A 57671-nucleotide genomic window follows, 5' to 3' on the forward strand; every position below is an offset into this window, starting at 1 on the left:
ATGAGAATCGTATCATCGCCGCAGATCGTTCCCATCACTTCTGTCCACTCTATGTTATCCAGAAGGGCCGCAATCGAATTGGCGGTTCCCGGCAAACACTTCATCACCACCAAATTGTTCGTGTGGTCAATGTGAAGAAAATTGTCCACAAGCGCTCTCTTCAGCTTCTGAATCGGATTGTAACGCTGATCGGTAGGAAGCGAATACTTGTACCGCCCGTCATCCATCGGAATTTTGATCAACAGCAGTTCCTTGATATCTCTGGACACGGTTGCCTGAGTGACCTGAAAACCTGCTTGACGCAGCGCTTCCACCAGATCATCCTGTGTTTCAATATCGTTTTGGCTTATGATTTCACGAATTTTAATATGTCGTTGTCCCTTCATACATGCCTCCAGTTTGAATAATCCCTATAGCAACGACCTAGTCAAGATCGTCGCCATCATACACGTCTTCGTCATAATCAAGCAAACGGATCAATTTCACGCTTGCCTCTTCCAGATCTACGTACAACAGGCCATCACAACCTGGGTACAGAAGCAAGTAATGCAGGAAACGATCCCTCAAAGCAGGACCCGAAAATTCAACGGGCTGTCTGCGACGGGACGTTTTGACCAAATAGCGCGCATCTTCCCGCTCGGCGACGAAATCAATGAACAGCCTGCTGTAAAGGACCGATTCGTTGGCTTCAAACGCAAGCGGTATTTTCATTCTCCCCCCGATGACTTCATAACCTTCCGCTTCAAGCAAGTCAATTGCAGGAGAATCCTGAATATCCTCATTTAACGGAAGCCCTGACAAACTTACAGGAATTGGACGGTTCAACCAGCTTCGCCAGCCGTAAAACAGCCACAGCATCAAGCAAACGGCAAGCACTCCGATCACAATCGAGTCATATTGCCCTTCCATCATCGTTCACCTCATCCACTAATTCGAGGTTCGGAAGACATTTTCCTGTTCTTAGCATCACCTTTCCAGCGAAAAGAAACCCATCCTATGATGAGTTTCCCTTAAAAGTATGCGCAGCTTCCATTGCGATCCGATGCGCCAACGCATCAAATGGAGCCAGTTCGTTCTCTTGTTGTGGAGCATCCGGTTCTTCCAGACGCCAGTGCGCAAGAAATTCGATATTCCCTTCTCCGCCGGTAATCGGGGAAAAAGTAAGGCCTTGAAGACGAAGTCCAAGCTCATTCGCGAAACGAAGCATGGATTCCAACACTTCCTGATGGACCTTCGAGTCACGAACGACGCCGGATTTGCCGACCTTCTCCCGACCGGCCTCGAATTGCGGCTTGATCAAAGCCACGATATGGGCAGGACGCTTCAACAAGGCCATAAGCGGCGGCAAAATGATTTGCAGCGAAATAAAGGATACGTCAATGCTCGCGAAATCAGGCACTGGACCTGTCAAATCCTCGGGTGTTACGTACCGGAAGTTGGTTCGCTCCATAACGGTAACCCGCTCATCATTCCTTAGCGACCAATCTAATTGGTTGTAACCGACATCGATGGCATAAACATGCGATGCGCCATGTTGAAGGGCACAATCCGTAAATCCACCGGTGGAAGAACCGATATCCAACATAACACGACCATTCATGTCGAGTCCAAAATGGCGAATTGCTTTTTCAAGCTTCAGTCCGCCACGTCCCACGTATGGATGCACAGCACCCTTCACCTTGAGTTCGGCTTCGCGCGGAATTTTCATGCCGGCTTTTTCGATCCGTTCATTATTGGCATATACCAGTCCTGCCATGATGGCTGCTTTTGCCTTTTCGCGACTCTCGTAAAAGCCTTGCTCAACCAGCAGAACATCAATTCGTTCTTTCGGGAGTGACATGTCTTTCTCCTATCCTGTAGTTAATCCAATGCTATAGAAATCGAATAAACCAATCACACTAGGCCACTTCGAGTGCAGTACCAACTTCCGATCGCTGTTATCCCCAGATTGGTTCTGCCTCTTCGTTAATGAGTGCTATGTTTTTTCCGGTTTATATAGGTCTATAAAAACATTTTACGACTTCCCTTAATCTAGGAAGGAAAGCGGGTTCTTGACATCCCGTACGAAGACTGGGCTGCCATGCTTCGCAGCTCGGCGCAAACATTTTGGGCCGTTAAGCCCACTTCCGCGCGCTGCTCGTCAATGCTGCCATGTTCGATGAACCGATCCGGAACGCCCATGAGCTGTACATGAATGTCATGCAGACCCTGTTCTACATAAAATTCAAGCACAGCGCTCCCCATGCTTCCTGCCTGTGATACTTCTTCAAGAACAATCAGCTTGGTTCCACGCAGCGCCAGCTCGCGCAGCATCGATTCATCGAGCGGCTTCAGGAAACGCGCGTTGATGACACCTGACGATATGCCTTCGCGTTTCGCCATATCTGCTGCCTCCTCGGCGATCTGTACCATCGACCCCGAGGCAATGATCGCATAACCTTCGGCAGGCCGCAATTGCTCCCAAGTCCCGATCGGAATCGGTATCAGCTGTTCGTCCATCGGAACGCCAACCACATTGTTTCTAGGATAGCGGTATGCAATCGGTCCATCGTTATAATCAAGCGCCGTCTTCATCATGTGACGCAGCTCGTTTTCATCTTTCGGCATCATCAGCACGATGTTCGGGATATGGCGCATAAACGCCACATCGTATACGCCTTGGTGCGTTTCCCCGTCCGGACCGACGAATCCGGCACGGTCAATGGCAAAAATGACGTTTGCGTTATGTCTGCAAATATCATGCACGATCTGATCATAAGCGCGCTGCATAAACGTGGAATATACCGCATATACAGGCTTAAGCCCTTCCATGGCTAACGCAGCACACATCGTCGCCGCATGCTGCTCGGCGATCCCCACGTCGATCATGCGATCCGGAAACGCCTTGCTGAACGGAATAAGTCCGGATCCGGTTGGCATTGCCGGGGTTACCGCGACGATTCGCTTATCCTTTTTGGCAAGCTCCACCAGCGTTTCCCCAAAGATTTCGGTATACATCGGTTTGCCAACGGCCTTAAGCACTTGGCCGGATTCAATTTTATATGGCGAGATGCCATGCCACTTATGCGAATCCGCTTCTGCAGGCTGATATCCTTTTCCTTTGGTTGTAAGGACATGGACCAGCACCGGACCATCCACGTTGTCAGCCTGCTTAAATGCCTCGATCAATTTGGGAATGTCGTGTCCATCAATCGGCCCCAAATACTTGAAGCCCAGTTCCTCGAACAGCACGCCTGGAACCATCATGTATTTCACGCTATCCTTGATCCAGCTTGCCGATTTGGCCAAACGATCGCCGATACCCGGGATCCTTTTCAGCATGCCTTCTACGTCGTCCTTTGCCTTCAGGTAATGACGATCCGAGCGGATTTTGCTCAAATATTTATGCATTGCGCCTACATTGGGTGCAATAGACATTTCGTTATCATTCAGAATGACCATCAGCTTCTTTTGTTCGTGACCGATATGGTTCAACGCCTCAAAGGCCATGCCGCCTGTTAATGCCCCGTCACCAATCAGTGCAATCACCTTATTGTCCTCGCCCTTAAGGTCGCGTGCCAGGGCCATGCCCATAGCCGCCGACAATGAAGTGCTGCTGTGGCCGGCTTCCCAGACATCATGTTCGCTTTCATTTCGCTTGACGAATCCGCACAATCCATTGTGCTGCCGTAACGTATCGAAACGGTCCATGCGTCCCGTAAGAATTTTGTGAACATATGCCTGATGCCCTACATCGAATATCATTTTATCTACCGGACTGTTGTAGCAATAGTGCAGGGCCACCGTGAGCTCAACCACTCCTAAATTCGGGGCAAGATGCCCCCCTGTCACAGACAGCTTCTCGATCAGAAACTGCCGAATCTCTGCCGATAATAATACAAGGTCATCCTCAGACATCGACTTGAGATCGCTCGGTTGTTTAATTTGTGGAAGCAGCACGAGAATCTCCCCGCTTTCCTAGATTGATTAAATAGCCGTGATGTATACAGCTTATTTGTTAACATTAAAAAACATTATATCATAAATGACCAAGAAACCTAATTTGCGTCAGCAACCTTCAGTCCGCGAGCCGTTTCGCCAAAATGGCACACGGGTTACAGCCTATGTATCTTTTACGTCCGTTCACCGATATGGATGCAAAAAATGCATCAAATCCATGTACCCTGATCCGAATGTATTGAAACATCGACTAACCCTGTGCTTCTGGAAGCTAGTGATCCCTGTTCATTAAATAATCGGCAATTTCCATCAACCGGGACGAATCCGGCAGCCCGGCTCTGTCAAGCGCATCCTTCGCAGACCGGGTCAGCACGCGGACCTGCTCCAGCGAGGCTTCCATTCCGATAAAAAACGGATAGGTAACCTTCTGCTGGTTCACATCACTCTGCGTTTTTTTCCCCATTTTCTGTTCATCGCCCGTTAAATCAAGAATGTCGTCCTGAATTTGGAAGGCCAGCCCCAGATCTCTGCCGAACACGCGCAGCGCTTCCAATTGTCCTTCCGAAGCTCCGCCAATCCGGGCTCCTGCCAGCAAGGAGAACACGATCAGATCGCCGGTCTTATGCAAATGAATGTACTGCAGCTGCTCAAGGCTGGTCATGCCTTGCTCGCCTTCCATGTCAGCCACTTGTCCGCCAACCATGCCTCTGGCACCCGCCAATTCCGCCAGGTCTTCCACGATGGACAGCAGCGCTTCTGCCGGAACGCCATGGGAACGCCCCGCTTGCACGATACTGTAAAACGCATGCGTAAGCAGTGCGTCACCGGCCAATATAGCCGCAGCCTCCCCAAACACTTTATGGTTCGTAGGTTTACCTCTGCGATAATCGTCGTTATCCATGGCAGGCAGGTCATCGTGGATCAGCGAATACGTATGAACCATTTCCACGGCGCAGGCCACCGGCATTGCAGCACTGCGCTGCGCACCGAGGGCTTCCGCCGCGGCGACGACCAACAATGGGCGCAGGCGCTTGCCCCCGGCCATCAGCGAATAGTGCATGGCTTCGCGCAAAGATTTCGGCACGTCCCAATGAACAGGCAGCGCTTCCTTCAGCGCTGCCGTAACCTCATTAGCCGTATTTTGCAAATACTGTTCGAATGATAACCGATTACTCATTCGGTTCACCGCTTTCGTCAAGCGAAGTTCCAAACGGTTTTTTGCGCAGCTCCCCGTCTTCTTCCACGATCATTTCAATTTTGCGTTCCACCTGCTCCAGTTTGATGCCGCACAATTGCGAAAGCTTCATCCCCCGTTGAAACAGATCAATGGCCTGCTCAAGGGGGACATCCCCATGCTCCAGTTCGCTCACGATCTCTTCCAGAGCGGCCATTGCTTCTTCAAAGTTCAATTCCGGTTCATTCGCCATGGGTAGTGTCGTCCTCCTTCATTCCCCAAACCTGACAGTCCAGCTGCCCGTCGGTGAGTTTGATCTTGATTGAGTCTCCGGGCTGCACATCCTTCAGGGACTTGATCAACCGTTTCTCCTGCTCATCATAGACGAGGCTGTATCCGCGAGACATGACTTTAAGCGGACTGAGCGCATCCAGATGGCGTACGGCAGATGCCCATTTTTGCTGTTTAGACTTCATGATGGAATTCATCGCCAACTCCAGTTGGCGCCTCGCAGCAGTATGTTCCCGGCGTGCCGCGCTCACTTGTTCACGAGGATTGAACCGCTGCAGCGCGGCGTGAAGGCGCTCCCGCTTTTCTCCCGTCCATTTCATCCGCGAATCGATGCTCCGCATCAGTCGCTGCTGCAGCATATCGAGCCGTTCGGCGTGCTGGAGCAGCGTCCTTCTCGGGTGTACCAACACCGGCGAACGCTGCAACCGCTCCAGCCGCTCGCGGCTTTGTGCCGCCCGCTGACGAAGCCGATGCTGCAGCTGCCTTTGTCTTTGCGCGATCTGCTGCGCCAGTTCAGCCCGGCTTGGCACCGCAAGTTCCGCGGCAGCAGTCGGCGTTGCCGCGCGCAGGTCGGCCGCAAAGTCTGCAATCGTAAAATCCGTTTCATGACCAACGGCTGAAATCACCGGAATCCCCGAGCCTGCAATCGCCCTTGCAACCATCTCTTCATTAAAAGCCCACAGCTCCTCCAGCGAACCGCCGCCGCGTCCAACGATCAGCACGTCCGCTTCTCCCATTCGGTTTAAACCTTCAATGGCTTTGACAATGGAAGGTGCCGCACCTTTCCCTTGCACCAGCACCGGATACAACACGACCCGGGCAGAAGGAAATCTTCGCTGCAGAGTGGTAAGAATATCCCGAACCGCAGCTCCCGTCGGAGAAGTGATCACGCCAATGGTTTGCGGATATCGGGGAATATCCCGTTTTCGCAAGGGCGAAAACAAACCTTCATCCTCCAGCTTTTTTTTCAGCTGCTCATAAGCAAGATACAGGCTGCCAATGCCATCAGGCTGCATATGCGTGGCATAAAATTGATACTGGCCATCGCGTTCGTACACGGAAACATTGCCTCGCGCAATAACCCTCGTGCCCTCTTTGGGCACGAAGGGTAATCGCTGATTATGCGAAGCAAACATGATCGCTTTAATCCGGCTGTCCTTGTCTTTGAGCGTAAAATACATATGTCCGCTGGAATGGTGGGTGAAGTTGGAAATTTCGCCTCGAAGCCACACGTCCGACAGCACCTGATCGGATTCCAGTTTCATCCGGATATACCGATTCAGGTCCTTGATGGAAAATATCCGTTGTTCAGCCACGGGTATACCTAGCTCAAGCCGTGAGCGCGTTTGGCTGCAATCAACGTATTTTGCATCAGCATCGTAATCGTCATCGGACCTACGCCGCCGGGAACCGGTGTAATCGGTCCAGATACTTCCTTCACGCTCTCGAAATCAACATCGCCTGCGAGCTTGCCGTTATCCAAACGATTCATGCCTACGTCGATCACGACCGCACCCGGCTTGACATAGTCTGCGTCAACGAAGTTGGCGCGGCCGATGGCTACAACCAGAATGTCTGCTTGGCGAGTAATCTCTTTCATGTTCGCCGTGCGGGAGTGGCACATGGTGACAGTTGCGTTCTCGCGTTGCAAGAGCAAGGATACGGGTTTACCGACGATGTTGCTGCGTCCGATAACTACGGCATGTTTGCCGGACATTTCAATGCCCGTGCGTTTGATGAGCTCGATTACACCGGCTGGCGTACAAGGCAGCAGGCTGTCGTCACCGATGACAAGATTGCCCACGTTGACCGGATGGAATCCGTCCACGTCTTTTTCCACCGCGATGGCATCAATGACAGCTTTCTCTTCGATATGATTCGGCAATGGAAGCTGAACCAGAATCCCGTTAATGCTATCCTGTTTGTTCAGCTTGTCCACGAGCGCAAGCAGGTCTTCCTGGGAAGTAGCTGCATCCAAACGATGAACTTCCGAATAGAAGCCCAGATCCTGACAAGCTTTTTCCTTGTTGCGTACGTAAACATGGGAAGCAGGGTCATCTCCAACGAGTACCACGGCGAGGCCGGGAACAACTCCCTTCTCTGCAAGCTGCTTCACTTCGGCGGTAATGCCTGTACGAATTTCCTGGGATACTTCTTTACCGTTGATAATAGATGCTGTCATTTACTCTCTCTCCCTTATGTGAACATAGAATAAGTAACCTGCAAAAAATTAAGACAACTTCTCCTTGATGGTACCCACTTCCTGAATCATGCGGCCAAGAACGCCGTTAACGAATTTTCCGGACTCGTCGGTCCCGAAGTGTTTGGACAGTTCAATCGCTTCGTTGACGGATACTTTGGCAGGGACATCATCCTGGAATACCATTTCGTAGGCGGCCAGCCTGAGAATCTGGCGGTCAACCCTGGACAAGCGGCTGATTTGCCAACCTTTGAGATAATCCCCAAGCAAACCGTCAATCGCTTCCTTACGATCCCATGTCCCTTGCACCAATGCCGTTACATACTCGCGCATCGCATCCGCGTCGCGAATGACCACATCGGTTTCGTTTTCTTCCGCCGCTTCATTGATCAACATGTTGACCGCTTCAGCAGCGCCAACCTCATTCATTTCCATCTGGTACAGGCTTTGTACCGCAATTTCCCTAGCCAAACGTCTTTTCATATCCTGCCTCCTGCAGCATTCCGTCCGGAATGCTCCTCATGCTTATTTTCAAACAACCATTTCTACACTGACTTGCTTCTGCATCCGATTAAACACCATGCATTTCAAGCAAGCTGCAGCTTGGTTTGATCTACATCTTTGGTATTATTGTGTTCCCTTTTCACAAAAAAACCTGCAATACGTTTCCTCCAAAAAAATGCATATTAAACTACAGCCATTTTGGAAGAAACCTATTGCAGGGTTCAAGCGGCTACTTAAACGGACGCCAGCGATCACCCAGCCATTGCCCCCACTCCCGCCAAGGAAGGTGGAATTCCAGCTTTGAATCACTTCGTCTGCCCAAGGTATACCCGACGAACACCAAAAGTGCAAAGAACAACATATCCCAAAATCCAATCCATACGTAAAGAAAACCAAAAAAGATGCCGCCGACTATGCCGAGAATCCGGCCTTTGTAATTATCCCAAATCTCTCTCCACAGCATCAGTGAAATTCACCTCATTCCACTCGACTCTTGTAGTTAGGCGACTGGGTAACGTTCGCAATATACACAGTAACAAAGGAAACCGGAATACCCGTAATCTCCTGTACATGATCATGTATTGCCTTTTGCAGCTCGGTCGTCAGTGCCGGAATCGGCGTCTCGCCATCCACCACGGCCCTGATCTTGATCTCCAGTCCGGACTCAACCACGCGAATTCTTGCCTTGACATCACGTACGCCACGGAAACGCGAAGTGGCTTTCATGCACAAATTTTCGATCGTTTCCATCGAAATCTGCACATCGCCATATTCGGTACGCTGGTCGACGGAAGGCAGCGAAGCACGCTCGCGCCGGACGGAAATGTAGAAGAAGCGCAAACTCAGGATAAACAAAACCGCGGCCGCGATCACGGCGGCAACAATAACGTTCTGTTCCTGCTGGTAATTCAATTCGTAAGGCAGCACTCCGCTGATCAGGAGAATGACCACTGCCGATATTGCTCCAACGCTTATGCTGTATAGAAACAACAGAAGCCGATCCAGTATTTTTGCCACGAACTGCACAGCCTCCCTTGCTTACCTACGTTTCTTGATACCCAATCTTGTGCACCTGTCTCGGCTCACTGTCCCATTGGCCGAAAAGATCTGTCCAAGAAGGGATAACCCCCGGCACCCATGCCGGGGGAATTGAACTTCTTTTATTTCACGCGCTGAGTGGTAGGCTCAACTTCCTCCACCTTCTCGGCGCTCTTGAATTGAACGTCGTGAATATGCACGTTGACTTCGTTCACATTCAACCCGGTCATGTTTTCAATCGAGCGCTTCACGTTTTGCTGGATTTCTGTAGCCACTTGCGGAAGGCGATACCCGTATTCGATGATTACCGATACGTCAACGGCTGCTTCACGCTGTCCGACTTCAACCTTCACGCCTTTGGACAAGTTCTTGCGGCCCAGCAGCTCGGCAAAACCGCCAGCAAAACCGCCGCTCATGCCAGCTACGCCTTTAACTTCAACGGTAGCCAGTCCGGCAATAACTTCGATAACCTCAGGTGCGATTTGGATTTCACCGATATCCGTCCGTTCAAATTCTGTCGGCAGTGTACTCATAACTGTTCAACACACCTTTCGCGAAATAAGTTGGCGGCCATCCGTCAGGGCCAGTCCCGATTCATTCGGGCACCCTGCGGTCCGGGAAACCGGAGCCCCTGCACCCTTCATCCGCGTGTGCGGGCTCATCCACTGCAGGAGACATGCGCTCTTATTATTCATACTATATCATTTGAGGTACATTATGACAAACAAGTCCAATATACCTGTTAAATCTCGTTTTCCTCAAGAAACTTGATATCAAAGTCCCCGCGAACGAACGTCGGGTGATCAAGCAGCTTCAAGTGGAAAGGAATCGTCGTCGATATGCCTTCGATGGCAAACTCGCTCAGTGCGCGCTTCATCTTTGCAATGGCCTCTTCGCGCGTTGCTCCCCATACGATCAATTTCGCGATCATGGAGTCGTAAAAAGGGGAAATCGTATACCCTGGATATGCTGCGCTATCCACGCGCACGCCCGGGCCTCCCGGAGCCAGATAGAACCCGATTTTACCCGGAGCCGGCATAAAATTGCGATCCGGATCCTCGGCATTGATGCGGCATTCGATGGCCCAACCGTTAATCACGACATCCTCCTGACGGAAAGAAAGCGGATGCCCTTCGGCAACGGCAATCATTTCGCGGATCAGATCCACGCCGGTAATCATTTCCGTCACCGGATGTTCGACCTGAATGCGTGTATTCATTTCCATGAAATAAAACTCGCCCGTCGGACTAAGCAGAAACTCAAGCGTACCTGCTCCCGAGTAATTGACCGCCAACGCTGCTCTGACAGCGGCTTCCCCCATCAGGGTGCGCACTTCTTCCGTCAACACAGGGCAAGGCGCTTCCTCGACAAGCTTTTGGCGGCGGCGCTGCACAGAGCAGTCACGTTCGCCAAGATGAACGGCATTGCCGTGTTTGTCGGCCATGATCTGGATTTCCACGTGTTTCATACCCGTCAGAAATTTCTCAAGGTATACGCCCGCATTGCCGAATGCCTTCTGGGCTTCCTGCTGGGCCGTCGTGATTTGTTTGACGAGCGATTCCTCGTCTTCAGCGATACGAATTCCTTTTCCCCCACCGCCGGCGGTTGCCTTGATGATTACCGGGTATCCGATATCTCTGGCGATCATGATCGCTTCGTCCATATTTTCGACCAATCCGTCCGATCCCGGAATGACGGGCACGCCCGCATCCTTCATCGTCTGTTTGGCAACGGCCTTGTCACCCATTTTGGTAATCGCTTCTGGGGAAGGGCCGATAAAGGTGATGTTGCAAGACGCACAAATTTCGGCGAAATCGGCATTCTCTGCAAGGAACCCGTAGCCAGGGTGGATCGCGTCGCATTCAGTCAGCGTAGCCACGCTCATCAGGTTGGTAAAATTAAGGTAACTGTCCTTCGACAAGGTCGGACCGACGCAATATGCTTCGTCCGCCAGGCGCACATGCAGGGAATCCTTGTCCGCTTCCGAGTAGACCGCTACCGTCGAAATGCCGAGCTCACGGCAGGCACGAATAATACGTACCGCGATCTCGCCGCGGTTCGCAATCAGTATTTTATGAAATTTCATTTCGATATTGTCCTCCTTCGAAGCTCATCCGGTTGCCGTTCCTACGGCGATGGCCATTATTCCGGTTTGACCAGGAACAGAGGTTGTCCGTATTCGACCAGTTGGCCGTTCTCAACCAGCACTTCAACGATTTCGCCCTTGACGTCGGCGTCAAGCTCGTTCATCAATTTCATCGCTTCGATGATGCAGACCGTTGTTTTTTCAACAACCTTGTCGCCCTTGCTTACAAAAGGACCCGCTTCCGGCGAGGAAGCTCTGTAGAAGGTACCCACCATCGGTGATACGATTTTATGTAAATGGCTTGCAGGGTCAGCTTGCGGAGCAGCTTCGGAAACCACCGGAGCCTGCTGTACTTGCGGCGCAGCTGCAACGATTTGCGGAGCTTGCACGGCAGCGGCCTGAATCACCTCGGTTTTGCCAGGCTTGCGAATCGACAGGCGCGATCCTTCATTTTCAATTTCCAATTCCTGAACGGAACTTTCATCCACCAGTTTGATCAGTTCTTTGATCTCACTCAATTTAAACATTTCCATCATTCACTCCTTTGGCATCATGCCAGTCTCACTAGGACGGTCATATGGCTTTATGTATTATATCACAATCGTTCAAAATGGAAAGGGCCCGGCAGAATCCCACTCTCCGGGCCAATGTCCAACTTACGCTGCTTATTGCTCCGTCACGTATTGCACGCTGATTTGGTTTTGCGATACGGCCAGCTCTTTCATCACCAGATCCACGATCGATACCGCTTGCTTTACATCCAGTTTGTCACTAAGCACAAGTACTTTATACTTGTCTGCTTCTTCCTCTACGATGGCATTGGCGTATTGTTGCGACAATGTTTCTTCGATGCCTGTAATTTTCGCTTCCTTCTCTTCCAGGGCGCGAAGCTCTTCGGTTGCCTTCGCATTTTCTTCCGGCGTTTTGCTAAGGTCGCCCGCGATGGTCATCAATTCCTCATATTTGCGATTGTTGCTTTCTTCCCGCTGCCATTGATAATTTTGGAACTGGCTGCTTGCGGAAACGGCTGTATTTTGTTCCTCCATTTCCTTCAGCACCTCTTCGTCGGTTTTGGCTGTGCCTGCATCCGTTCCTTCGGTACCTGTTCCGCTGACGTCAGGGGTCGTTGCGGTTCCTTTGTCGGCCTCTTTACCGGTTTCGCCTTTCTCTCCCGATTCGGCCGCAGGTGTTTTGCCCGTATCGCCAGTTTTCCCTTCATTAGAAGAGGGTTCTTCAGCCGTGCCTGCTGCAGACTGCTGTCCTTCTGTAACAGCGCCTTCGCTTACGACTTCATTCACAACCAGCCCTTCTGTCGGATCAATAATGGACGTTGTTTCCGTGACATCACCTTGCTTCATGCTGTCGACTTGCTGGCTGTCTGCTACAGGCGTATTTACAGGGCCGCTGTCCTCCGTGAACAGGTAGTAGGCTGACAAAATGACCATCAAGCTTAACATCGAGACGAGCCAGATTGTTTGGCGTTTGTTATTCATTCCAATTCCTCCTCAGATTAAGATTAACTTGGCTTTGTTTCCATCAAGCTGCCGTTCCATCAAACGGCTAATCCTGCTTGCGCGGCACAACCGAAATCCGGTAAGCGGCGACGTTCAACCCTTTTTCCACGGCATCCGTAATCAGGTCCTTCACGACTTTGTTCTCGGCTCCCTTCGCTACGACGAGTACACCTCTGATCTGCGGTTTGAGCCTCTTGGTGACGATCGGCGTCTGATCACCCGATACTTCATACGTGATGATCTCCCCGTCCCGGGTATACTGGGTCATGTGCCTTTTTCCGCCATTGGCATCCGTTTCTTCCGTGAGCTGTTGGGAATCCTTTACGTTCCGCTGAACAACCAGCTCCTCGGTGGAATCGACGGTGACCATGACGTCGACCGTCCCCACGCCGACGATGTTCTCCAACACACCTTTGATTTTGTCTTCAAACGCGGTTTCAATCACCTGAAACGGATTGGACTCGTCAAGGCCCTCCTGAACGTTTGCTGCCATGGATGCAGCAGGATTGGGCGGTTCTCGCCCGATGTTTTCGGAATCTACTTTTTTGACGTTGATGAACGAACTGAACACCATGATGCCCACGCCGATCAAGCCAAGAATGATGAGCCATCGAAACGTGTTGCTGCGCTTCTGGCCTTCACCGCCGCTGAACAACGATTCGATCTTTTTAAACCACTGCTTCATTCGGACCCCTCCTTCTTCATAGTGGTTTTGCCCCCCGCTGTTCCTGAACGTGCACTTTGCTCGCATCCACGTCCCAATTCTCGCCGAGCAGGGTCATGATCTGGACGGTGAGTTTGGAATCGGGGCCGCCTTCCTTCCCTTCCTGAACGATTCCCTGTTGTTCTTGTTCACCCATCGCAGGCAAAGCCCCGCTCTCCGGATCTTTCGGCTTATCCTCAGCATTGGCATCTGCGCCAATCTGCACGGCCGGAATGTGAACTTCTCCGATTTCGATCGGCTCCCTTGTTGCCAAAGATTCTTCTTCCAAAGCTGCCGGATCGGTTTCGTTCATGGACTTCGTCCCCGCCCCGGTGCCCTGCAGAGCCTCTTCTTTTCCCTGCTCTTGATGTTGTGCAGCCATCGTCACCAGCACCTTGCGGATGACGGGTAGTTCAGCCTGCGCAAATGCCGAGTCCGGCGATGAGTGCAGCTCCATGCCCAGTTGAACCTCTACGGATTGAACCCGTTTGCCGGTTTCCTCCTCAATCTGATCTTTCATCGCGCTGGAGAGCTCCCTTGCGGTCCACTGTAAGGACTGTTCCTGTTCGCCGGCTCGCAATTTTTTGCCCTCAGCCAGGATTTGCTCCAACGTTACATTCCCTTCATCCATATCTCCCATAGTCGACATGGCCCGCTTGAGCTCGGCCACCGGATCGCTTCGCAGCAGCTTGGTCAGGGGGGACAACAGCGTAAGCAGAATAAGGAGGCTCAGCACAAGCTTGACGTACCGCTCCATGGAACGATTGGGCAGCAGCATCTCCACAAAGGTTGCGAGCAGGACAATCATGATCAATTCCTGAAGCCAGTTGCTCAGCCACCCCATCCTTTCCGCCTCCCGTCCCTTTCCTTTATCGCATCATCACCGTCAGATTACCTGCTGTGAGCAGTATGGTAATTGCCAGAAAAAACATCAGTCCGACCGCAGCCAGGGCGGCAAATACGTAGATCATCGCTTTCCCGATTGCCTGCAGACACCCGACGATCGGAGTGTCGCCCAGCGGCTGCATGATCGCACCCGTTATGTTGTAGATCAAGGCAAGGGCAAGGATTTTGAGTGCCGGAAAGGCGCAAAGAAACAATATGATAATGACTCCCGTCAGCCCGATCGCATTTTTGACGAGCAATGAGGCCGTGAATACGGTATCGGTGGCATCCGCGAACGTCCGTCCCACAATGGGAATAAAGTTCCCTGCAATGTATTTTGCTGCCTTAAGGCTAACCCCGTCCGTGACGGAACTCGTCGCTCCCTGCACGGAAATGACGCCGAGAAACATGGTGAGCAGTACGCCCAGCAGTGCCACGCTAATGTTACGGAGCAAGTCGGCAAGCTGTGTCAGCTTGTATTTGTCGGAGATCGAGCTGACCAGATGCAGCACCGCCGAGAAGAACAACAACGGAAAAACGAGCATGTGAATGAGCGTGCTTACCAAATGAATCATGAAAATAATCATGGGATGCGTCACGGATACCGTTACGATGTTCCCCATCGATGCGAGGAGGGTGAACAGCAGCGGCACCATCGCCATCATGAAACTGACCATGCCTTCAATGGCATCTTTGGCGTATCCGATCGCCACGCTGAAACTGTTGATGGCAATAATGATGATGACCATGTAACAGATCGCATACGCGATTTTGCTGATATTGTTTTTCTCAAACGCGGTCTGCAGCGTTTCCAGGATCATGCTCAGCACGCTTAACATGACAATGGTGACCAACAATTTGCCGTTGTACATGATCTCGTGCAGCATAAAGGTTCCGATGGCAACGAAAACCGATTTCAGGCTGAATCCTTCATTGCCGGGAACGAGCATATCCATGAAAGAAGGCGTCTTTCCTTCGGGAAAAAAACCGCCATACTGCTTCATTAGCTGGTCCCAGTACTTTTCCACCTGGTCTTTGGGTAGCTCATTCGCCTGTTGCTGCATCCATTCGTCCGCAGGCGCGGTTGCCGCAGCCTGTCCGATAAAGGCAAACAGAAAACACGTCACAAGGATAAAAGCAAGGCTCCAGCGCGGCTTCTCTCTGATTCGGTTCATGAATAATCCGCATGCCTCCTTTTACACCGGCATCAGCTTCATGACGGTTTCGATAATGATACCGATGATCGGAATTGCCAGCACGAGGATCAGCACCTTGCCGGCAAGTTCGATTTTGGAAGCGATGCTTTCCTGGCCGGCATCCCGCACGATCTGTGCGCCGAACTCGGCGATGTAGGCAATGCCGATAATTTTAAGCACCGTTTTCAGGTAAACGCTCTCCATGCCCGAGTTTTCGGCCAGCCGTTTCAGCACATCGATCACGGACCCGATCTTTCCGATCAGCAGCATGAAAATGACAATGCCGGTAGCCGCGGCGATCAGAAACGCAAACATGGGCTTCTGTTCCTTGATGACAAGAATGAGAACCGTTGCGATCAGCGCCAGACCCACGACTTGAATAATCTCCACAGGTCACCACCATTCCGGCTTCATGACCGCATCATTGGAACAGGAATATCGATTTGATTTCCTGCAGCAGGCCGTCCAGCATGCGAACAACCATGAACAGCACAACGACGAATCCAATCACGGTCACCCAGTGCGCCATATCTTCCTTTCCCATCTGTTTCAGAACGGTATGAATCATCGCAATGATGATACCGATTCCCGCAATCTGAAAAATTGCGTTTACTTCCAAATTCATGACCTTGGCACCTCACTATCCCGGCAATTTCAGAAGATCAGAATTACGATTAACGCTCCTACAAGCATCCCGAGGTTACGGCTCATCCGTTCATACTTCATTTGATCGGCTTGTGCACGGGACTCTTCGTGCATCAGTTGCTGAATGGCTAGCGAGATATGTTTGGTCTGATCCTGACGGTCGCTGGTGCCAAGACTATAACTCAATTGCAGCATGACTTCCCGCTCATCCTCTTTCATGGCCGACTTGGCCCAAGCCTGCTCGATGCCTGCTTGCAGACTGTCACGCGCCGTTTGCCCGTGAGGTCCCTCCATTCGGTTACCCGCGTGCAGAAAAAGCGTGCGTACCGGCTCTTTGGTCTGAGCAGCCATTTTGTCCATGGCTTCCGGCAGGGGAGTCAGGCCGTAATTGATTTCCGTCATCAACCGCTGCAAGGCAGCAATCAGTTCCCGGAGCTGTTTGGGTCTGAGCGCGTATTGCCGGGCGCGATAAAAACCGATCATCGTACTTGCCAGAAGGATCAGCACCGCACCGAGCATGTTAAGCATAAGCTTCTCCTCCTGCTCCCGCCGGGGTGACCTGCAAACCACGCATCTTGCCGTCCGCGAGCCTGAAGCTGGTGCCCCGGCTCGTCCGCCGCAGCTGCACGTAACGCTGGAACGTCTGCCCTTCAATCAGGGCGCGCAAGGCAGGTCTGGAAGCAAGCTCCATGAAGTCGCGGCCGTGAGCGGTTGCGATGACGGATACTCCGGAATGCAGCGCCTCCATGACTGCTTCGGCATCTTCCGGACGACCGATCTCGTCCACAATCAACACGTCCGGTGACATGGAACGGAGCATCATCATCATGCCTTCGGCTTTCGGGCAACCATCCAGAACATCCGTCCGCGGACCGACATCGAAGCCGGGCACGCCGCGGTGGCTGCCTGCAATTTCGGAGCGCTCGTCCACGATGCCGACCTTGAGGCGGGAAGATAATCCCTGGATGCGCTCACCTGCCCCCGGCAACCCGGTACCGCTGCTGATCTGTCTCGCCAGATCCCGCAGCAGCGTCGTTTTCCCTTGCTGGGGAGGCGACAGAATCAATGTATGGAATACCTGTCCGCTCTTGGCATCCCACAGATGAGGCAGGATGCGGTCAGCGATGCCGTGTATTTCGCGCGCGATTCTCATATTGAACCCCGTGATGTCCCGCAAGTATTCGACGCGTCCTCCGCTAACCACGGTCCGTCCAGCAAGTCCAATCCGGTGGCCCCCGGGAATCGTGATGAAACCTCTGCGGAGCTCCTCTTCCAATGTATACAGCGAATGGTTGCTAATCATGTCAAGCAGCTTGTGTGCGTCTTCTTTGGAAGGAACATAAGCATCGTCCGGCTTGTCCGTCAGACTGCCGTCCGGGCACAGAAAATGATAGCTGCCACCGGCATTGGCCTCAAGCGGCCTTCCCGTGCGTATGCGAACTTCTTCCACTTGTTCCGATACAGCGGGCGGCATTCTTCCCAGAATGGTTTGGATCGGTTCCGGGAAGAGCTCCCTCCAGTTCACTTTCATGATCGGCCCTCCAACCCCACAATTGTGATGATCTCTTTTCTGATGCTGTTCCTATCTCAATTCTATGCCTGTACATTCGAATTATGACGACGAACTCTAGCAATTGTTCGAAAGGGAGAGAGTAGCGCAAGTGGAGAGACATAGAATTTCCAATTTTATTTATTTCTGAAAGGGTGGGGAGGCTGCAAACGATAGGCACCTGTCTATGGAAGGGTGCATATAGTGCACAAACAGATTCCGTTATCCCGATTCCGCTATGCGGACGATGGAGACATTTCCCCCAAGAGAAGAAAGGAGTTGTGGGGTGTGCAAGTGGATGTGATAGGGAACGTGGACGAGGTTCGAAAAATGGACATCGCCGGGCGGAGTGTCGTGGTGATCGACGTGCTGCGAACGACGAGCACCATCGTGACCGCACTCGCCTTTAACGCTGCGGCAGTGGTTGCGGTAGAGACCGTTCCGATGGCCAAACAACTGGACTTGAAGGATTGCATTCGCGGCGGTGAACGTTTCGGCAAAAAGCTCGCCGGATTCGAAACAGGCAATTCACCCTATGAATATATGACAGAAGACATTGCGGGCAAAACGGTTGTACTCACAACGACGGATGGAACACGGGCATTGATCAAAGCTGCCGGAGCCAAGCATGTCCTCGCAGGTGCATTTTTGAATGTCAATGCCGTAGCATCGGCCCTGAGCAGGCTTCGAAGAGACGTTCTGCTTTTATGCGCAGGTCATCAGGGAGAATTCGCGCTGGAAGACGGCCTGTGCGCAGGCATGATCATCGGTGCCATGAAGGATCAAACGCCTTGCGAATTAAGGCTGAATGATTTGGGCATGGTCCTGTATCAAGCCTCGCTTCAATGCGAAAGCAAGCTGTTCGAGCTCATAAGAGCTTCCGCCGGGGCCAAAAGTCTTGAACGGCAAGGGAGGCTGCCCGATATTTCCTATTGCGTGCAGACGAACCTTCTGGACTGCGTACCCGAAATGGACGCCAGCCACCCGTTGCAGCTATTTCGCAAAATGGGGCGGGAACAGGCCTCTAATTTGTCGTAAACAAAAAGAGGCGTCCTGACCCTAAAGGGATGCAGAACGCCTCTTTATTTATTTTATCGACGGACTTCCGGGCCGCCAACAAAAGCTTGTTCTTCCGTATCCAGGTCGAATGCGGTATGCAGCGCTTTAATTACATCATGAAGTTTGTCTCCGTCAATGACGCAGGAAACCTTGATTTCGGACGTGCTGACCATTTTGATGCTGACGCCTTCGCCGGAAATCACTTTGAACATTTTGGCAGCTACACCAGGATGGCTGACCATGCCTGCTCCGACGATCGAAATTTTAACCAGCTTTTCTTCAGAGGTCACTTCGCGGTAAGGCAAACGGTTGCGGAGCCCTTCAATGACAGTCAGTGCTTTCTCGCGATCCGTCAAAGCCACCGAGAACGAGAAATCCGCTTTCCCGTCCATAACACCGCTCTGAACGATAATATCAACATCAATCTGTGCGGATGCGAGTTCGCCGAACACTTCGGCCAGTACTCCCGGAACATCCTGTACACCCATGATGCTGATGCGCGCTACGTTTTTGTCATAGGCGATTCCACTAACCACTACCCCTTGTTCCATTGCTGCTTCCTCCTTCACAACCGTTCCTTCATTATGGTTAAAGCTGGATCTGACGATCAAAGGCACACCGGAATGCTTCGCGTACTCTACCGCACGCGGATGCAGCACAGCCGCTCCCAGATTCGCCAACTCCAGCATTTCGTCGTACGAGATTTCCTTCAGTTTGCGGGCTACTTTCACGATTCGCGGATCGGTGGAGTAGATTCCGTCCACATCCGTGTAGATTTCGCAGGCGTCAGCCCGGATCGCCGCCGCAAGCGCTACCGCTGTTGTGTCTGATCCCCCGCGCCCGAGCGTGGTAATTTCCCCGTCTTCGGTCATGCCCTGGAACCCGGCCACGATAACGATGTTGCCTTCGTTCAGCGCAGCGGTTACCCGCTCCGGACGGATATCGTTAATGCGTGCCTTTCCATGAACAGGCTCTGTCACAAAACCAGCCTGCCAACCTGTAAAAGACACCGCCTTGCGTCCAAGTGCCTGGATCGCCATCGCTAGCAGCGATATGGAGATTTGCTCTCCTGTCGTGAGCAGCATATCCATTTCCCTTGCAGGCAGATCGCTGTTCAGCAGTTTCGCTTGATCGATCAGGTCATCCGTCGTATCTCCCATGGCCGAAACCACGACGACACATTGATGCCCTTCATCTGCTTTTTCCACAACACGCCCGGCTACACGTTTCATGCGCTCCGTATCTCCGACCGAGCTGCCCCCAAACTTCATGACGTACAATGACAACGCAAATCCACTCCCTACCTTGTGCAATATGCATACTTGATGCCCATCGCCATTATTCTCTCTGGAACATGACTTTAACCCAGTATAATACGAAAGTGTCAGATCGGCTAATCTTTTTTAACAAAAATGCTTTTCCGGTATGACGGAAAGGTCCAACCTCGCCTCAAGCATAACGATTCTAAAATGTGAAAAAACCCTTTGTCATCGAAATGACAAAGGGTTGGTGTATACACGGGCATACGCTTGTTCCGGCACGATTACGCGCGGGAAGAGTATTTGCCTTCGCGAGTGTCGATGATCAGCACGTCGCCTTCGTTAATGAACAAAGGAACTTGCACGTTCAAGCCGGTTTCCAGCTTCGCGTTTTTGGTTGCACCTTGGGCAGTATTTCCTTTTACGCCCGGCTCGGTTTCAACGACCTTCAGCTCAACGCTTGTAGGCAGGTTGATCCCCAGAATTTCGCCTTGATAGCTGACGATGTGCACGTTCATGTTTTCTTTCAGGAAGTTCAGTTCCCATTCCAGTTGATCGCTTGTCAGCGTGAACTGGTCGTATGTTTCGTTATCCATGAATGTGTGCTCGCTGCCGCTGGCATACAGGTAGGAAACGCCACGGTTTTCGATCATGGCACGGCCGATCGTTTCACCCGCACGGAACGTACGCTCAACCGTGTTGCCGTTGCGCAGGTTTTTCAGTTTGGAGCGCACGAATGCTGCACCTTTGCCCGGTTTAACGTGTTGGAAATCCAGCACGGTAAAGATATCTCCGTCTACCTCGACGGTCAAGCCTGTTTTGAAATCGTTAACTGAAATCACGAATAAATCCCTCCTGGTTGAGTTAAAAAATTACATGGTTTATCCGATTACGGTAAACTTCTTATCCGACTTCGTCAAAATACGAATGCCTGTCTCCGTAATCACGACATCATCTTCGATACGTACGCCGCCCAGACCGTCGATGTAAATGCCCGGTTCCACCGTAACGACCATGCCCGGTTTCAGCACATCGTCACTAAGCTTGGACAGACGCGGAGCCTCGTGCACTTCCATGCCCAGACCATGACCTGTGCTATGCCCGAATTGTTCCCCGTAGCCATGCCCTGCAATGATATCGCGCGCAAGGGCGTCCGCTTCGCGTCCGGTCATGCCCGGCTTCAGGTTTTCCAGCGTATGTAACTGCGCCTCCAGCACGATGTCGTAGATTTTTCGCAGCTCGGGCACCGGCGTTCCTGTTGCAATGGTACGTGTCAGATCGGAACAATATCCGTCCAGCAGTGCGCCGAAATCGAACGTGATCAGTTCATTTTGCCCAATGGCCTTGCTGCTTGCTCGTCCATGAGGCAAGGCAGAACGCACGCCCGAAGCCACGATGGTATCAAACGAAGAGGATGTCGCCCCGTTTTTCCGCATGAAAAATTCCATTTCAAGATCGACTTCCGCTTCAGTCATGCCCGGTTTTGCAAACTGCAAAACATGGCTGAACGTTGCATCCGCCAGATCAGCCGCTCGCTGCATAACAGCGATTTCGTTCTCGTCCTTGAACATTCGCAAATGCTCCACGATACCCGATACGGCTTTTAATTCAATGGATTGAAGCGCCTCGGCATAAGCGCCATACGTTCCGTAAGAAACATGGTCCTGTTCAAAGCCGACTGCCGTGATGCCGCTTTGGGCCAGCAATTCGCGTACCGTTTCAATCGGTTTAGGACCATGCTCGACCACGTTGAAGCCTTCGGCTTGCTGCGACGCTTGCGCCATATAACGGAAGTCGGTCACCAAATAAGCTTCTTGCTCCGTAATGAGCACATAGCCGGATGAACCCGTAAAACCCGTCATATATTGACGGTTCACCGGACTTGCGATCAGCATCGCTGCCAATCCGCGCTCCTGCATCGCCTCGCGCAGCTTGTTCACTCTTTTGTTTTCCATCGGTAACCCTTCCTTCTCTCACATTCCCGGGTTCCCGGCTCAGGTTTGTTTGTCCAGATGACGCACGAGAGCCAGCAATCCCAGTTCATAGCTTACTTCGCCAAATCCGGCAATCTGCCCGATCGTCACTGCAGCGATGACTGATTGATGTCTGAAAGCTTCACGCGCATGAATGTTAGATAAATGAACCTCCACGGTAGGAACCTTTACCGTACTGATGGCATCGCGCACGGCATAACTGTAATGGGTCAGCGCGCCGGCATTCAGAATGATTCCGTCCGCCTCGCCCAAGGCCGCATGGATGCGATCAATAATGTCCCCCTCGTGGTTGGATTGGTAAAAAGCAATGGAGACACCCAGCTCCTCGGCTTGTCTGCGAATGTTGTTCTCAATCTCCTTCAGACTAAGCGTTCCGTAGATGCCCGGCTCGCGTACGCCAAGCATGTTCAGGTTCGGGCCATTGATCACGACGATTCGTTTCATAGCTGCTCCATCCTTTCTGCAAATAACCATCTGCTATTTTAACACAGCCATTGCCGGATTGAGAAGCTTTTTTGCGGCTGCTAGCCCGCTTCTTCGGGCTCGCGCTTCCGCTCGTCCGTATACTCCATCGCCACGGTGTAACCGATAAAGAGGCCCCACAGCAAAAAGAAGCACAATTCGGTGAAGATGGAGTCCCAGGTCAGGCGGTTTATAGGCTTCATCATCCCCAGCTTGGGACCGAGAATCACGAACAGGATGACCCACCATACGATGCCGTAAACCATGCCGGGAATCGGCCCTTTTTGTTTTCTCAGGCTAAACGTGTAAATCACCGACACGAGGATGGAAAATGCGATAAAAAACAACCATCCCGTCAAATGGCCTGCTGCCGTATATATGAACCGGTGCTTGAAAAAGGGTTCCGCCAGAAAGCCTATAGGCACGACCGTAAAGTGAAGGAAATAAAAAAACCAATGTACCCCGCCCCAAATAAAGCCGGCAAAAAAACCGAGCTCAATCGCAAAAGGCAGCGGCTTCGTATGGCCTTGTTGCTGGCTTTGCCTCGGCCTCGCCTTTCTTTTCGATTCTTTCGAGCCCCTCTTGGGATCTTCCGCATGTATTGTCCGTTCTTCCACATACTCTGCCATTTGCATTCTCCTCAAGATTTAATCGTTCTCCTGCCTGCAGAATCCTTGCTGCCTTGTTTTCCGTCCCAGGTAGTATGCTCCAGTTCAGGCGAATTTAACAACCATCACCGCGGATATCCCCTCAACTAGAAATTGCTTTCAAAATTCGATACAATAAGGATATTAATCGACCTTCGAGCCTGAAGGGATATAAGAGAATAGGATGGTGAATAATTTGCCTCAACAATCCAAACCTGTCAGCTACGGGGGGCAAGCCGTCATCGAAGGCGTCATGTTCGGCGGCAAACACGTGAACGTTACCGCTGTGCGGAGAAAAGACGGCGAAATAACGTATCTGGAAGTTCCCAAGCAAGACAAGTCCTGGGTCATCAAACTGCGACGCATACCGCTTCTGCGCGGGATTGTCAGCATCATAGATTCCAGCGTCAAAGGCAGCAAACACCTTAATTACTCGGCCGACGCCTACGCGGACGATGAGCTGGAGCCGGAAGAACGCGAGAAGCAAAAGGACAAACAAGGCTCGGGCTGGAGCCTGAGCATGATTATCGGCGTAACCGCTGTAGCCATCCTTTCTTTTCTTTTCGGCAAAATTGTTTTGACGCTGCTCCCGGTAGTCGTTGAGAATTTCCTCTTCAAGAACGCATTTGACAACCAGTTCCTGCATAATTTACTGGAAGGCGTGATCAAGCTGATCCTGCTGCTCGCTTACTTGTGGCTGATCTCGCAAACGCCGATGATCAAAAGATTGTTCCAATATCACGGCGCGGAGCATAAAGTAATCAGTGCCTATGAAGCGGGCGAAGAGCTCACGCCGAAAAACGTTCAAAAATACAGCCGTCTCCATTATCGCTGCGGAAGCAGCTTTATCATGCTGACGGTGATCATCGGGGTATTCCTCTATTCGCTCTTCACATACGACAATCTGTGGGAACGCATGGGACAGCGCCTGCTCTTGCTGCCGGTCGTACTGGGCATTTCGTTTGAACTGTTGAAAATCACCAATGCGATGCGCGATATTCCTGTACTTCGCTATCTTGGGTACCCAGGACTGTGGCTGCAGCTGCTGACAACCAAGGAACCGACCGACGAGCAGGTCGAAGTATCCATCGCATCGTTTAACCGCATGCTTGAGCTTGATGCCAAGCTCGCCAATGCTTCCAGCACGTCGGAGGTTCCTCTTGCAACTCTTGATCCTGTGAAAGGGTGATTGATATGAACAAGCAGGCGATCGTATTTTGGGCTTTTATCGTTCTCGCCGCTTTCGGAGTACTCAGCTGGTTGTCCAACGCTAGCATCGTCCAGATTTTGATTCCAGTGGTGGTCTTGGGAGGTGCATTCCTGCTCTACAAATTTCCGCCCCGCCGCTGGCAACGCAAACAGACGCCGAAGATCAAACCTTCAGCGAAAACGATGGCCAAGGTCAATGCTCAGAACAGTGCCAGAAAGAGCCACTCCACGCGTAAACGCAAAGATTACCCGTTCCATGTCATTCAGGGACAAAAGGGAAAAAACGATGAGGATGTACCGAAATTCCATTAACACATTCGTTTGAAACATGAAAAAGCAATGCTTTTGCCCCATAGGCGAAGCATTGCTTTTTATTTATTGGAGGGAGCGGCTTTGGGCAATGTCCCCTGCACTGCTTTGCTGCTCGAATTCCGCCGTTCCTTGTTTAATTGCTCCCCGTATGTCTTGACGTTCCAGCCGTTGAAAAAGTCGGTGCCCGAAGCAACCCCTGATTCGTACAACGCCAAGCTTTCGTCCGGGGTTAAGCGGAATTGGGTTGGCTTGATTCCAAGCGTCGGTATTTTAACGGTCCGGAAGCGGTTGATCTGCTCGATGTAACGCTCATCATGAGCCGTCAGCATCGTTTCTACCAAAGCTTGAAGCATGCTTAGCGGGCCCTTGATCGTCGCAGGCTGTCCCTCCGTTTTGCCGACCATTTTGAATCCGACCACCGGAATGATCTCCCCGCTCCGCTTCGAACGTTCACCTTCAAACAACCATAACGGGAAATTGCTGAGCAATCCCCCGTCCACGACGTAAACAAATTGTTGGCTGAACGGCAGCCCTTTCGAGAATGCCGGCGATTTGCGAATGACAACCGGGTCGAAAAAGTAAGGGATGCTGCAGCTCATGCGCACAGCTTTGGCAACATCCAAATTGCCGGGTTCGATGCCAAATCGGCTGATGTCGTCAGGCAAAACCAAAATGTTGCCGCCGGAAATGTCGGAGGCAATGACGTTCAGTTTGCCAGGGGGCAGGTCGGCAAAGGAACGAATGTCCTTTTGCTGCAGCATGCTGCGAATCCATGTTTCCAAGGCTTCGCCAGAGTACAGTCCCTTTTTCAAAAAAAGCCTTGCCGCCGGACCAAGCCAGCGCACATCAAAAATCGGGGCACGACGCAGCAATGATGCAAATGGCGTATTCTCAATAATCCCCCGCATTTCGTCCGCTTTATACCCCGCGGCAATCAACGCCGCAACGATCGAGCCCGATGACGTGCCTGCAACGCGATTGAATTGCACCCCATGATCTTCTGCGCTTTTCACCGCCCCGGCGAGTGAAATTCCTTTCACTCCTCCGCCTTCAAAGACCGCATTGATCAACATAAACAAACCCCCGTTCCCATGCAACAATAGTTCTACTGTCACTGTATGAGAACAGGGGCCCGTCATATGTCGTCAATATGCATTACAAGCCGTAATATGATTTCAACCTTGCGATTAAACCGAGCGGGTCCTTCGTCAAGTATTGGGAGCTGAAATAAATATCTCCGCCAATGGCGTTGTATCGTTCATTGTATGCCAATTGATCGATGATTTCCTGCGAAGTCTGCCACCCCGATTCGGTGGTTCCTATTTTGTACGGGGAGTGTCCGATATACAATTTGACATTTGTATTCGCGACTTCGTTAACCCACCAATCTACGACTTTGTCATAACGTGCGGCGCTCAACGTCATGCTCCAATATACTTGCGGAGCCACGTAATCGATCCATTCCTGTTTGATCCAAGTACGCACATCCGCATTCATGCTGTCATACGCGGTTACACCTGCTTTGGTGTCTGAACCCGTCGCATCCACCGCTTTATTGCGCCATACGCCAAATGGACTGATTCCGTATTCCAGGTTCGGATTCACCTGATGAATGCTTTCGCCAAGCTGCTTCACGAACTGATTGATATTGTCGCGGCGCCATTCGGCACGATCACTGGTGTTTAATGTGTTATAAGTCCTGAATGCCGCATCATCATTGAAGGTCACGTTGGACGGATAGAAATAATCATCCAAGTGCACCCCGTCAATATTGTACCGGTTTACCACTTCCATAATCGTATCGATGATATGCTGCCTTGCCTCCGGAATGCCGGGGTTGATGTACAGCTTGCCTCCCGCATTGACGATCCACTCCGGATGAAGCTTGGATACATGATTCGCCGCCAATCCCGTTGTGCTCGCCGAATTCGTGGCGCGGAACGGATTGAACCAGGCATGGAACTCAAGCCCGCGTTTGTGCGCCTCCTCAATCATGAATTCCAGCGGGTCATAACCCGGATCTTTGCCTTGCGTTCCCGTAAGCACACTGTTCCAAGGCACCAGACCCGAAGGGTAAATGGCATCCCCGTTGGCTCGAACTTGCACGAACACCGCATTGATACCCATACCTTTTAATTGGTCCAGCTGCTGCGTATAATCCAGCTTCTGTTTCTCGATATTGCCTTTTGCGCCGGATGACGGCCAATCGCCATTCACCGTGGAAATCCATGCTCCGCGCATCTCGTCGGTTGCAGGCACATTGCCCGATTGATCTGAATTGCCCGGATCGACCGGTGTAACCGGCGTAGGATCAGGCGTCGTCTCCGAACCGGAGTCGTTTGTCAGCGTGAACAGATCAATCGTCTGCGTCGCCTGGGTCCAGTTCACGCGAATGCCCAGGTTTTCGCTGACGAACCGGAGCGGCACCATTACGCGCCCCTGTTTCACCTCAACCGATGCATCCAGGTTCACCGTCGCATTATCCACCGTTGCTTGCTGTTTTCCCTTCGTCATTTGAATGATCGTGCCCGACTTGTTGATCGTTACCGTTTTGGTGGCTTGGGACCAGAATACGGACGCTCCCAATCCTTCGCTAATAACTCGGAGCGGCACCATAGTCACATTCACTTTGGGCAAAATATAAGGCGCCACATCCGACTCCAGACGCTGCCCGTCCAGATGAATCACAATGTTCTGACCGGCTGCTTGAGCAGACAGCCCTGCCGTTTGCAAACCCAACACAAAAATCAGCAGCATAACCAGGCTCTTACGAAACTTCATCCATTCAATCCTCCATCATATCCTTTTTCGCGGAAAATTCTGCTAGTTTAATAGACGCGTCAAGTGACCGTTTAGTTGCGATAAATGGATAAAATGCTGGCAAAAAAACGAAGGATGCCCTCGCGGCCTCCAATGGCACGGGGACATCCTATGTTCTTGCAGCATGATGGATGAAGCGGCTCCTTATTCCGGATCAGAACTAGGACTCGGTGTTGCTCATGACTTCCTGCAATTTCCGGAGATCGTTCAAGCGGTTTTCGTTCTGCCTGAAATATTCGACCAAGGTTTCGATGCATGTAATCGAGTCCCAGCTCAAATGATGCTCGATGCCTTCAACGTCTTTGTAAATGTTCTCTTCCTGCACGCCGATGGTCGTCAAAAATTCCTCCAGCAAATGATGACGTTCCATTAATCGCTTGCCCATCTTTTTCCCTTTTGGAGTCAGTACCAATCCACGGTACTTTTCATAAATCAGGTACTCGTCCTTGTCCAGCTTCTGGATCATCTTCGTCACCGAAGAAGGATGCACTTCCAATCCTTCAGCGATATCGGATACGCGAGCATAGCCCTTTTCATCAATGAGTTTGTATATACGCTCCAAATAATCTTCCATACTGGGCGTTGGCATCTGCTTCCCTCTCTTCTCTCTGACCGACACACGACACGATTCGCGCCTGGTCCCTATCCTTTAATGATACATGTTATCAATGCGCATTGGCAAGTCCTGCGCGACCCTGAACCATGCAATCCATCCTTCTGCCCACCATGAACGCAAAAACCGCTCAAGTATTTGGCATGCGTGCATCTGCACAAAATAACCCAAACTAATCTTGGCAGCCAGCCATGAAAGGAGCAAACCAACCTTATGAGTACGAGCACAGCGTCTCCTCCCGTCCGGAAGGCAAAGGGGACTAAACCCTTTATTCCCGATTTGGTCTATTTTGAACCCGGCGCGCTGGAATACGACAAAGGAAAATGCATCATGGAGTGGGTCAAGTCCCAAGACATCCCTTACCAAATGACCACTTCCCATAACAGAATTACGAATTTACCGGGAGAGACGGAGCAGGAAAAATATCGCATGGCCAAACGCACACTCGTTGTGGGCGTACGAAAAACGCTGAAATTTGACCAATCCAAACCTTCAGCGGAGTATGCCATTCCGATTTCGACAGGATGTATGGGCCATTGCCATTATTGTTACCTGCAAACTACCTTGGGGGCCAAGCCATATGTAAGGGTCTATGTAAATACCGAGGAAATCATCCAGGCAGCGAAGGGTTATATCGACGAACGAGCACCTGAAATTACCCGCTTCGAGGCAGCCTGTACATCCGATCCGGTGGGCCTGGAGCATATTACGGGAAATTTGGGGGACCTGATTCGTTTCATGGCTGACGAACCATACGGACGCTTGCGTTTTGTGACCAAGTACCATCATGTTGAACCGCTGCTGGATATTAAGCATAACGGCCATACCCGCATTCGTTTCAGCGTTAATGCCGATTACGTTATTAAAAATTTCGAACCCGCAACTTCCAGATTCGAAGAACGAATCGAAGCTGCAGGGAAAATTGCCCATGCCGGTTATCCGCTCGGTTTTATTATCGCTCCAATTATTTGGTACGACGGCTGGGAGAAAGGCTACGCCGAATTGCTGCAAAAGCTCGCGGATACCCTCCCTGAGGAGGCGACCAGCAATCTTACCTTTGAAATGATCCAGCACCGTTTCACCAAAACGGCCAAAGCCACGATCGAGAAACGTTACCCCAAAACCAAACTTGAAATGGATATCGAAAAACGCAAAATGAAATGGGGCCGTTGGGGGCAGTATAAATACGTCTACAAAGACGACCAGCAGGACGCGCTGCGCGAATTCATTACGGAGCGAATTTTTGAACATTTTCCATTAGCCAACATCGACTATTTCACTTGACTGTTTCGCATCCAACCAAAAAAGCCCCATGAACCGGATCGCATCCGATGTTCATAGGGCTTTCACCTCAACCTATGGCTATATAAGTTGAACTAGGCATTTACACGATCACGGAGAGGCAGAACCAATCTGAAGAAGCGAAGCTAAAAGCTTTCTGTAAGAAAGCTCCATCGAAAGCATACGCTTCGCATTTATCACCAGACTTTCCCCTTAAATAATCATCCAATCCGGCGTAATCTGCTGCAGCCAAATCGTAATCTTGGTCATCTGGTCAGTGAACAGCAATATGCCAAGGAACAGCATTAACGCCCCGCCCACTTTCATCATCGCATTGGAATAACGCAAAATCCAGCGGGTCGAGCCGATAAAAAAAGCAAGAACAAAAAACGGAACGGCAAATCCGACCGTATAACCGGTAATCAACGCAAACCATGTCGTCGGTTCACTTGCAGCCATCGCAATGATTGCCGTTAAAATGGGGCCGATACACGGGGACCATCCTGCAGAGAAGCCAATGCCGAATACAAAAGACCCTACATATCCCGCAGGTTTCCATTTCAACTCCAGCTTGCGCTCTTTCATCAGAAACTGCGGTTTGAACACCCCAAGCAGGAATAACCCCATCAACATGATCAGAATGGCGGATAGCTGCCGGATGAGCTCGCGATTATCATTGAAAAAACGTCCGAACAGCCCTGCACCCAATCCAAGCGAATAAAATACCGCCGAAAAACCTAAAATGAACGCCAGCGTGTGCGTCATCGTTTTCATGCGAACTTCGCGCTGGTTGCGCTCATCTTTCAGGCGCTGCACCGTCATGCCGGTGATATAGGAAAGATATGACGGATACAGAGGTAAACAACAAGGGGATATAAATGATGCAAATCCGGCTATGAAAGCCAGCCATACGTTAACATCAGGCATGAAGCGAATGTCTCCCTTCTGTGGAAGCTCACTTGCCAATTGCACATTTGATCACGTTCAAGCGTCAGGCACGGAATCCCTTTTTGGCGACCATCGTCATGATCAGCATCATAATCAACAGCAGTACAATCGTAGCACCCGGTGCCAGGTTCCAGATCCCTGCTACAACCAATCCAATGACCACGGCAATCTCACCGATGACCACGGACAATACTATTGCCGACTTGAAACTTCTTGCCATCAACAAACTGACGGCAACCGGTATGGTCAGCAACGCAGATACGAGCAAAGCACCCACGATTTTGATGGCTGTGCTAATGACCAATGCCGTCATGACCGTAATCAGCATGTTCAGCACACGAACCGGCAATCCCGTCACTGCCGCTGCATCCTCTTCAAAGCTAAGCAGAAAAAACTCCTTATGAAGCAAGGCAACGATGACAACGACAATCAACGTAACGATGCCGACCAGCTTCAGGTCGGTTGCATCCAGCGTATAGATGCTTCCGAAAAGATAACTCATCACATCGGTATTGTATCCCTTGCCAAGCGTAAAGAACAGCGAGGCCAGCGCCACGCCGCCGGACATAATAATCGCGATGGACAATTCCGCATAGCTTTTGTAAGCCTTGCGCAATTTCTCAATCGCAAATGAGGCAAGCACCGCAAACACAAGCCCTACCGCAATCGGATATACCTCAATCAAAAAACCGAGGGCAACCCCGGCAATCGTAACGTGAGAGAGCGTATCTCCGATCATGGATAGACGGCGCAATACCAGAAACAATCCAATCAGCGGGGCGGTGATGCCAATCAGCAACCCGCCTGCCAATGCCCGCTGAAAAAAATCACTCATTAAAATTTCCAAAACGTACACGACTCCTTCGGCCTTGCTCTATTCTGGCGGACAACTGCCGTTTACCGCACCTGCGCCGTCGTATGCTGCAGATTGGTTTCCGCGCAATCCTCCACCTCATGCGAGTGACGAACATGAAAATGAATTTTACCGTTCGTTACCGCCGGCTGCGAACCTAGATAATTTTCCATTCGGTTCATGTCATGGGAGACCATAAGGAAAGTCATCCGGTGATGCTCATGCATATGGGTAATCAGTTCAAAAAAAGTATCCTGGGACTCCGCGTCAATCCCCACGGTTGGTTCGTCAAGAACAAGCAGATCCGGACGGTTGATGAGCGCCCGCGCCAGAAACACGCGCTGCTGCTGCCCGCCAGAGAGCTGTCCAATCCGTTTGTGCGCAATGTCCTCGATTCGCATGACCTGCATGGCATCCGCACATTGCTGGTTGGCCTGGCGTGTCATGCGGCGAAACATGTTTTTGTTGTTGTACAGGCCGGACATGACAACCTCTCGCACCGTTGCCGGAAACAATGGATTGAAAGCATTTTTTTGCGGAACATATCCGATGCGCTGCCAATCCTTGAATTTGCGAATGGACTGGCCGAACAACTTAATGTCGCCTTTCGCAGGCGGCAGAAGCCCGACCAACATACGCAGCAGCGTTGTTTTGCCGGCGCCGTTCGATCCGATGATGCCCACGAAGTCCCGTTCTTGCACCATGAAATTCAAATGTTCAATGACTTTCTGTTCACCATAGGAAAACGACAATTGCTCGATTTCGATGATGGGATCATGACATAGTGGCATGAGTTGCTGCATGGCAAAGCCACCCTTTCTTTCTATTTCAGGATTCGGACGAATCCCAGTCTATCTTATTTTAATGCGATCAGGAGATTTTGCAAATTTTTCTCCATTAAAGTGAAATAATCGTCTCCGCTTGCTGCCTGCTCTTTCGTCAGCCCCTCTACCGGGTTCAAGACCATCGTTTCCACGCCGGCTTCGCCAGCCAACGTTTTGGCCAGTTTGTCGGATACCAGTTCCTCGAAGAAAATGTACTTGATGCCTTCTTCCTTTACAAGCTTAGACAGATTCACGATATCCTGACCCGTCGGCTCAGCGTCCGGGGACAGTCCCATGATCGCATGCTGTGTCAGGCCGTAATCGCGTGCCAGATAACCAAACGCCTGATGGGATACGACGATTTCCTTGTTCGGCACTTTGGAAAGCTCGTCGGCAAATCGTTGATCCAGTGCTGCCAATTTGGTTTGAAGCGCTTTGTAACGCTGCTCGTAGCCTTCTTTGTGAGCAGGATCTGCTTCCACAAGGCTGTTTTTGATATTTTCGGCCATGATCAAGGCTGATTTCGGACTCACCCATGTGTGAGGGTCGATATGATGACTGTCTACCTCTTCTGACCCCGCGTCGTTTGTATGTTCGTCGGCATGTTCATCCTCATGAGCGTGTTCTTCCGATTGTTCCGCACCATGATCGTGGCCATCGTCGCCTTCCGCCATCAAGAGATCCACGCCGTCGCTGACCGCCACCGCTTTAACCTTGGAGTCGCTATCCAGCGACTTGAGGAAATTCGGCACCCATCCTTCAAGCCCGGCACCGTTATATAAGAAAAGCTGGGCTTTGGACGTGTTGACGATATCTTGGCTCTTTGGCGTCCAGTCATGCGGCTCTACCCCGGTTGGCAGCAAGTTGATCACGTTCGCATCATCTCCGCCGATCGCAGCCGTAAAAGCGTACACCGGATAAAACGTCGTTACGACGTTGACTTTGCCTTCTTCGATTTTGGCACTATTGGAGCTGTTTTGCCCACAAGCGGACAAGATTAGCAAACTCATAACCAGCAAACTGCTCCAAAGCAGACGAGACCGCTTGCCTTTGCGCCGGGCAGTCGCCTGAATCAATGACGGTTTTTCTCTCAAAAATTTCATTTTTTCTATCACTCCGCATCACTTAATCGTAAACATTACTGATAGAATTATAGGTAACCTACCCACCGTTGTCAAGCGTGCTCTCCTTTTCATTCTATCCAGATCTGCGGAGCTTTTATCAGTCTATGCCTGGTTGTCCCCCTTCATGGCCCCTTTCTTGCTTAAAAAAATGATGAAAAAAGTGACCCGACGAATCGGGTCACTTTCATGCAGCACATACGGCTGCCATATTTATTTATGCATACAAGCATGCTGTTCCGTTATTTTACTTGTGCGCCATTGGGCATGCTGTCAGGAACGGTAGCAAGCGTAAGCTGATCGCCATGCGATGCCGCCAAAATCATGCCTTGGGACAGCTCGCCGCGCAGCTTCACCGGTTTCAGGTTCGTTACGCAAATGACTTTGCGGCCGACCATGTCTTCCGGCGAATAAAACTTCGCGATACCGGATACGACCTGACGCTGCTCATAACCGAGGTCCAGCTGCAGCTTCAGCAATTTATCCGCTTTTTTGACGGGCTCGCAGGCGATAACCTGCGCTACGCGCAGCTCGACTTTCGCGAAGTCATCGATGCCGATCTCTTCTTTGCTCTCCGGTGCCTCCACGGCTTCAGCCGCTGTGTTTGCTTGCGGCGCCTCAGGCTGTGCATCCGCCTTTTTGCCGCCGGTCATGGCTTCGGAAATGTAAGCCACTTCCTGTTCTGCATCCAGGCGCGGGAAAATCGGATCTCCCTTTTGCAGCGCATTCCCTGCCGGGATCAGTCCCCATTGCTTGGTCGTATCCCAAGCGGTAAGCTCGCCTTCCTGAATGCCGAGCTGTTCCCAAATTTTACGCGGTGCACGCGTGAGGAACGGTTGCAGCAAGATGGAAGCGATGCGCAGGCTTTCGATCAGATGGGACATGACCGAAGCCAGTTCGCTGCGTTTCTCTTCGTCACGAGCCAACGCCCACGGCTGCGTCTCGTCGATGTACTTGTTGCTGCGGCTTACAAATTGGCTGATTGCCGTTAACGCAACGGAGAACTGCAGATTTTCCATCGCCTGCTCCACTTTTTCCACGGCCGCATGGCCCGCTTCTTCAAGAGAAGCATCGAATTCGGTTACGCCGGAAGCAAATGCCGGTGCTTTGCCTCCGAAATATTTATCAACCATCGCTACGGTACGGTTCAGCAGGTTGCCAAGGTCGTTCGCCAAATCGGAATTGACGCGTTCCACGAAGCTTTCCGGCGTAAAGGTGCCGTCCGAACCGAATGGAACTTCGCGCAGCAGGTAGTATCGCAGCGCATCCAGACCGTAACGGTCAATCAGCGTAACCGGGTCAACCACATTGCCTTTGGATTTGGACATTTTACCGTCCTTCATCAGCAGCCAACCGTGCGCAAATACCTTTTTCGGCAATGGCAGGTCAAGCGCCATCAGCATGATGGGCCAATAGATCGTATGGAAACGTACGATCTCTTTACCGACCAAATGTACGTCCGCCGGCCAGAACTTGTCGTAGAGCGACGAATCGGCGGAGCCGTAGCCCAGTGCCGTGATATAGTTGGACAGCGCATCGATCCATACGTATACGACGTGTTTCGGGTCGCCTTTTACTTTGACGCCCCATTCAAACGTCGTCCGGGAGACGGCCAAATCCTCCAAGCCAGGCTTGATGAAGTTGTTGATCATTTCGTTTTTGCGGGACTCCGGCTGAATGAAGCCAGGGTTCTCCTCATAAAATTGCAGCAAACGATCGGCATATTTGCTCATCCGGAAGAAGTAGGATTCTTCTTTCACCAATTCCACCGGATGACCGCTGTCCGGGCTTTTCGCGGCAACAATGTCGCCCTGCTCGTTCCGCTCCACGTCCACCAGCTGGGTTTCCGTATAATAGGTTTCGTCCGGAATGCTGTACCAGCCTTCGTACTCTCCTTTATAAATGTCGCCCTGTTTCAGCAAACGGTCGAAAATGTCCTGCACCACCGTTTTGTGACGCTCTTCCGTGGTACGGATAAAGTCGTCGTGAGAGATGTCCAGCTTTTTCCACAGATCCTTGATGCCTGCTACGATGCCATCGACGAAAGCTTGCGGCGTTTGGCCTTTCTCTTGCGCTTTTTGTTCGATTTTTTGTCCATGCTCATCCGTGCCCGTCAAATAACGGACATCGTATCCGCGCAGACGTTTGTACCGGGCCATCGCATCGCCCGCCACCGTCGTATAAGCATGCCCGATGTGCAGCTTATCGCTTGGATAATAGATTGGTGTCGTCAGATAAAACGTTTTTTGTTCAGCCATGGCTGATTTGCCTCCTTTTCGGTTTAAAGAACACAAAAAAACTCCCGCCCCAATGGGACGCGAGTTGTTCTCACGTGTTACCACCCAAATTCCCCGCGCTTTTCGCAAACCACGGGCTCTGTCGGTCCTCAGACCGTCCATTAACGCTGGATCACGCCCCAATCTTACAGCAAGCGGTTAATCCCGCACTGCATGCTCGAAAGAGGTCCCTCCAGGACCATTTTCCATCCTCCTCCCAGACCGGTTCTCAGCTTCTCCGGCTCTCTGCGCTGGGGGTGTGTCTGTACTTATCCCTTCACTGGAAATTATTATACATGAAATATACTGAAACGCTGCCCCTTTTGTCAAGTCGGCTGCAGACTATTTGGAAGAAGCTATGACGGATTTGTCCGCTTTCGGCGGGACCAAATCCACGCCGCCCGGATGAAACGGATGACATTTGGCGATGCGCTTTGCGGCCAGCCATGATCCTTTTAAGGCGCCATGCACCTCAATGGCCTCCATCGCGTACGCCGAACATGTCGGATAAAAACGGCAGGTCGGCGGCTTGAGCGGAGAAATGTAGCTGCGATATACCCGAATGGGCGCCTGTGCCATTTTTCGCGTCAGCTTCATAGTTAATGCTTCCCGTGAGAATGTCCCGAAACCGCTTTGGCCGGAGCATGCTCCGCACAATCTTTACAATACCCGAACACTTCGAATTTATGATCCACAACCTGAAATTGTTCCGGCGCATCCGCAAGCTGCATGGGGCAAAATACGATCGGATATGTTTTTTGGCATTTCAGGCAAATCATATGGTGATGGTGATGATCCTCGCTGCAATGGGCGCGGAACTTCACCCCGTCCTCAAAAATAATCTGCTCCAGTACACCCAATTCCTGCATCACCCGCAAATTGCGGTACACCGTGTCGAAGCTGAGTCCGCTATAGTTTTTGCTCATATATTCATAAACGTCCTTCGGTGTCAAAAAACCGGGAGATTCGGCAAACAACCTGGCCAGCGTTTTCCGCTGATCCGTGATGCGAAGCCCCTGCGAGGACATCGTGCTAATAATCTGCTCTGTTGTCAGCATGACCTGCAACACCTCCTGCCATACATATGCTCATGCAATGGGTTCAAGCAAAGCCGACAGAGCGGTGCTGTAACCGATGCAAATGGCCGCTTGTATTTTCTTACTACTAATAATGCCTCAAATTTCGCTTCGAGTCAACGAAAGCAGCCAGCCGCCCGATCGATCATCCAGCATGAACTTCCCTGAGGAAACCTCGCATGAGCGTATCTATGCACAGACGGAATATGTGCATTCAGCCGACTGCAAACCTACGAAAAAGGACTCCTTGCGGAGTCCTTCCATGACGGTTTAGAACAAGTTTCTGTTCGGGCGACTTTTGGGGTGACAGGGTATACGATAATAAGCTCTCACTCCAAACCGTCCGTTTTCCGGTCCATCTATATAAACCGCACTAATCAATCACACAAGGCCACTACGAGTGCAGCACCATCTTCCGATCGCTGTTATCCCCAGATTTTTTTGATTCCCCTTCTCTAGAAGGGAAAATCCGGTGATAAAGGCGACCGCTTCGCTTCTCCAGATTGCTCCTGACTCTCCGTTAACGTGTGTATGTTTTTTGCGGTTTATATAAAAATTGTTATTTTTTCTCTTCTGGAAGCGGTGTGAACAACAAGTTAACCGGCAGATTGCTACCCGGTGCGGCAGAGAACAGAATCGTTACGCTCTCTCCATAAGATCCGGTGCGATAAAGCACGCTTTGTTCATTCGGCGCGCTAACGGAGCTGCTTTGCGCAATCTGTACAACCTGACCATTGACCAGGGCAACGCCGGAGTATTTGCCTCCGCGAGGGTTCAGGGAAATCAACGTCCGTGGAGCAACGTTGTTCAGCGTAATTTTGTATAACACGCCAAAGTTGCCTGCATTGGACGCATCCGTGTAAGCCATCGGATCCGTTCCGACCAGATTCGGATCGCTTGCATTATCGCCAAGCGGCATGCGGGACGGTTTGGCACCGATTGGCTCATCGTAGGTAATAACCCGTGTAGCATTCGGATACGTACCACGGTTATGAACGCCGTCGCGGTCAAGCACAGGCAATGTAGCCAAAGCTTCCATCGGATCTTTGTTTGCATCGATCATGATGACGTTATAGTCGAGTTGATAATCACTGAATACGTCCGAATAGAGCGAAATAACTTGTCCTTGTTTCATCGGCAGCGCACTAAGCTCCGTCAAAATCAGCTTGCTGTCGCCAGGCTCAATATAGATTTTCTTTTGATCCTTACCTTCCTGCATCGACTGGAACCATCGGTCAATGGACAATTTCCCTGCGGCCGTAGCGATTGGGGAAGGTCCCGCAAAGCCCATGTTTTGCTGTTCGAGTTGCGCCGTATACGCGTTGTTGTTCGTTGCGACAACATACATTTTAACGGCTTTCCCCGTGTTGTTTACATGGTGAATCATGAAGCGGGTCTGACCGAAAGAAGACTCTTTATATACAATACCTTCGGAATTCACCGTTTCCGGACTGTTGCTGCGGATCAGCAGGCTTGGTTCGTCTGTATACGTATAAGGCACTTTTTCCATGGCAGGCACATCGCCGCCGTTAAAGACGAATTTCTGTCCTACCGGGGTGAAAAGCTGATTGAAATCAGAAAGAGTATACAACGTCTCATTGGTAATTGTAATGACTTTGCTGTATGTGTCGGTTTCACCGTGTTTGTCCGTAACGGTGATGGTCACCGTTTTGGGACCTGGAACGAAGAAGGCCAGTGCATTGTTATCCCATTCCACTTTTTCGATGGCGTTTTCATCATCCGTACTTTGGTCGATATACGTGATTTTTTCGCCCATCTTGTACTCTTCCTTGTCGGTCTCGAACATGGCGACAGGAGGCAGGTTTGGTTTCTGTACTTGAATGGTCACGGAATACGGGTCGCTCCATTGACCGCTCGAATCCTGAACTTCATAAGTAATCGTATACGTGCCGGGCTGATCGAACGATTCCTGACGGCCGGTCCAGCGTTCGTCAACAATGTTCAACCCCTTCGGAGAACTGGAGGATGTCACGTAATCTACCTTGTCACCTGCAAAAATTTCCTTTTGGGAAATCTTGAAGCTTGCAACCGGTTTGGTATTCAGATTCAGCACAACCGTTTTGGCCGACTGATTTACTTTATAAGTAATGTTCAAGGCCTGCGTAATGGAAGTTAACGGGACCATGAACGTATTTTTTTGCTGATAGGCAGGGCCTTTCATCGTTCTGGACTCGCCATTTACGGTGTAGACCGTGCTGTTCGTTTTGAAACGAAGCTCGCTTTCGCCGCTAATAATGATCGTTTCCTTGGTGGTGTTGTCATATTTGACTTCATATCCTACACGGTCTACCAATGCCCGAATGGCAACATACGACACGCCGTTTTTGACCGTCATGGGCTGCCCAGCCAAATACGTCTTTCCGTCTTGCTCCATTTTGTTGCTGTTCATGTACAGCGTCAGATCACCGCCTGATGTTCCGGAAGACGTTCCTCCTGCAGAAGGTTGCTCGGCCTGAACAGGGGTCGTTGGAGTCTCGACGTCCTCTGCGCTGCCGTCTTCTTGGTCCGCAGCATCCGGATCAGGTTCAGTCGCTGATGTTTCCCCATCTGTGGTTGGTGTATCCACACCTGTTGCTGGTGTTGTTGGCGTAACTTCTTTGGTTGGTGTTGTTCCGGTTGTTGGCGTTGTTTCAGTTGTCGGTGCTGTTTCGGTTGTTGTAGAAGTTTCTTTGCCTTCAGTGGACTGAGCACTGTTGGAAGCGTCGCTGCTCCCTGTCTTGACCTCACTCTCGGCAAGCGGCTGTTCTTTCTTGATAACCTCTACGGATTTTACTTTGGCAGTATGAACTGGTTCTGCATCGCCTTGAGCTGCTGGTTGCGCATTCACCGAACCGACTGCAAATGCTTGAAAAACAGCTAAAGCGGTAAATATGGACAATTTTTTCTTCAAATTCATTCTTTTTCTTTGGCTCCTTCTGCTCCCAAGTAATATTATCCCCCTCAAAAAGTCATACTATTAGACGCGGGCGACCGGGAAAAGTTGCTAAAATTATTTGATTAGAAATGTAAAGTTTTAATAGAGCGATAACACTATGAAAATAGTTAGCTATCATTTCATTGCATTCATAGCTTCATCCATCAAAAAAAACCTAGCCGCTATATGGATGAACTTCACCACATAACGGAAAGGTTTGTCCTTGCCTTCCATGTTAACTTAATCGGACGGGCAAGCTTCCACTCGGATTCAATTCGCCCGTAATCAAAAGGGAGATTCCACGTACCACGGCAGGCGTATTTTCATATGTGCACACGTAAGCTCCCGGCCGGGGAATTTCGAACAGATCATAGGGATTACGCAAAGCTACGACAATCAATGAATGTTCCTCACTCAGCCGTTCGATTATGTTGCGCTGACCTTTGGGAAGAACTCCTGCCGAGGTATAGGTGCATACGATGACTTGGTCTCCCTTTATCACGCTTTGCAAAATTCGTTCTGCTTCATCATAGGACGGCTGGGTCGTTATTTTATACTCGCGGACATGATTCCTGAATTGCCCAAGCACCCTACCAAGCGAATCCGAATGGGACCAAGGCTCATCCACCTCTGTTCGCTGTACGACCTCGGGCCATATAACGAACACGTTTTGTTCGGGTTTTAAGGGCAGTAAACCGTCATTATGTACCACGGTGATGCTCTGGCACGCAATTTCGTGTAACAGTACATCGTGCGGGACGGATGAAAACGAATCTGTCATACTCGATGGTTCGCTTGGTTGATCGCCACAGCGTTTTAGCTTCCAATTCACGACACGCTCCAGCGCCTGGTCAATGATCTGCTCGTCGATTTCTCCGTGGCGAACCGCTTCTGCCACTGCCTCTATGGCTGCGATCTGTTCGTCAAGGGTATGACTGACCAGGATCAAATCCGCTCCTGCCTTCACAGCACGGACAGCCGCCTTCGCAACTCCATACGGTTTGGAGATGGCATGCATCTCCAGGCAATCTGTGATGATTATTCCTTCGAACCCCATTTCTTTGCGCAATAAACCATGTAATACGCTGCGGGACAACGTTGCGGGAATCGGCTCTGGTTCGATCGCCGGAAAAATGACATGTGCTGTCATAATGGCATCCACGCCCGCCTCAATGGCCTGGCGAAAAGGCAGCAGTTCTACCTGTTCCAGTCTCTCCCGCCCATGGGGAACGGTTACCATGCCGAGATGAGAATCCACGGCCGTATCTCCATGCCCTGGAAAATGCTTCGCTGTTGCGGCTATGCCCCGCGACTGATATCCTGTAATGGCTGCCGCACCATGAGCGGCCACCTTCTCCGCGTTTTCCCCATAGGATCTCACTCCAATCACCGGATTTAGCGCGTTATTGTTCACGTCGAGGACTGGTGCAAGGTTCATATCGATTCCAATCCGCTTCAGCTCATCCCCTAGAATCCGTGCACATTGATACGTGTAATCCGGGTTGCCTGTCGCCCCTAGCGCCATATTACCCGGTACTCTGGTCACGCCGTCTTTATCGATTCTGGCAACCATGCCGCCCTCCTGATCCACCGAGATCATAAGCGGCAGTTCACTGCTTTTAGCGGCCATCCTTTGCAATTCGGCAGACAAGCGGGTCAATTGTTCCACGCTCTCCACATTGCGCCTGAAATAAATGACACCCCCAACATGGTAGTCCTGGATTAAACGGGTGATCTGTGCATCCGCTCGCTGTCCATGAAAGCCGCACATAAACAGCTGGCCGACCTTCTGCTCCAGCGTGAAATTGTCCCATGGTCTCATGAAAGCATTCCCTCCTCCAATGAAGTAGCTGCTCTCTTGCTCTGCCTGTATTCCGATGGCTTCATATGAAAATGTTTGTGAAATACTTTGGAGAAATAACGCCGTTCTTTATACCCCGTGGCTTCCCCGATCGCTGTAATGCTCCACTCCGTTGTACTCAATAAGTGCGCTGCGCTCTCCATCCGTTTATGGGTCAAATATTCAACAAATGTGACTCCTGCATGGCTTTTGAACAGCTGACAAAAGTAGCTTGAACTGATTCCCAGCCAATCTGCAACCTCATCGATGCCAAGATCACGGTCCAGATGTGTGTCCATATAATCACATGCAGACTTTATCAAATCTGAAGTCGAAGGACGTGACGTGCCTTGTTTGTTATGCCAGACATGGGCGATCGCTTCCGCCAGTTCGATCAATTCCTTCATGGAGGCTGCCATTTGCAGCGCGTCCCAGAACTGCTTTTCTTCCTGTTCGGCAAGCGCATGAACCTCCCTCAACTCTCCCAGCATGTGTACGAGCAAAAATCGAATATTGCTTTCACCTATGCTGTCCGATGAAAATTTAGTTTGGTTCAGCTGCTGCTTAAGGGAATGCAGCAGATTGAACACCCCCTGCTTGTTCCCCTGCCGAATACAGCGAGTCAGCAGATCGAGGTCCTCTTTGGTCACCCACGCCGCCTTTTGGAATGCTTCGTCGTTTGGCCGTAAGATGGGGTGAGCGGAAGTGGGTAGCGACCTCGTCTCATCGCCGGTTTCGAATGAAATCATCAACCTGCGCTGACAGTGCAGGTATCGCTCGGTAATCTGTTGATCCAAACGCACGGGCTGATCGTCCCGAATCGTTCTTGCCTTCATTGCCGGGTCTTTGGCAAACATGGCATTAAGCCTCCATCGGATACGCTGTTCCAATTCATCTGCCTGCTGCTCCCATCCGGTCGCAGCCTTCAGCAGAATCCCCCATTCCCCTTTGCGTACGGCAATAATCATGCTTTCTTCCATGGCTTCCGTTAAATCTGCAAGACTGGCATTGATCACATCATGCCATTGCTGATGCTGGTCAGCAGACCAGCCGATGGAATGGCGGAAGTAACCTTCCGCATTCACAAGGATGAGAATATAGCGATCAGAAGAGCACAGCCCTTCTGTTGACGGCACAGAGCAGCACGGAGAAATTCCCTTTTCACCCCGCAGTAAGTCGGTCACATGTTTATGTCTGATCCAGTTTTCCATCTCTACATGACGATGGTGCTCAAACTCGCTTGCCCTGCGCTTCTTATGAATCTGTTCGGTTAACTCGCGCAGTTTGTTCTCCAAATCCAAGTAATCAATCGGTTTGCATATGTATTCATGTACGTTGTAGCGGATGGCCGTTCGGGCATATTCAAACTGCTGGTATCCGGTCAGCAAAATAATTTCACATGACTCGCCCCGTTCGCGCAGTATTCGAATAAGCTCCAAACCATCCATGGCAGGCATGCGAATATCGCACAGCATGATGTCCGGATGACAATCAGCCGCTTTATCCAGCGCTTCAGCCCCGCTTCTGGCCGTGCCCGCAAGTTCAATCCCCATGTCCTCCCAGGGCAGGATCAAGCTCAAATTTTCCAAAATCGGCAGTTCGTCATCAACTAGCATTGCGGTCAGATTCATCTAGGCATCCCCCTGCTCATATCGTGGAATTATGCATTGAATCACTGTCCCGTGGCCTGGAGCTGAACAGATAAATATGCCGTATCCTGCCCCATATCGGATTCGTATCCGATCCGCCACACTTCGTAAACCCAGCCCGCGGCGCTCGGCCATTGAAGACGGGGACTGCTCCCCTTCATTTGCATGCGGATGTACCGGAGGGTCCTCTGCCATGTACTCGAATCTCCCCAATATTTCCTGGGGAATGCCAAGTCCGTTATCCTCCACCCGCAGTACCAGATTATGGCGATCCTCGAATGCACGGATCCGAAGCACTCCCTTGTACTCAATGCCCTCGAAGCCATGCTGGATGCTATTTTCTACTAATGGCTGCAACGTCAGTTTAAGTACGAAGGATGTGTACAAATGAGCAGGAATATCTATTTCGTACGTAAACAAATCACTGAACCTGTATTGTTGTATTTCAAGATAACTCTGGAGATGCCTTACTTCCTCGCCCAGTGCTATTTCCTCCTGATCTTGAATGCTGATCCGAAGAATATTGCCGAGACGGTTCACCATTTCGCTGACTTTCCGTCCTTCTCCACGCATGGCCAGCCCGTTGATCGACTCCAATGTATTGAACAGGAAGTGTGGTTTGATCTGAGCCTGCAGCACACGCAGTTCAGCCTTGGCCTTCTGCTGCTGCTCTGCCCGCACACGACGAAACAAGCTTCCGATCCGGTCCAGCAGTTCATTAAATCCATGGGCTAGAAGCTGCATCTCATCGAACCCTGTTCCCTTCACCCGTGCGCTAAAGTCACCATCCTCCACTCGCCGCATGAAGCGGACTAATACCGCAATATTGCCGGTAATACGGTTCATGAAAAACAAATTGAAGACCATTGCCGCAAGAAGGCAAACCAGAATGATAATGACCGACCAGCCTGCAAACACATTCGTTTCAGCGGACAGCGCTTCCCATGAAGTTACGCTGATTAAACTCCAGCCGTAGTTTTTCAGATGATACTGGGACAGGATGCTCTCCGTGCCGTCAAATACCGTCCGAATGCTGCTGAAGCCGGGCCCGTAACTGACTGTGTTGACACCGAGGTTCTCCATCTTCTCCCCGCTGTACCGGCCGGTAGGGTCATAGACGATCAAACCTTCTTCATTCATTAATAGAAAGGATGTATTTTGTGCGGAATCGCTAATCTGCAGATGTCGGAAGATCCGATCGATCTCTCCCTTTTTGATCTGAACAACAAGAATACCGATATTTTGAAAATAACTGAGCTCCTTCACCAGCCTGATCTGCGTAAAGACAGGATCGACGCCGGTAAGTTCGGGATACTCAAGTGGTGCAAGCCATTTGGGCACACCGTTAAGCTGCTGGATTTCCTGGAATAAGGGATGAACCTTGAACTGTCGAAATGGAAGCGCTTCAAAATTTTCCTTGGTGAATATGGAGACGATCTGATTGTTCTGGGATGAACGCAAATCATACAAGAAAGCATAGCTGATAAACGGATAGTTATATAGAAGGGAACGAAAATTGCGCTGGCTGGCATTAAGCGACAACTGGTTACCGGTTCCGAGATCCTGTTTGGTCGGGTCCTTGGCGTTAAGTGCCATTTGAAATACCGACGTGGCGATTCCGTTATCGGTGACATTGTTAATCTGCTGAAAAACGTTCTCGATATTGTAGCTGATGGCCTGAAGGGCGTATTCGGCCTGCTGGTTGTATTTTTTCTCAATCGTATGTGAGGTGACCAGAAACATCCCGATCCCCAGTCCGCACATCGGTACAATGATCAGCAGCAGAAAGGCCATGGCCAGCTTCATGCGCAAGTTCATATCCGTTCTCCCCATTCACCGCCTCGTCCATCAACCTTTGACACTGCCGGCGGTCACACCTTCAATAATTTTCTCCTGCAGTATGGCGTAGATGACAATAACAGGCACAACGCTGTATACGATTCCTGCGGACATCTGGGCATAGTTCATCTGATACTGATCACGAAACTGGACCATGCCTACAGGCAGGGTGCGCAGCTTATCTGTAGATAGGAAATAATTGGCGAGCAAAAATTCGTTCCAGTTGCCGAGGAAATTCACGATAAATACCGTAACGATGGCTGGAACCGTAAGAGGTATCACTATTTTAGCAAAGATTCCCGGGGCCCTCAAGCCATCCATCACCGCTGCTTCTTCAATCTCTCCGGGGAGGGATCTCATGAATGCAGCCAGTATGATGATCGTGAATGGAATCGCATTCGCTACATAAGGAACGATCAGGGCCAGATGCGTATCCAATATGCCCAGCTTGCGGACGAGCAAATAAATGGGCAGCATCAGCGCATTATTCGGAATGAGCATGCCAGCCAGAACGAGACTGTACAGGAACAGGCTCCACTTGCGGTGTCTCATGCGGGTTACGGCAAAAGCAAACATGGCCCCCAGTATAATGGTACCTGCCGAGGACAGAACCGAAATGTACATGCTGTTCCAGAAATACGTACCGATCTTGGCGTTGACCCAGGCTTCCACGTAATTGCTGAACACCCAGTGGGTCGGCAGACTGAACGGATGGAGTGCGATCTCATTGTTATCCTGTTTGAATGAAGAGAAGATGACAAATAAAAAGGGAAACAGAATGGCGATTAAATACAGCATCAACAGCATATGAGGAATGGTGCTCCGTATACTCTTCACCATCAATACTCCACCCTTTCGTTGTGCCTCGCTACCAACAGCTGATATACAGCCGTAAGCACAAGTGTCAGCGCAAAGATCAGGACCGCGACGGTATTGCCGTAGCCGTATTTAAAATTGGTGATCGCGTATTTGATCATATACGTGGCGAGCACCTCGGTGGACCCGGCGGGACCGCCTTTGGTCATGACAAGCACAATATCTGCCGCCTTCATCGCTCCGGCAATGGACAGCATGATGACGACCGAAATAATGGGCCTGATCAAGGGCAGCGTGATTCGGGTGGCCCGCTGTACGGCCGTTGCACCATCGATGGCTGCAGCTTCCTCCAGGTCACGGGGAATGGCCAGAATAGCCGCCAGCACCATGACGATGTAAAATCCGGTCCACTGCCAGGCATTGGTTACCAGGATGGACAGCATCGCAAAGCGATTATCCGAGAGCCAATACACCGGCGGAATGCCAAACGTATTCAGCAGTTGGTTCAACAACCCGATGTTGGGCTCATAGATAAATCCCCACAAAATGCCGATGACCGCCGTTGACATAATGGAAGGTAAAAAAACAGCCGTTTTGTATAACCCCTTGAATCGTTTGACGTTGGCAATAAGCAGTGAGAATAATACAATCAACGGGACCTGGATCAATACGGAAAACCCGATAAAAAAGCCGTTGTTCCGCGTGGAAATCCAAAACCGCTCATCAGACAACGCCTTGGCGTAATTCGACAAACCCACAAAGCGTGGGTCTGTCGAAACGCCGTTCCAGCTGGTCAAGCTATAGTACAGGGAGCTGCCGATCGGATACAGAAAAAACATTACAAACAGAATCAATGCCGGCAATACAAACAGCGCATAGATCAGCGGGCTGCGGAGTGAAGTATTCATGTTCAGCCTCCTTCAGTAACTTCAGTTGCAGCGATGGTCCAGCTGTATCCGTTATTCCACGGATGCGTTCGCTTCCTCCTGAACTTGCTGCAGCTCCTCCGCCATCTTCTCCGGCGTGGTCTGCCCGCCGATCAGTTTTTGAATCTGCAGGTTGCTGATCTCGGTGGTTACATCCGCCTGAACCAGCGCGTCGAATGCCGGAAATGACGTTTTGGATGCATTCAGGACAGCAACGATTTCTTTCATCAGTTCATCGGTAATGCTGTCTGTTAACACCTTCTCATCCAGCTTCATGGCAGGCAGCACCCCATCTTCCACAAGTCCGCGCACCTGCATGTCTTCATTGTAGAAGTTTTTGATAAACGCTTTTACCGCCTCCAGCTTCTGAGGATCTTCCGCTACGGCTGCCGAGAAACCATAGCCATTATTGACGTCACGCATGAGTGAGGTCTGGTCCCCTACTCCGTTCTCTACCGGCGGCATATTAAAAAATCCAACTTTGCCGATGAGCGATTCCCCGCTCTGTCCTTCCTTGAATACGGATGATTTCCATGTTCCGTCATACATCAGTATCGCTTCGCCACTTGTAAATTGAGTCGTGTACTCTGCGTATTCGAAGCCGAGCTCGCCTTTTTTGAAATAACCCTTATCGACCCATTCCTTATGCTTCGCAAAGCCTTGAACCACGCCCGGGTCGGTCCACTTGGATTCACCTGTTGCAAACTTCGCGGTAATCTCGGGCCCGGCGTAACGGGACCACAGATGGTTCGTTAACATCAGCGGGACCCAGCCCGCCTTGGAAGCAGATGCAAGCGGCACTTTGCCATCCGCTTTGATCTCGGCCAGCATGTTATCGAGTTCGGCCATGGTGGTCGGTGCTTGCCAGCCCTTTTGTGCGAAATATTCTTTGTTGTAGAAAAAGCCTTCTCCCGAACCCCCGATCGGCAGTCCGTATACTTTGCCTTCATACGTGAACGGTTCAAGGGATGTAAACTGATCCTGGATGCCCAGCTCTTGCAAAATCGGCGTGAGATCCAGCAGCATGCCTTCCTTGGCATACACCTTCGAATCCGGACTGCCGAACAGTTCGAATATATCCGGCGGATTGCCGGCAGCCATCTCTCCGCGAAGCTTTTCCTTCCGGTTCACATCGGATTCGACCCCGTCCAGCGTAAAGGTCAGATTAGGCACCTCGCTCTCCACCTTGTCGACGACGTCCTGCAGAATGGCCAGCCGTTTCTGTTTATCCGCTCCTACTTGGGTGTGACGCAGCAGCATTTCCACCGGTTCCTTGCTCGTTTCCGGGGCCGAACCTGAGGCTCCCTGCGGATTTTCGTTCCCTGAGCCCGAACATGCAGCCAGCGTCCAGGAAGTGACAAGCAGCAGTGAGAGCAGCATGATCATTCTTTTTTTCATCGTCGTTGACCCTCCTCGGCATTTTGCGCTTTTGGTTTTACACTCTGATTATAAAAAGCCGGAGCTTCCATCGTAAGGATGACAATTCATCAATGAGGGGATAAAATCCTTCACTGAACAAGCCTCTTCGTGTTCCTCCTGTAAAATGCAACAAAAAACAGTCTCGGCGACATCGGTCGCAAAGACTGCCTGAATAGCGGATCCATATATACGTTTGTTGATTTCTAGCAGACCCATGGATCTGGATCATTTCGCCCCAGCAAGTGTGCCAGCCGTTTCCTTCCGGCCCTGTTCAATCAGGCGATACGCCCGTTCCACCTCTTCTTCGGTTGGTGAAGGCACGCCATCGAGCGGGTACACCTTACCCAGCGCCTGCCATTTGTAGATGCCCATCTGGTGATAGGGCAAAATCTCAAACTTCTCTACCCCGTTCAACGTGCCGATATATCGGCCCAGATTAAGCAAATCCTGCTCATCATTATGAATGCCGGGCACGTATACGTGGCGAATCCACATTTTCCGATCATGATCGGATAACCAGCGGGCCATACGAAGCGTTCTCTCATTGGATTTCCCGGTAAGCTGGATATGCTTTTCATCATCGATATGCTTCAGGTCCAGCATGACCAGATCGGTATGGTCCAACAAGTCAAGAATGCGATCCGGTTCATTGTAGCCGTTGCTGTCCAAGGTGGTATGCAGTCCCCAACGCCGCTTCACTTCTTTGAAAACTTGGGCCACAAAATGAGCCTGCAGCGTCGGTTCACCTCCCGACACCGTAAGTCCGCCACCGGAACTGCGATAATAGGTCAAGTAGGGCTCGATTTCCGCAAGAACTTCTTCCACGCTCATATCCCGGCCCCCATCAAGCGCCCATGTATCCGGGTTGTGGCAATACTGGCATTTCAGATGACATCCTTGCATAAATAGCACGAAGCGGATGCCTGGGCCGTCAACCGTCCCGAAAGTTTCGAGTGAATGAATATGTCCGTTAACCATGCTGCCTCTTCCTTTCTTTTCCGCATCCGCTGTGCGTTTATGTTGTTTCTTCTCTATTACATCGAACCGTGGAACGTACGGTTAATGACGTCGAGCTGTTGTTCGCGAGTCAGCTTGATGAAGTTGACGGCATAACCCGATACCCGAACGGTCAGCTGCGGATAGTTTTCCGGATGCTCCATCGCATCGATCAGCTGTTGACGGTCAAACACGTTGACGTTCAGATGATGAGCGCCTTGGCTGAAATATCCGTCCATCATGGCGACAAGGTTGGATTTGCGGATATCGCTCTCTTTACCCAGTGCTTTAGGCACGATGGAGAATGTGTTGGAGATACCATCAAGGCTGTGCTCGTAAGGCAATTTGGCTACGGAGCCAAGGGAAGCAAGGGCGCCTTTTTTGTCGCGTCCGTGCATAGGGTTGGCTCCCGGAGCAAACGGTTCGCCCGCTTTGCGTCCATCTGGCGTTGTGCCTGTTTTCTTGCCATATACCACGTTCGACGTAATGGTCAGCACGGATTGGGTAGGCAGTGCGTTGCGATAAGCTTTGTGTTTCCGGATCATGCCCATGAAGGACTCGACCAGTTCAACCGCAATGCTGTCTACACGATCATCGTTGTTGCCGTAGCAAGGGAATTCGCCTTCGATTTCGAAGTCGACCGCGATGCCTTGCTCGTTGCGGATCGGTTTGACTTTGGCGTATTTGATCGCGCTCAGGGAATCGGCGGCTACCGACAATCCGGCGATGCCGCAAGCCATCGTACGCAGGATGTCACGGTCGTGCAATGCCATTTCGATGCGTTCATAGCTGTATTTGTCGTGCATGTAGTGAATGACGTTCAGCGTGTTCATGTACAGTTTGGCCAGCCATTCCATCATCGGTTTGAAGCGTTTCAGCACTTCGTTGTAATCGAGCACCTCGGTGGTGATCGCCGGATATTCCGGTCCGACCTGCGCGCCCGATTTTTCGTCGCGTCCACCGTTGATCGCATACAGCAGCGCTTTGGCCAAGTTGGCGCGGGCGCCGAAGAACTGCATTTGTTTGCCGATCTTCATCGCGGATACGCAGCAGGCAATGCCGTAATCGTCGCCATAGATCGGGCGCATCAAATCGTCGTTTTCATATTGGATCGAGCTCGTTTCGATCGAAACTTTAGTGCAATATTCCTTGAACGCTTCCGGCAGCTTCACGGACCAAAGAACCGTCAAATTTGGTTCTGGTGCAGGGCCCAAGTTATAGAGCGTGTGCAGGAAACGGAAGCTGTTTTTGGTTACGCGGGTTTCGCCGTTAACGGACATTCCGCCGATGGATTCGGTAACCCAGGTCGGGTCGCCGCTGAACAACTCGTTGTAATCCGGCGTGCGCAGAAATTTCACGATGCGCAGTTTCATGACGAAATGATCGACCAGCTCTTGCGCCTGTTCTTCGGTCAGCACGCCTTCCTGCAGGTCGCGCTCGATGTAAATGTCCAGGAAAGAGGATACCCGTCCGAGAGACATTGCCGCACCGTTTTGTTCCTTGATGGCAGCCAGGTAGCCGAAGTACAGCCATTGGAAAGCTTCTTTGGCGTTGGTGGCCGGCAAGGAGATATCGAAGCCGTGCATTTCGCCCAACTGCTTCAGTTCTTGCAGCGCACGAATCTGTTCGGAGATCTCTTCGCGCAGACGAATGACATCTTCGTCCATGGCGTCCACTTCCAGCGAATTCAGCTGTGATTTTTTGTCCCGGATCAGGAAGTCTACACCGTACAAGGCCACTCGACGATAGTCGCCGATGATGCGGCCGCGGCCGTATGCATCCGGAAGACCGGTAATGATCCCCGCTTTGCGCGCTGCGCGCATTTCGGATGTATAGGCATCGAACACGCCTTGGTTATGCGTTTTGCGAATGTTCGTGAATATGTCAATGACTTCTTGAGGCATCTCGAAACCGTAAGCCTGACATGCATCAATCATCATGCGAATGCCGCCGAACGGCTGAATCGAACGTTTGAACGGAGCATCGGTCTGAACGCCGACGATCTGTTCTTTCTCTTTATCCAGATAACCCGGCTGATGGGACACGATCGTGGAAGGCGTATTCACGTCCACGTCCAGGACGCCGCCGTTCTCGCGTTCCTTTTTCGTCAAATCGGAAACGATTTCCCACAGGTCCTTCGTATTTTGGGTTGCGCCTGCAAGGAACTCTTCGTCCCCGTAATACGGCGTCAGGTTGTGCACCAGAAAATCGTTTACGTCTACGGATCTGTTCCAAGTACCTTTGACAAAGTTTCTCCAGCCTGTTTGCACTTTGACATCTTTTTCAATCACCGACATCGTTAATCCCTCCGTAATTTGGATTTCCGGACACGGGACAGGTTGTCTCGCACGTCGCATCCGTGTCCAGAACCGCGATATAATGTGAAGATTTTCACATATGCCGGATCGATACTCTCTCTTATAGGAACCCGGAACCGCGGAATTGATTGTTTTCTTTCTGTTTTCATTATACGTTTACGTTGTTTCACACTCTGTGATTTTTATCACAAAGTCAGTGAGCTTCTTCACTCCACCATTGCTGAATCATAGTGAATTACATTAATTCACATTAGCCACTGCGAGAGTAGAACAACTTCCGATCGCAATCCACTCCATATCTCCCGATTGAATTTTATCAACTGAACAAAGAACATTAACACTTGCCCACTCCGATGACAGAACTACCTTCCGATCACTGTTATCCCCCGCGTTTTTTTGATCCATTTTTCAAAGGTTACACTCCCGGGATAAAGGCGAACGCTTCGCTTTTTCAGGTTATTTCTGTCCCTCCGTTGTCGTGTAAATTGTTGAATTCAACTGATACCGCAAGGATTCCGTTGAACAGAAAGACGGCAATCGGGGCTCCCCATTTCGGGGAACCCTGCTCCTATTGCCTTAACCTCAAACGAATGGTTTGCTATGCTGCACTATTGTTTATTCAAACCGTCCATAGAAGGCGTTGCGGTATACATCGGCTAGTTCGGTAACCAGTGGCATCTTCGGATTGGCCGTTGTACATTGGTCCTCGAACGCACGGTCGGCCAGATAGTCTACGCGCGATTCGAAATCTTTCGGATCGAATCCGAGTTCCTGGAACGATTCCTCGATGCCCAGCGTTTTGTTCAGCTTGCGGATGGCGTTGATCAGGCTGTTGACGCCTTCTTCAGTCGTGCGGGCCGGCAGCCCGAGGATGCGGGCAATCTCGGCATAACGCTCATCGGCAACGAAATGCGAATATTTCGGGAACGAAGCGAATTTGCTCGGTTTTTTCGCATTGTAGCGAATGACGTGCGGCATCAGGATCGCATTGGTGCGTCCATGCGCGGTGTGGTACTGACCGCCCCATTTATGCGCAAGGCTGTGGTTGATGCCCAAGAACGCATTCGCGAAAGCCATGCCTGCGATCGTCGATGCATTATGCATTTTTTCGCGGGCGAGTTTGTCGCCTTGCAAAGCCGATTGCTCCAGGTATTGGAACACCAGTTGGATCGCTTTGATCGCCAAACCGTCCGTATAATCGTTCGCCATGACCGACACATAAGCTTCGATCGCATGGGTCAGAACGTCCATGCCCGTATCCGCCACTGCGGTTCTCGGCAAGCTGTACACAAACTCCGGATCCACGATAGCCACGTCAGGCGTCAATTCGTAATCAGCCAGCGGATATTTCGTATTGCCTTTCTCTTTGTCCGTAATGACCGCGAACGAGGTAACCTCCGATCCTGTACCGGATGTCGTCGGAATGGCTACGAATTTCGCTTTGATGCCCAAGCGCGGATATTTATAGATCCGTTTGCGGATGTCCATAAATTTTTGCTTCAGGTTGTTGAAGTCGGTATCCGGGTATTCGTAGAACAGCCACATCGCTTTCGCGGCATCCATCGGCGAACCGCCGCCGAGGGCGATGATGCAGTCCGGCTGGAAGCGATTCATCATCTCGGTTCCGCGATCAACCGTCGTTGTCGATGGATCGGGTTCGACTTCGGAGAACACTTCGATCGCAACCGGAGTCTGGCGCTGACGCAGGTAATGCTCTACTTTTTCGACATAACCAAGCTTCACCATCACAGGGTCCGTAATGATGGCAACGCGGGTGATGTCCGGCATTTTGGCGAGATATTGCGTTGCGCCTTTTTCGAAATAGACTTTGTTCGGCACTTTGAACCATTGCATATTCACGGTACGGCGAGCCACCCTTTTCACGTTGATTAAGTTGACGGCAGATACGTTCGACGACGTCGAGTTGCGTCCATACGAGCCGCAGCCCAGCGTCAGGGACGGAATGTTCGTATTGTAAATATCGCCGATCGCCCCATGCGTGGATGGCGAGTTGACCAGAATCCGGCCTGTTTGCAAACGATCCGCAAATTTGGTGATGACATCTTCATTGTTCGAATGGATCACCGAGGAGTGGCCCATGCCGCCAAAAGCAACCACTTCCGCTGCGCGCTCAATGCCTTCGGCTGCGTTTTTCACTTTGTAGCAAGCCAGCACCGGGCTCAGTTTTTCGGCCGACAGCGGGTATTTCGTGCCTACGCCTTCGATTTCGGCAACGAGGATTTTGGTGCCTGCCGGAACGTCAATGCCGCACAGTTCGGCGATTTTGGCGGCGGATTGGCCTACGATCGCCGGATTGACCGCACATTTATCGACATTGATCACGCCTGGCGTCAACTTTGCCAGCTCTTCTTTGTTCACAAAGTAACAGCCGCTGGCGATCATTTTCTTTTTCACCTGGTCGAAAATCGCTTCTTCGATGATGACGGCTTGCTCGGATGCGCAGATCATGCCGTTGTCGAACGATTTGGACAGAATCAGGTCGGTCACCGCCTGGTTGATGTCCGCGCTTTTCTCAATGAAGCAAGGAACGTTACCTGGTCCGACACCCAGTGCCGGTTTACCACAGCTGTATGCGGCCCGTACCATGCCTGATCCGCCTGTGGCCAGAATAAGCGCTACGTCAGGGTGATTCATCAGGGCATTGGTCCGATCCATGGAAGGATCGTCGATCCATTGGATGCAATCGGCCGGAGCACCATGCTTCACGGCTGCTTCAAGCAGGATTTTGGCAGCTTCACGGCTGCAGTTTTGTGCGGACGGATGGAATCCAAAGATGATCGGGTTGCGCGTTTTGATGGAGATCAGCGCTTTGAACATCGTGGTGGACGTTGGATTCGTAACCGGTGTGATCCCCATAATGATGCCCACCGGTTCGGCAATTTTCTGGAAGCTGTCGAATTCGTTGTCTTCGATCACGCCTACCGTTTTGTCGTATTTAATGCTGTGATAAATATATTCCGTGGCAAAAATGTTTTTAGTGATTTTATCCTCATACACGCCTCGACCTGTTTCTTCGACGGCCATTTTGGCAAGCATCATGTGTTTGTCGAGTCCTGCGAGTGCCATGGCCTGCACGATTCGGTCGATCTGCTCCTGATCCATGGACATGAACGCTGCGTGTGCCTTGTTTGCTTTGTCAATCAACGTTTGGATATACTGGCCTGCTGTCGGTTCTTTTACTGGGGCGACTTCGTTCTTTACAGCCATCTCCCTCATCCTCCTAAAGGTTCGTATTGTTTGTCTCTCTGCTTACGATCACATCGTACCATGGCGAATTCGGTCGGTATGTGATTTTTTTCACAAAGTATAACAAATTTAATTTATGTTTTGGAGCATCGCTCCACTCCCCTTACAGCTCTTCATATTTAAAATGCTATTCTGTCATCATCATCCTTTCCTTAGAAAAGTGAATTTAATCACAATGTTTGAAATATTGCCATTTTTGCCTCCTTCCCAGCCCCTGCATTAGGTATATACTGAACTTAAAAATTGAACCACCGCAATTTGTACCGTCCCTCACCGGCCGAATTCACCTGATCAGGACGGCGGCTTGCGGCGAACCACGGCAGCTCATTCACCTACATGAAAGAACGCCGGCGGATACAAAGGGGAGATAGACTTATGAGAGAACCATTGAGTGTACTGGAAGAGCGCGGAAATACAAGCTGTTTCTCGGAAGTGAACTTCAACCATCTGCTCGTAACGATGAAAGAACGCACCTATCCCGAAGGTACCCACCTGTATTGGGAAGGCGATGTCTCCGACAAATTGTACTATCTGAAACGGGGACGCGCCCAGATCACCAAATCTACGGATGAAGGCAAAGAGCTTATCATGTATATGTACCAAGCCGGGGATATGATCGGCCAGGCCGATCCGTTCTTTGGTTCCCGTCATTCCTTCTCGGCCGAAGTGCTGGAAGACAGCGAAATCGGCGTCCTGGAGCACAAAGATTTGGAGATGCTAATTTGTCAGCATTGCGATTTTGCAATTGATTTCATGAAATGGATGGGTATCCATCACCGGTTGACCCAAACCAAATTCCGTGACCTCATGTTGTATGGTAAACCGGGTGCCCTATGCTCCACGTTAATCCGTTTGTCCAATTCGTACGGGGAGCCTCACGGCGAACATGTCATCATTCATAAAAAAATTACCCACACCGACCTGTCCAACATGATCGGTGCCACTCGCGAGAGCGTGAACCGCATGCTTAGCGACCTGCGCAAAAAAGACGCCATCGAATATGAAAACGGCATGATCGTCATCAAGGATCTGCAAATGCTGCAAGGCATCTGCCATTGCGAATTGTGCCCACGGGAAATTTGCCGGATCTAACCCCCAAAAAGCCCAATCCTCCCGCTAGGAGAATTGGGCTTCTATCTGCACGGCTTGTCCATCAGGATGCCGTCAATTCCAGTTTAACTGCATCACGCGGATTCAATTTCATGTCCAGGCCGTTGTCCATCAATTCTTTGTCATTGACCATAATCACCCAGCGTTGATTCATGCGCGGGCTAACGTTTTCCACGGACAAGACGTATTTGTTGTTTTCCGACAATCGAACCACGCCGCTGGATTTCAACACATCGCGCACCGTGCATTCCGGCACGTATACGCCTGCATACTGCCGATTGAGCGATGGCAGAATGTTACCGCCGCTCACCTTGAGCAGGGTTGTCTGATAAGCAACCCCCTCATTAGAGCTGTCGGCGGCTTTGACATAGATGACCACTTCGTCCTTGGCATGCAGCTCCATATCCCAATGCTCGGGGTCGACGTCCTCTCCATTCAGTTTTACGGCCCAGCTCAGCGAGGCATCCAGCGATACTTCTCCAACCGATTGGATTCGTTTGCCGTCCGCCGTGAAATCGACAAGTCCGCTGTTCAAAAGCGCTTTTTTAAGCGTCATTCCTTCGCTGAAATCCCTTTTGATCGATTTGGTTGCATCCGGCAGGAACGTGCTGCCATCCACTGCAACCGTAATCGTATTCGCCGAATCGGCGTCTTTGACGACAGGCTGCTCGGAAGGCTGGGGTTCCGTACATCCTGCCAATATGGCCAGTAACAGCAGGCAAAACCCAATTAGTCCCGGGAATTTGTAGTTCATGTAGGTAACACCACCCTGCGTAAAATCATTTGTCTGTTGTCCATAACCATTATTATGGCACAGATTTTAACCGAAAAAAGTGTCAAAGCCGTTACTTTTCATTTCCGGGAAACACAAAGAGCCTGCAAGCAGGCTCAATTTGGATCATATGACGGTTCTTAAAAGAACCGTTGCATGTTTGACTATTGAATGTTGGCCTGCATGTACGTTCGACCTCCATCCCCGTTTTTCACGTAAGGATTAAGCCCGAAAACTTGTTCCTCCGCAACGGTGACTTCCGTCAACAGCTGCCCTTCAAGCAGTTCCCCGTCGACGTGCACGCACAACAAGGGAGCTTTCACATATTCCTGATATAACGGAATGGAGGATCCGGGGCTGCGATGGACCTTGTACAGCTTGCCTTGCTCATGTAACGGCCGTTCGGAAAAATACGTCGGAACGACGTATTTTGCGATAATGTCCATTTCCTGTGGCGTATAAAAGGTGTCTTGGCCAAGCCAAGGCTCAAGCATTCTGATCTCTTCGTATTGCGACCAGACAATGGCCTGAATGAGCAGTTCTTTCCGAATCGTTCGACCGTCAGGCATCTTGGCCATCGTATTCGGGAACCACGCGCCCTGCAGCGGAAGCTGCCCTATTCTCACCTCGCAGCCAATGCACTTCCAGCCGGATGACGTCCGGATCCACTTTTGCAGCACGGCCGGACGAGGGCCCTGTATCTTGCCGTCAACCGTCTTCCGATCGGATGCAGCATGCGTCCGTCCGTCCGTTTGAAACAACGATGCTGCTTTTTTGTAAATGAGATGTACCTGAATGGATGCGTTCTCAAGTTCAGCAATGTCCTGCTCGCCGTAGCGTACTTCACGGGATAAGCGTTCTTCTCTCATGACAAGTGGCCTCCTCGCTCCGGCCGCGTGCGGCCATTTTTGGAAACGAAACGACTTTCGGAGATACGACTGTGAACGTTGATCATCCCATTATACTACAACTCTCAGGCAGATGTGCAAAAGGCGCGAAACAAAAAATCCCAATTTCTTGTGGAAATCGGGATTTTTTGTGCCATGGGACCGCTTCATGGAGTCCAACACCGAATATTCGATTAATCGACCCACTGCTCAGCCCATTCCTGAATTTGATTCATGACCGGCTGCAGCGCTTTCCCTTTCTCCGTCAGCTCGTATTCAATCCGAACCGGCGTTTCAGGATAAACGTGACGGATCAAAATACCTTCACTCTCCAGATCCTTCATGCGTTCCGACAACATCTTGTCACTCATGGATGGAATCAGAGTGGAAATGTCCTTGAATCGCTTGGAGCCACTCAT

The 57671-nt window shown here is 50.9% G+C and carries 55 protein-coding genes (2 of these 55 only partly in view); 5 read left to right on the forward strand and 50 right to left on the reverse strand.

From position 1 onward, the window contains the following. From ahrC to spoIIIAA, 22 genes are all read right to left on the reverse strand, one after another. On the reverse strand, positions 1-386 hold the 5' portion of the coding sequence (ahrC, locus tag SNR34_RS20690) for a transcriptional regulator AhrC/ArgR (protein ID WP_236419949.1). It extends 64 nt beyond the left edge of the window; the window shows 386 of its 450 coding nt (coding positions 1-386); the start codon lies at positions 384-386; the stop codon falls past the left edge of the window. Between the two features lie 37 nt (positions 387-423). Then, a complete protein-coding gene (locus tag SNR34_RS20695; RefSeq protein WP_236419951.1) occupies positions 424-912 on the reverse strand; it encodes a hypothetical protein in 489 nt (162 codons plus the stop codon). Positions 913-994: 82 nt separating this feature from the next. Further along, complete coding sequence (locus tag SNR34_RS20700; RefSeq protein WP_236419953.1) at positions 995-1840, reverse strand: TlyA family RNA methyltransferase; 846 nt, start codon at positions 1838-1840, stop codon at positions 995-997. Between the two features lie 191 nt (positions 1841-2031). Then, positions 2032-3939 (reverse strand): 1-deoxy-D-xylulose-5-phosphate synthase, encoded by a 1908-nt coding sequence (gene dxs, locus SNR34_RS20705; protein ID WP_486180081.1) that lies wholly within the window; start codon positions 3937-3939, stop codon positions 2032-2034. A 271-nt stretch (positions 3940-4210) separates the two neighbouring features. Next, a complete protein-coding gene (locus SNR34_RS20710; RefSeq protein WP_486180082.1) occupies positions 4211-5116 on the reverse strand; it encodes a polyprenyl synthetase family protein in 906 nt (301 codons plus the stop codon). Next, positions 5109-5366: an exodeoxyribonuclease VII small subunit gene (xseB, locus tag SNR34_RS20715; protein ID WP_236419959.1), complete on the reverse strand. Its 258-nt coding sequence runs from the start codon at positions 5364-5366 to the stop codon at positions 5109-5111. Before xseB ends, SNR34_RS20710 begins: the two co-directional genes overlap by 8 nt. Further along, complete coding sequence (xseA, locus tag SNR34_RS20720; protein ID WP_486180083.1) at positions 5356-6720, reverse strand: exodeoxyribonuclease VII large subunit; 1365 nt, start codon at positions 6718-6720, stop codon at positions 5356-5358. Before xseA ends, xseB begins: the two co-directional genes overlap by 11 nt. An 8-nt stretch (positions 6721-6728) precedes the next feature. After that, positions 6729-7586, reverse strand: a complete 858-nt coding sequence (gene folD / locus SNR34_RS20725; protein ID WP_236419961.1) for a bifunctional methylenetetrahydrofolate dehydrogenase/methenyltetrahydrofolate cyclohydrolase FolD — start codon at positions 7584-7586, stop codon at positions 6729-6731. 48 nt (positions 7587-7634) lie between these two features. Beyond that, entirely contained in the window at positions 7635-8087 is a 453-nt protein-coding gene (gene nusB / locus SNR34_RS20730; protein WP_236419964.1) for a transcription antitermination factor NusB, read from the reverse strand. Between the two features lie 250 nt (positions 8088-8337). After that, positions 8338-8571 carry a DUF2273 domain-containing protein gene (locus SNR34_RS20735; RefSeq protein ID WP_486180084.1) on the reverse strand — a complete coding sequence of 78 codons (234 nt, stop codon included), beginning with the start codon at positions 8569-8571 and terminating at the stop codon, positions 8338-8340. Between the two features lie 14 nt (positions 8572-8585). Next, positions 8586-9125, reverse strand: coding sequence for an alkaline shock response membrane anchor protein AmaP (gene amaP / locus SNR34_RS20740; protein WP_236419968.1), 540 nt, complete (start codon positions 9123-9125; stop codon positions 8586-8588). A gap of 143 nt (positions 9126-9268) precedes the next feature. Beyond that, positions 9269-9679, reverse strand: coding sequence for an Asp23/Gls24 family envelope stress response protein (locus tag SNR34_RS20745; RefSeq protein WP_236419971.1), 411 nt, complete (start codon positions 9677-9679; stop codon positions 9269-9271). Positions 9680-9888: 209 nt separating this feature from the next. Further along, on the reverse strand, positions 9889-11232 hold the full coding sequence (gene accC, locus SNR34_RS20750; protein WP_236419972.1) for an acetyl-CoA carboxylase biotin carboxylase subunit: 1344 nt from the start codon (positions 11230-11232) through the stop codon (positions 9889-9891). 56 nt (positions 11233-11288) lie between these two features. Next, a complete protein-coding gene (gene accB, locus SNR34_RS20755; protein ID WP_236419974.1) occupies positions 11289-11759 on the reverse strand; it encodes an acetyl-CoA carboxylase biotin carboxyl carrier protein in 471 nt (156 codons plus the stop codon). Between the two features lie 138 nt (positions 11760-11897). After that, the gene (locus SNR34_RS20760) at positions 11898-12725 is read right to left on the reverse strand and encodes a SpoIIIAH-like family protein (protein ID WP_486180085.1); all 828 of its coding nucleotides are present in this window, start codon (positions 12723-12725) and stop codon (positions 11898-11900) included. 67 nt (positions 12726-12792) lie between these two features. Further along, complete coding sequence (gene spoIIIAG / locus SNR34_RS20765; RefSeq protein WP_236419978.1) at positions 12793-13431, reverse strand: stage III sporulation protein AG; 639 nt, start codon at positions 13429-13431, stop codon at positions 12793-12795. A 16-nt stretch (positions 13432-13447) separates the two neighbouring features. Beyond that, positions 13448-14293: a stage III sporulation protein AF gene (spoIIIAF, locus tag SNR34_RS20770; protein WP_486180086.1), complete on the reverse strand. Its 846-nt coding sequence runs from the start codon at positions 14291-14293 to the stop codon at positions 13448-13450. A 25-nt stretch (positions 14294-14318) separates the two neighbouring features. Then, positions 14319-15509 (reverse strand): stage III sporulation protein AE, encoded by a 1191-nt coding sequence (spoIIIAE, locus tag SNR34_RS20775; RefSeq protein ID WP_236419982.1) that lies wholly within the window; start codon positions 15507-15509, stop codon positions 14319-14321. A 21-nt stretch (positions 15510-15530) separates the two neighbouring features. After that, positions 15531-15920, reverse strand: coding sequence for a stage III sporulation protein AD (spoIIIAD, locus tag SNR34_RS20780; RefSeq protein WP_236419984.1), 390 nt, complete (start codon positions 15918-15920; stop codon positions 15531-15533). Between the two features lie 31 nt (positions 15921-15951). After that, positions 15952-16155: a stage III sporulation protein AC gene (spoIIIAC, locus tag SNR34_RS20785; RefSeq protein ID WP_056696521.1), complete on the reverse strand. Its 204-nt coding sequence runs from the start codon at positions 16153-16155 to the stop codon at positions 15952-15954. 29 nt (positions 16156-16184) lie between these two features. After that, positions 16185-16703, reverse strand: a complete 519-nt coding sequence (gene spoIIIAB, locus SNR34_RS20790; protein ID WP_486180087.1) for a stage III sporulation protein SpoIIIAB — start codon at positions 16701-16703, stop codon at positions 16185-16187. Continuing rightward, positions 16696-17706 (reverse strand): stage III sporulation protein AA, encoded by a 1011-nt coding sequence (gene spoIIIAA / locus SNR34_RS20795; RefSeq protein ID WP_486180088.1) that lies wholly within the window; start codon positions 17704-17706, stop codon positions 16696-16698. The genes spoIIIAB and spoIIIAA overlap by 8 nt, the downstream gene beginning before the upstream one ends. A 222-nt stretch (positions 17707-17928) precedes the next feature. Here spoIIIAA and SNR34_RS20800 point away from each other — a divergent pair, with 222 nt between their 5' ends. Next, entirely contained in the window at positions 17929-18762 is an 834-nt protein-coding gene (locus SNR34_RS20800) for a 2-phosphosulfolactate phosphatase (RefSeq protein WP_236419990.1), read from the forward strand. Between the two features lie 53 nt (positions 18763-18815). Here the strand turns inward: SNR34_RS20800 and SNR34_RS20805 are convergent, their stop codons facing one another. The 5 genes from SNR34_RS20805 to SNR34_RS20825 all read right to left on the reverse strand — a co-directional run bounded on the left by SNR34_RS20805 (position 18816) and on the right by SNR34_RS20825 (position 23127). Next, the gene (locus SNR34_RS20805) at positions 18816-20069 is read right to left on the reverse strand and encodes an aspartate kinase (protein WP_236419992.1); all 1254 of its coding nucleotides are present in this window, start codon (positions 20067-20069) and stop codon (positions 18816-18818) included. 257 nt (positions 20070-20326) lie between these two features. Then, positions 20327-20884 carry an elongation factor P gene (gene efp / locus SNR34_RS20810; protein WP_236419994.1) on the reverse strand — a complete coding sequence of 186 codons (558 nt, stop codon included), beginning with the start codon at positions 20882-20884 and terminating at the stop codon, positions 20327-20329. A 39-nt stretch (positions 20885-20923) separates the two neighbouring features. Then, entirely contained in the window at positions 20924-21997 is a 1074-nt protein-coding gene (locus SNR34_RS20815; protein WP_236419996.1) for a M24 family metallopeptidase, read from the reverse strand. A gap of 39 nt (positions 21998-22036) precedes the next feature. Beyond that, the gene (aroQ, locus tag SNR34_RS20820; protein ID WP_486180089.1) at positions 22037-22480 is read right to left on the reverse strand and encodes a type II 3-dehydroquinate dehydratase; all 444 of its coding nucleotides are present in this window, start codon (positions 22478-22480) and stop codon (positions 22037-22039) included. A gap of 80 nt (positions 22481-22560) precedes the next feature. Then, positions 22561-23127 carry a YqhR family membrane protein gene (locus SNR34_RS20825; RefSeq protein ID WP_486180090.1) on the reverse strand — a complete coding sequence of 189 codons (567 nt, stop codon included), beginning with the start codon at positions 23125-23127 and terminating at the stop codon, positions 22561-22563. A 214-nt stretch (positions 23128-23341) separates the two neighbouring features. Here SNR34_RS20825 and SNR34_RS20830 point away from each other — a divergent pair, with 214 nt between their 5' ends. Both SNR34_RS20830 and SNR34_RS20835 read left to right on the forward strand, forming a co-directional pair. Then, positions 23342-24334 carry a DUF1385 domain-containing protein gene (locus tag SNR34_RS20830; protein WP_236420002.1) on the forward strand — a complete coding sequence of 331 codons (993 nt, stop codon included), beginning with the start codon at positions 23342-23344 and terminating at the stop codon, positions 24332-24334. A gap of 5 nt (positions 24335-24339) precedes the next feature. After that, positions 24340-24666, forward strand: a complete 327-nt coding sequence (locus SNR34_RS20835; protein ID WP_236420004.1) for an MraY family glycosyltransferase — start codon at positions 24340-24342, stop codon at positions 24664-24666. A gap of 59 nt (positions 24667-24725) precedes the next feature. Here the strand turns inward: SNR34_RS20835 and SNR34_RS20840 are convergent, their stop codons facing one another. The 3 genes from SNR34_RS20840 to mntR form a co-directional block, all read right to left on the reverse strand. Then, positions 24726-25739: a patatin-like phospholipase family protein gene (locus SNR34_RS20840; RefSeq protein ID WP_486180091.1), complete on the reverse strand. Its 1014-nt coding sequence runs from the start codon at positions 25737-25739 to the stop codon at positions 24726-24728. Between the two features lie 82 nt (positions 25740-25821). Further along, complete coding sequence (locus tag SNR34_RS20845) at positions 25822-27447, reverse strand: family 10 glycosylhydrolase (protein WP_486180092.1); 1626 nt, start codon at positions 27445-27447, stop codon at positions 25822-25824. Between the two features lie 199 nt (positions 27448-27646). Next, positions 27647-28075, reverse strand: a complete 429-nt coding sequence (mntR, locus tag SNR34_RS20850; protein ID WP_236420010.1) for a transcriptional regulator MntR — start codon at positions 28073-28075, stop codon at positions 27647-27649. A gap of 237 nt (positions 28076-28312) precedes the next feature. Between mntR and splB the strand changes: the two genes are divergently transcribed. Continuing rightward, positions 28313-29383, forward strand: coding sequence for a spore photoproduct lyase (splB, locus tag SNR34_RS20855; protein WP_486180093.1), 1071 nt, complete (start codon positions 28313-28315; stop codon positions 29381-29383). Positions 29384-29593: 210 nt separating this feature from the next. Here the strand turns inward: splB and SNR34_RS20860 are convergent, their stop codons facing one another. The 17 genes from SNR34_RS20860 to adhE all read right to left on the reverse strand — a co-directional run bounded on the left by SNR34_RS20860 (position 29594) and on the right by adhE (position 54444). After that, a complete protein-coding gene (locus SNR34_RS20860) occupies positions 29594-30307 on the reverse strand; it encodes a cytochrome c biogenesis CcdA family protein (protein ID WP_236420015.1) in 714 nt (237 codons plus the stop codon). Between the two features lie 64 nt (positions 30308-30371). Next, positions 30372-31175, reverse strand: a complete 804-nt coding sequence (locus SNR34_RS20865; protein ID WP_236420017.1) for a metal ABC transporter permease — start codon at positions 31173-31175, stop codon at positions 30372-30374. Between the two features lie 50 nt (positions 31176-31225). Further along, positions 31226-31984, reverse strand: coding sequence for a metal ABC transporter ATP-binding protein (locus tag SNR34_RS20870; protein ID WP_486180094.1), 759 nt, complete (start codon positions 31982-31984; stop codon positions 31226-31228). A 53-nt stretch (positions 31985-32037) separates the two neighbouring features. Next, positions 32038-33108: a metal ABC transporter substrate-binding protein gene (locus SNR34_RS20875; protein ID WP_486180095.1), complete on the reverse strand. Its 1071-nt coding sequence runs from the start codon at positions 33106-33108 to the stop codon at positions 32038-32040. A gap of 260 nt (positions 33109-33368) precedes the next feature. Continuing rightward, positions 33369-35384 (reverse strand): methionine--tRNA ligase, encoded by a 2016-nt coding sequence (metG, locus tag SNR34_RS20880; RefSeq protein WP_486180096.1) that lies wholly within the window; start codon positions 35382-35384, stop codon positions 33369-33371. Between the two features lie 360 nt (positions 35385-35744). Continuing rightward, on the reverse strand, positions 35745-35999 hold the full coding sequence (gene yidD, locus SNR34_RS20885; RefSeq protein ID WP_486180097.1) for a membrane protein insertion efficiency factor YidD: 255 nt from the start codon (positions 35997-35999) through the stop codon (positions 35745-35747). 2 nt (positions 36000-36001) lie between these two features. Then, a complete protein-coding gene (locus tag SNR34_RS20890) occupies positions 36002-36460 on the reverse strand; it encodes a Fur family transcriptional regulator (protein ID WP_236420025.1) in 459 nt (152 codons plus the stop codon). Between the two features lie 577 nt (positions 36461-37037). Further along, the gene (locus SNR34_RS20895) at positions 37038-39395 is read right to left on the reverse strand and encodes a copper amine oxidase N-terminal domain-containing protein (protein ID WP_339273366.1); all 2358 of its coding nucleotides are present in this window, start codon (positions 39393-39395) and stop codon (positions 37038-37040) included. A 253-nt stretch (positions 39396-39648) separates the two neighbouring features. After that, on the reverse strand, positions 39649-41235 hold the full coding sequence (gene nagZ, locus SNR34_RS20900; protein WP_486180098.1) for a beta-N-acetylhexosaminidase: 1587 nt from the start codon (positions 41233-41235) through the stop codon (positions 39649-39651). Next, positions 41232-42884, reverse strand: a complete 1653-nt coding sequence (locus SNR34_RS20905; protein WP_486180099.1) for a response regulator — start codon at positions 42882-42884, stop codon at positions 41232-41234. The genes nagZ and SNR34_RS20905 overlap by 4 nt, the downstream gene beginning before the upstream one ends. Next, positions 42885-44720, reverse strand: a complete 1836-nt coding sequence (locus tag SNR34_RS20910) for a cache domain-containing sensor histidine kinase (RefSeq protein ID WP_486180100.1) — start codon at positions 44718-44720, stop codon at positions 42885-42887. Between the two features lie 30 nt (positions 44721-44750). Then, positions 44751-45581 carry a carbohydrate ABC transporter permease gene (locus tag SNR34_RS20915; protein ID WP_486180101.1) on the reverse strand — a complete coding sequence of 277 codons (831 nt, stop codon included), beginning with the start codon at positions 45579-45581 and terminating at the stop codon, positions 44751-44753. Then, positions 45581-46465, reverse strand: coding sequence for a carbohydrate ABC transporter permease (locus SNR34_RS20920; RefSeq protein ID WP_339273374.1), 885 nt, complete (start codon positions 46463-46465; stop codon positions 45581-45583). Before SNR34_RS20920 ends, SNR34_RS20915 begins: the two co-directional genes overlap by 1 nt. Positions 46466-46516: 51 nt before the next feature. After that, on the reverse strand, positions 46517-47881 hold the full coding sequence (locus SNR34_RS20925) for an ABC transporter substrate-binding protein (RefSeq protein WP_486180102.1): 1365 nt from the start codon (positions 47879-47881) through the stop codon (positions 46517-46519). A gap of 246 nt (positions 47882-48127) precedes the next feature. After that, entirely contained in the window at positions 48128-48880 is a 753-nt protein-coding gene (pflA, locus tag SNR34_RS20930; protein WP_236420041.1) for a pyruvate formate-lyase-activating protein, read from the reverse strand. Between the two features lie 56 nt (positions 48881-48936). Beyond that, a complete protein-coding gene (pflB, locus tag SNR34_RS20935; protein WP_486180103.1) occupies positions 48937-51195 on the reverse strand; it encodes a formate C-acetyltransferase in 2259 nt (752 codons plus the stop codon). Between the two features lie 636 nt (positions 51196-51831). Beyond that, entirely contained in the window at positions 51832-54444 is a 2613-nt protein-coding gene (gene adhE / locus SNR34_RS20940; RefSeq protein ID WP_486180104.1) for a bifunctional acetaldehyde-CoA/alcohol dehydrogenase, read from the reverse strand. A gap of 414 nt (positions 54445-54858) precedes the next feature. Here adhE and SNR34_RS20945 point away from each other — a divergent pair, with 414 nt between their 5' ends. Further along, entirely contained in the window at positions 54859-55575 is a 717-nt protein-coding gene (locus SNR34_RS20945; RefSeq protein ID WP_236420047.1) for a Crp/Fnr family transcriptional regulator, read from the forward strand. 61 nt (positions 55576-55636) lie between these two features. On the opposite strand, the gene SNR34_RS20950 is transcribed toward SNR34_RS20945, so the two are convergent. The 3 genes from SNR34_RS20950 to SNR34_RS20960 form a co-directional block, all read right to left on the reverse strand. Next, positions 55637-56347, reverse strand: a complete 711-nt coding sequence (locus SNR34_RS20950) for a hypothetical protein (protein WP_339273384.1) — start codon at positions 56345-56347, stop codon at positions 55637-55639. A 182-nt stretch (positions 56348-56529) separates the two neighbouring features. Next, on the reverse strand, positions 56530-57234 hold the full coding sequence (locus SNR34_RS20955) for a hypothetical protein (protein ID WP_236420051.1): 705 nt from the start codon (positions 57232-57234) through the stop codon (positions 56530-56532). Between the two features lie 212 nt (positions 57235-57446). Beyond that, on the reverse strand, positions 57447-57671 hold the 3' portion of the coding sequence (locus SNR34_RS20960; protein WP_236420112.1) for a winged helix-turn-helix transcriptional regulator. Its footprint extends 72 nt past the window's final position; only the last 225 of its 297 coding nucleotides appear in the window; the start codon falls outside the window, past its right edge; the stop codon is at positions 57447-57449.

This window comes from Paenibacillus sp. XP01, from assembly GCF_057364885.1.

What these genes read in the sequence shown, in the direction of transcription:
- SNR34_RS20695 (WP_236419951.1), bottom strand. Translation starts at nt 912, where the DNA reads ATGATGGAAGGGCAATATGACTCGATTGTGATCGGAGTGCTTGCCGTT.
- SNR34_RS20700 (WP_236419953.1), bottom strand. Translation starts at nt 1,840, where the DNA reads ATGTCACTCCCGAAAGAACGAATTGATGTTCTGCTGGTTGAGCAAGGC.
- SNR34_RS20710 (WP_486180082.1), bottom strand. Translation starts at nt 5,116, where the DNA reads ATGAGTAATCGGTTATCATTCGAACAGTATTTGCAAAATACGGCTAAT.
- xseB (WP_236419959.1), bottom strand. Translation starts at nt 5,366, where the DNA reads ATGGCGAATGAACCGGAATTGAACTTTGAAGAAGCAATGGCCGCTCTG.
- folD (WP_236419961.1), bottom strand. Translation starts at nt 7,586, where the DNA reads ATGACAGCATCTATTATCAACGGTAAAGAAGTATCCCAGGAAATTCGT.
- nusB (WP_236419964.1), bottom strand. Translation starts at nt 8,087, where the DNA reads ATGAAAAGACGTTTGGCTAGGGAAATTGCGGTACAAAGCCTGTACCAG.
- SNR34_RS20735 (WP_486180084.1), bottom strand. Translation starts at nt 8,571, where the DNA reads ATGCTGTGGAGAGAGATTTGGGATAATTACAAAGGCCGGATTCTCGGC.
- SNR34_RS20745 (WP_236419971.1), bottom strand. Translation starts at nt 9,679, where the DNA reads ATGAGTACACTGCCGACAGAATTTGAACGGACGGATATCGGTGAAATC.
- accC (WP_236419972.1), bottom strand. Translation starts at nt 11,232, where the DNA reads ATGAAATTTCATAAAATACTGATTGCGAACCGCGGCGAGATCGCGGTA.
- accB (WP_236419974.1), bottom strand. Translation starts at nt 11,759, where the DNA reads ATGTTTAAATTGAGTGAGATCAAAGAACTGATCAAACTGGTGGATGAA.
- SNR34_RS20760 (WP_486180085.1), bottom strand. Translation starts at nt 12,725, where the DNA reads ATGAATAACAAACGCCAAACAATCTGGCTCGTCTCGATGTTAAGCTTG.
- spoIIIAG (WP_236419978.1), bottom strand. Translation starts at nt 13,431, where the DNA reads ATGAAGCAGTGGTTTAAAAAGATCGAATCGTTGTTCAGCGGCGGTGAA.
- spoIIIAF (WP_486180086.1), bottom strand. Translation starts at nt 14,293, where the DNA reads ATGGGGTGGCTGAGCAACTGGCTTCAGGAATTGATCATGATTGTCCTG.
- spoIIIAE (WP_236419982.1), bottom strand. Translation starts at nt 15,509, where the DNA reads ATGAACCGAATCAGAGAGAAGCCGCGCTGGAGCCTTGCTTTTATCCTT.
- spoIIIAC (WP_056696521.1), bottom strand. Translation starts at nt 16,155, where the DNA reads ATGAATTTGGAAGTAAACGCAATTTTTCAGATTGCGGGAATCGGTATC.
- spoIIIAB (WP_486180087.1), bottom strand. Translation starts at nt 16,703, where the DNA reads ATGCTTAACATGCTCGGTGCGGTGCTGATCCTTCTGGCAAGTACGATG.
- spoIIIAA (WP_486180088.1), bottom strand. Translation starts at nt 17,706, where the DNA reads ATGAAAGTGAACTGGAGGGAGCTCTTCCCGGAACCGATCCAAACCATT.
- SNR34_RS20815 (WP_236419996.1), bottom strand. Translation starts at nt 21,997, where the DNA reads ATGGAAAACAAAAGAGTGAACAAGCTGCGCGAGGCGATGCAGGAGCGC.
- aroQ (WP_486180089.1), bottom strand. Translation starts at nt 22,480, where the DNA reads ATGAAACGAATCGTCGTGATCAATGGCCCGAACCTGAACATGCTTGGC.
- SNR34_RS20825 (WP_486180090.1), bottom strand. Translation starts at nt 23,127, where the DNA reads ATGGCAGAGTATGTGGAAGAACGGACAATACATGCGGAAGATCCCAAG.
- SNR34_RS20835 (WP_236420004.1), top strand. Translation starts at nt 24,340, where the DNA reads ATGAACAAGCAGGCGATCGTATTTTGGGCTTTTATCGTTCTCGCCGCT.
- SNR34_RS20840 (WP_486180091.1), bottom strand. Translation starts at nt 25,739, where the DNA reads ATGTTGATCAATGCGGTCTTTGAAGGCGGAGGAGTGAAAGGAATTTCA.
- SNR34_RS20845 (WP_486180092.1), bottom strand. Translation starts at nt 27,447, where the DNA reads ATGAAGTTTCGTAAGAGCCTGGTTATGCTGCTGATTTTTGTGTTGGGT.
- mntR (WP_236420010.1), bottom strand. Translation starts at nt 28,075, where the DNA reads ATGCCAACGCCCAGTATGGAAGATTATTTGGAGCGTATATACAAACTC.
- splB (WP_486180093.1), top strand. Translation starts at nt 28,313, where the DNA reads ATGAGTACGAGCACAGCGTCTCCTCCCGTCCGGAAGGCAAAGGGGACT.
- SNR34_RS20860 (WP_236420015.1), bottom strand. Translation starts at nt 30,307, where the DNA reads ATGCCTGATGTTAACGTATGGCTGGCTTTCATAGCCGGATTTGCATCA.
- SNR34_RS20870 (WP_486180094.1), bottom strand. Translation starts at nt 31,984, where the DNA reads ATGCAGCAACTCATGCCACTATGTCATGATCCCATCATCGAAATCGAG.
- SNR34_RS20875 (WP_486180095.1), bottom strand. Translation starts at nt 33,108, where the DNA reads ATGAAATTTTTGAGAGAAAAACCGTCATTGATTCAGGCGACTGCCCGG.
- metG (WP_486180096.1), bottom strand. Translation starts at nt 35,384, where the DNA reads ATGGCTGAACAAAAAACGTTTTATCTGACGACACCAATCTATTATCCA.
- yidD (WP_486180097.1), bottom strand. Translation starts at nt 35,999, where the DNA reads ATGAAGCTGACGCGAAAAATGGCACAGGCGCCCATTCGGGTATATCGC.
- SNR34_RS20890 (WP_236420025.1), bottom strand. Translation starts at nt 36,460, where the DNA reads ATGCTGACAACAGAGCAGATTATTAGCACGATGTCCTCGCAGGGGCTT.
- SNR34_RS20895 (WP_339273366.1), bottom strand. Translation starts at nt 39,395, where the DNA reads ATGAATTTGAAGAAAAAATTGTCCATATTTACCGCTTTAGCTGTTTTT.
- nagZ (WP_486180098.1), bottom strand. Translation starts at nt 41,235, where the DNA reads ATGAGACCATGGGACAATTTCACGCTGGAGCAGAAGGTCGGCCAGCTG.
- SNR34_RS20905 (WP_486180099.1), bottom strand. Translation starts at nt 42,884, where the DNA reads ATGAATCTGACCGCAATGCTAGTTGATGACGAACTGCCGATTTTGGAA.
- SNR34_RS20910 (WP_486180100.1), bottom strand. Translation starts at nt 44,720, where the DNA reads ATGAACTTGCGCATGAAGCTGGCCATGGCCTTTCTGCTGCTGATCATT.
- SNR34_RS20915 (WP_486180101.1), bottom strand. Translation starts at nt 45,581, where the DNA reads ATGGTGAAGAGTATACGGAGCACCATTCCTCATATGCTGTTGATGCTG.
- SNR34_RS20920 (WP_339273374.1), bottom strand. Translation starts at nt 46,465, where the DNA reads ATGAATACTTCACTCCGCAGCCCGCTGATCTATGCGCTGTTTGTATTG.
- SNR34_RS20925 (WP_486180102.1), bottom strand. Translation starts at nt 47,881, where the DNA reads ATGAAAAAAAGAATGATCATGCTGCTCTCACTGCTGCTTGTCACTTCC.
- pflA (WP_236420041.1), bottom strand. Translation starts at nt 48,880, where the DNA reads ATGGTTAACGGACATATTCATTCACTCGAAACTTTCGGGACGGTTGAC.
- pflB (WP_486180103.1), bottom strand. Translation starts at nt 51,195, where the DNA reads ATGTCGGTGATTGAAAAAGATGTCAAAGTGCAAACAGGCTGGAGAAAC.
- adhE (WP_486180104.1), bottom strand. Translation starts at nt 54,444, where the DNA reads ATGGCTGTAAAGAACGAAGTCGCCCCAGTAAAAGAACCGACAGCAGGC.
- SNR34_RS20945 (WP_236420047.1), top strand. Translation starts at nt 54,859, where the DNA reads ATGAGAGAACCATTGAGTGTACTGGAAGAGCGCGGAAATACAAGCTGT.
- SNR34_RS20950 (WP_339273384.1), bottom strand. Translation starts at nt 56,347, where the DNA reads ATGAACTACAAATTCCCGGGACTAATTGGGTTTTGCCTGCTGTTACTG.
- SNR34_RS20955 (WP_236420051.1), bottom strand. Translation starts at nt 57,234, where the DNA reads ATGAGAGAAGAACGCTTATCCCGTGAAGTACGCTACGGCGAGCAGGAC.